The sequence below is a fragment of the Dysosmobacter segnis genome (assembly GCF_014297285.1).
Classification (GTDB): Bacteria; Bacillota; Clostridia; order Oscillospirales; family Oscillospiraceae; genus Oscillibacter; species Oscillibacter segnis.
Window position 1 is genome coordinate 55,606 of record NZ_JACOQI010000005.1, and the last position, 57,190, is coordinate 112,795.

General features: G+C 52.1%; 55 protein-coding genes, 2 tRNA genes and 1 riboswitch. Of the genes, 18 read left to right on the plus strand and 39 right to left on the minus strand.

Features of this window, described 5'->3' with window-relative positions; genetic code table 11:
• Positions 1-9 precede the first annotated feature (9 nt).
• From H8Z83_RS06840 to H8Z83_RS06880, 9 genes are all read left to right on the plus strand, one after another.
• On the plus strand, positions 10-990 hold the full coding sequence (locus H8Z83_RS06840) for a hypothetical protein (protein ID WP_187014354.1): 981 nt from the start codon (positions 10-12) through the stop codon (positions 988-990).
• A 5-nt stretch (positions 991-995) separates the two neighbouring features.
• Complete coding sequence (locus H8Z83_RS06845) at positions 996-1,361, plus strand: DUF4186 domain-containing protein (protein ID WP_147561719.1); 366 nt, start codon at positions 996-998, stop codon at positions 1,359-1,361.
• A gap of 21 nt (positions 1,362-1,382) precedes the next feature.
• Positions 1,383-1,742, plus strand: a complete 360-nt coding sequence (locus H8Z83_RS06850) for a YccF domain-containing protein (RefSeq protein WP_108979790.1) — start codon at positions 1,383-1,385, stop codon at positions 1,740-1,742.
• A gap of 102 nt (positions 1,743-1,844) precedes the next feature.
• Positions 1,845-3,071: a hypothetical protein gene (locus tag H8Z83_RS06855; RefSeq protein WP_207732013.1), complete on the plus strand. Its 1,227-nt coding sequence runs from the start codon at positions 1,845-1,847 to the stop codon at positions 3,069-3,071.
• Between the two features lie 35 nt (positions 3,072-3,106).
• Positions 3,107-4,102 (plus strand): O-acetyl-ADP-ribose deacetylase, encoded by a 996-nt coding sequence (locus tag H8Z83_RS06860; protein WP_187014355.1) that lies wholly within the window; start codon positions 3,107-3,109, stop codon positions 4,100-4,102.
• Positions 4,103-4,176: 74 nt separating this feature from the next.
• Entirely contained in the window at positions 4,177-4,395 is a 219-nt protein-coding gene (locus tag H8Z83_RS06865; RefSeq protein ID WP_118625497.1) for a hypothetical protein, read from the plus strand.
• Between the two features lie 142 nt (positions 4,396-4,537).
• Positions 4,538-5,194, plus strand: coding sequence for a vWA domain-containing protein (locus tag H8Z83_RS06870; RefSeq protein WP_187014356.1), 657 nt, complete (start codon positions 4,538-4,540; stop codon positions 5,192-5,194).
• Between the two features lie 179 nt (positions 5,195-5,373).
• Entirely contained in the window at positions 5,374-6,219 is an 846-nt protein-coding gene (locus H8Z83_RS06875) for a HipA domain-containing protein (RefSeq protein WP_187014357.1), read from the plus strand.
• A gap of 18 nt (positions 6,220-6,237) precedes the next feature.
• The gene (locus tag H8Z83_RS06880) at positions 6,238-7,131 is read left to right on the plus strand and encodes a recombinase family protein (protein WP_187014358.1); all 894 of its coding nucleotides are present in this window, start codon (positions 6,238-6,240) and stop codon (positions 7,129-7,131) included.
• 51 nt (positions 7,132-7,182) lie between these two features.
• On the opposite strand, the gene H8Z83_RS06885 is transcribed toward H8Z83_RS06880, so the two are convergent.
• On the minus strand, positions 7,183-7,437 hold the full coding sequence (locus H8Z83_RS06885) for a hypothetical protein (protein ID WP_187014359.1): 255 nt from the start codon (positions 7,435-7,437) through the stop codon (positions 7,183-7,185).
• Between the two features lie 149 nt (positions 7,438-7,586).
• The gene (locus H8Z83_RS06890) at positions 7,587-8,000 is read right to left on the minus strand and encodes a hypothetical protein (protein WP_187014360.1); all 414 of its coding nucleotides are present in this window, start codon (positions 7,998-8,000) and stop codon (positions 7,587-7,589) included.
• Between the two features lie 122 nt (positions 8,001-8,122).
• Here H8Z83_RS06890 and H8Z83_RS06895 point away from each other — a divergent pair, with 122 nt between their 5' ends.
• The gene (locus H8Z83_RS06895; protein WP_306797507.1) at positions 8,123-8,470 is read left to right on the plus strand and encodes a helix-turn-helix domain-containing protein; all 348 of its coding nucleotides are present in this window, start codon (positions 8,123-8,125) and stop codon (positions 8,468-8,470) included.
• Between the two features lie 383 nt (positions 8,471-8,853).
• Here the strand turns inward: H8Z83_RS06895 and H8Z83_RS06900 are convergent, their stop codons facing one another.
• The 25 genes from H8Z83_RS06900 to H8Z83_RS07020 form a co-directional block, all read right to left on the minus strand.
• The gene (locus H8Z83_RS06900) at positions 8,854-9,495 is read right to left on the minus strand and encodes a hypothetical protein (protein WP_187014362.1); all 642 of its coding nucleotides are present in this window, start codon (positions 9,493-9,495) and stop codon (positions 8,854-8,856) included.
• Positions 9,496-9,624: 129 nt separating this feature from the next.
• The gene (locus tag H8Z83_RS06905) at positions 9,625-11,019 is read right to left on the minus strand and encodes an NYN domain-containing protein (protein ID WP_148337167.1); all 1,395 of its coding nucleotides are present in this window, start codon (positions 11,017-11,019) and stop codon (positions 9,625-9,627) included.
• 109 nt (positions 11,020-11,128) lie between these two features.
• Positions 11,129-11,737, minus strand: coding sequence for a hypothetical protein (locus H8Z83_RS06910; RefSeq protein ID WP_187014363.1), 609 nt, complete (start codon positions 11,735-11,737; stop codon positions 11,129-11,131).
• 108 nt (positions 11,738-11,845) lie between these two features.
• Positions 11,846-12,094 carry a hypothetical protein gene (locus H8Z83_RS06915; RefSeq protein ID WP_147561742.1) on the minus strand — a complete coding sequence of 83 codons (249 nt, stop codon included), beginning with the start codon at positions 12,092-12,094 and terminating at the stop codon, positions 11,846-11,848.
• A complete protein-coding gene (locus tag H8Z83_RS06920; RefSeq protein ID WP_108979805.1) occupies positions 12,066-12,299 on the minus strand; it encodes a hypothetical protein in 234 nt (77 codons plus the stop codon). Before H8Z83_RS06920 ends, H8Z83_RS06915 begins: the two co-directional genes overlap by 29 nt.
• 63 nt (positions 12,300-12,362) lie before the next feature.
• Positions 12,363-12,728, minus strand: coding sequence for a hypothetical protein (locus tag H8Z83_RS06925; RefSeq protein WP_147561744.1), 366 nt, complete (start codon positions 12,726-12,728; stop codon positions 12,363-12,365).
• Between the two features lie 88 nt (positions 12,729-12,816).
• The gene (locus H8Z83_RS06930) at positions 12,817-17,502 is read right to left on the minus strand and encodes a SpaA isopeptide-forming pilin-related protein (protein WP_187014364.1); all 4,686 of its coding nucleotides are present in this window, start codon (positions 17,500-17,502) and stop codon (positions 12,817-12,819) included.
• Positions 17,503-17,629: 127 nt separating this feature from the next.
• Positions 17,630-18,406 carry a CAP domain-containing protein gene (locus H8Z83_RS06935; RefSeq protein WP_187014365.1) on the minus strand — a complete coding sequence of 259 codons (777 nt, stop codon included), beginning with the start codon at positions 18,404-18,406 and terminating at the stop codon, positions 17,630-17,632.
• Positions 18,407-18,457: 51 nt separating this feature from the next.
• Positions 18,458-18,652 (minus strand): hypothetical protein, encoded by a 195-nt coding sequence (locus H8Z83_RS06940; protein WP_119347376.1) that lies wholly within the window; start codon positions 18,650-18,652, stop codon positions 18,458-18,460.
• Between the two features lie 17 nt (positions 18,653-18,669).
• The gene (locus H8Z83_RS06945; protein WP_187014366.1) at positions 18,670-19,455 is read right to left on the minus strand and encodes a class D sortase; all 786 of its coding nucleotides are present in this window, start codon (positions 19,453-19,455) and stop codon (positions 18,670-18,672) included.
• Position 19,456: 1 nt separating this feature from the next.
• Positions 19,457-20,593 carry a hypothetical protein gene (locus H8Z83_RS06950; RefSeq protein ID WP_187014367.1) on the minus strand — a complete coding sequence of 379 codons (1,137 nt, stop codon included), beginning with the start codon at positions 20,591-20,593 and terminating at the stop codon, positions 19,457-19,459.
• A 28-nt stretch (positions 20,594-20,621) separates the two neighbouring features.
• Positions 20,622-21,068: a hypothetical protein gene (locus H8Z83_RS06955; RefSeq protein ID WP_147561756.1), complete on the minus strand. Its 447-nt coding sequence runs from the start codon at positions 21,066-21,068 to the stop codon at positions 20,622-20,624.
• A gap of 4 nt (positions 21,069-21,072) precedes the next feature.
• Entirely contained in the window at positions 21,073-22,059 is a 987-nt protein-coding gene (locus H8Z83_RS06960; RefSeq protein ID WP_147561758.1) for a hypothetical protein, read from the minus strand.
• 16 nt (positions 22,060-22,075) lie between these two features.
• On the minus strand, positions 22,076-24,004 hold the full coding sequence (locus tag H8Z83_RS06965) for a VirD4-like conjugal transfer protein, CD1115 family (protein WP_147561760.1): 1,929 nt from the start codon (positions 24,002-24,004) through the stop codon (positions 22,076-22,078).
• Positions 23,973-25,115, minus strand: coding sequence for a hypothetical protein (locus H8Z83_RS06970; RefSeq protein ID WP_147561762.1), 1,143 nt, complete (start codon positions 25,113-25,115; stop codon positions 23,973-23,975). The genes H8Z83_RS06965 and H8Z83_RS06970 overlap by 32 nt, the downstream gene beginning before the upstream one ends.
• Positions 25,116-25,309: 194 nt before the next feature.
• A complete protein-coding gene (locus H8Z83_RS06975; RefSeq protein ID WP_187014368.1) occupies positions 25,310-25,972 on the minus strand; it encodes a DUF6100 family protein in 663 nt (220 codons plus the stop codon).
• 9 nt (positions 25,973-25,981) lie between these two features.
• Complete coding sequence (locus H8Z83_RS06980) at positions 25,982-26,512, minus strand: DUF5697 family protein (protein WP_108979817.1); 531 nt, start codon at positions 26,510-26,512, stop codon at positions 25,982-25,984.
• A 101-nt stretch (positions 26,513-26,613) separates the two neighbouring features.
• Positions 26,614-29,556, minus strand: a complete 2,943-nt coding sequence (locus H8Z83_RS06985; protein ID WP_187014369.1) for a VirB4 family type IV secretion system protein — start codon at positions 29,554-29,556, stop codon at positions 26,614-26,616.
• A gap of 20 nt (positions 29,557-29,576) precedes the next feature.
• The gene (locus tag H8Z83_RS06990) at positions 29,577-30,956 is read right to left on the minus strand and encodes a C39 family peptidase (protein ID WP_187014370.1); all 1,380 of its coding nucleotides are present in this window, start codon (positions 30,954-30,956) and stop codon (positions 29,577-29,579) included.
• A complete protein-coding gene (locus H8Z83_RS06995) occupies positions 30,956-32,179 on the minus strand; it encodes a hypothetical protein (RefSeq protein ID WP_187014371.1) in 1,224 nt (407 codons plus the stop codon). Before H8Z83_RS06995 ends, H8Z83_RS06990 begins: the two co-directional genes overlap by 1 nt.
• 10 nt (positions 32,180-32,189) lie before the next feature.
• Positions 32,190-32,900 carry a hypothetical protein gene (locus H8Z83_RS07000; RefSeq protein WP_148337153.1) on the minus strand — a complete coding sequence of 237 codons (711 nt, stop codon included), beginning with the start codon at positions 32,898-32,900 and terminating at the stop codon, positions 32,190-32,192.
• A gap of 151 nt (positions 32,901-33,051) precedes the next feature.
• Positions 33,052-33,441: a fimbrial protein gene (locus tag H8Z83_RS07005; protein WP_187014372.1), complete on the minus strand. Its 390-nt coding sequence runs from the start codon at positions 33,439-33,441 to the stop codon at positions 33,052-33,054.
• A gap of 215 nt (positions 33,442-33,656) precedes the next feature.
• Positions 33,657-34,262 (minus strand): hypothetical protein, encoded by a 606-nt coding sequence (locus H8Z83_RS07010; protein ID WP_148337152.1) that lies wholly within the window; start codon positions 34,260-34,262, stop codon positions 33,657-33,659.
• On the minus strand, positions 34,259-35,338 hold the full coding sequence (locus H8Z83_RS07015; RefSeq protein WP_187014373.1) for a hypothetical protein: 1,080 nt from the start codon (positions 35,336-35,338) through the stop codon (positions 34,259-34,261). The genes H8Z83_RS07010 and H8Z83_RS07015 overlap by 4 nt, the downstream gene beginning before the upstream one ends.
• Positions 35,339-35,883: 545 nt before the next feature.
• Positions 35,884-36,216, minus strand: a complete 333-nt coding sequence (locus H8Z83_RS07020; RefSeq protein WP_187014374.1) for a SpoVA/SpoVAEb family sporulation membrane protein — start codon at positions 36,214-36,216, stop codon at positions 35,884-35,886.
• 126 nt (positions 36,217-36,342) lie between these two features.
• Here H8Z83_RS07020 and hemW point away from each other — a divergent pair, with 126 nt between their 5' ends.
• The 5 genes from hemW (at position 36,343) to H8Z83_RS07045 (ending at position 39,960) form a co-directional block, all read left to right on the plus strand.
• The gene (hemW, locus tag H8Z83_RS07025) at positions 36,343-37,554 is read left to right on the plus strand and encodes a radical SAM family heme chaperone HemW (protein WP_187014375.1); all 1,212 of its coding nucleotides are present in this window, start codon (positions 36,343-36,345) and stop codon (positions 37,552-37,554) included.
• Between the two features lie 46 nt (positions 37,555-37,600).
• The gene (locus H8Z83_RS07030) at positions 37,601-38,638 is read left to right on the plus strand and encodes a putative ABC transporter permease (RefSeq protein WP_187014376.1); all 1,038 of its coding nucleotides are present in this window, start codon (positions 37,601-37,603) and stop codon (positions 38,636-38,638) included.
• 318 nt (positions 38,639-38,956) lie between these two features.
• Entirely contained in the window at positions 38,957-39,145 is a 189-nt protein-coding gene (locus H8Z83_RS07035; protein ID WP_243184800.1) for a DUF1540 domain-containing protein, read from the plus strand.
• A 36-nt stretch (positions 39,146-39,181) separates the two neighbouring features.
• Positions 39,182-39,583: a TSUP family transporter gene (locus tag H8Z83_RS07040; protein ID WP_256435318.1), complete on the plus strand. Its 402-nt coding sequence runs from the start codon at positions 39,182-39,184 to the stop codon at positions 39,581-39,583.
• Positions 39,580-39,960 carry a TSUP family transporter gene (locus tag H8Z83_RS07045; RefSeq protein ID WP_187014379.1) on the plus strand — a complete coding sequence of 127 codons (381 nt, stop codon included), beginning with the start codon at positions 39,580-39,582 and terminating at the stop codon, positions 39,958-39,960. Before H8Z83_RS07040 ends, H8Z83_RS07045 begins: the two co-directional genes overlap by 4 nt.
• 39 nt (positions 39,961-39,999) lie before the next feature.
• Here the strand turns inward: H8Z83_RS07045 and H8Z83_RS07050 are convergent, their stop codons facing one another.
• From H8Z83_RS07050 to H8Z83_RS07080, 7 genes are all read right to left on the minus strand, one after another.
• A complete protein-coding gene (locus H8Z83_RS07050; RefSeq protein ID WP_187014380.1) occupies positions 40,000-41,292 on the minus strand; it encodes a S1C family serine protease in 1,293 nt (430 codons plus the stop codon).
• Positions 41,293-41,301: 9 nt separating this feature from the next.
• Positions 41,302-42,759 (minus strand): sensor histidine kinase, encoded by a 1,458-nt coding sequence (locus H8Z83_RS07055; RefSeq protein WP_187014381.1) that lies wholly within the window; start codon positions 42,757-42,759, stop codon positions 41,302-41,304.
• A 1-nt stretch (position 42,760) separates the two neighbouring features.
• Entirely contained in the window at positions 42,761-43,468 is a 708-nt protein-coding gene (locus H8Z83_RS07060) for a response regulator transcription factor (protein ID WP_187014382.1), read from the minus strand.
• A gap of 124 nt (positions 43,469-43,592) precedes the next feature.
• Complete coding sequence (locus H8Z83_RS07065) at positions 43,593-44,678, minus strand: polysaccharide deacetylase family protein (RefSeq protein ID WP_187014383.1); 1,086 nt, start codon at positions 44,676-44,678, stop codon at positions 43,593-43,595.
• A 76-nt stretch (positions 44,679-44,754) separates the two neighbouring features.
• A complete protein-coding gene (spoIID, locus tag H8Z83_RS07070; protein WP_187014384.1) occupies positions 44,755-45,768 on the minus strand; it encodes a stage II sporulation protein D in 1,014 nt (337 codons plus the stop codon).
• Positions 45,769-45,945: 177 nt separating this feature from the next.
• Positions 45,946-46,836 carry a DUF4300 family protein gene (locus tag H8Z83_RS07075; protein WP_243184802.1) on the minus strand — a complete coding sequence of 297 codons (891 nt, stop codon included), beginning with the start codon at positions 46,834-46,836 and terminating at the stop codon, positions 45,946-45,948.
• A 317-nt stretch (positions 46,837-47,153) separates the two neighbouring features.
• Positions 47,154-47,240 (minus strand) — tRNA-Leu (locus tag H8Z83_RS07080).
• 171 nt (positions 47,241-47,411) lie between these two features.
• Between H8Z83_RS07080 and asnS the strand changes: the two genes are divergently transcribed.
• Together asnS and H8Z83_RS07090 are read left to right on the plus strand one after the other, a co-directional pair.
• Positions 47,412-48,806, plus strand: coding sequence for an asparagine--tRNA ligase (gene asnS / locus H8Z83_RS07085; protein WP_187014385.1), 1,395 nt, complete (start codon positions 47,412-47,414; stop codon positions 48,804-48,806).
• Between the two features lie 257 nt (positions 48,807-49,063).
• Positions 49,064-49,158: riboswitch (glycine riboswitch) on the plus strand.
• Between the two features lie 181 nt (positions 49,159-49,339).
• Positions 49,340-50,764, plus strand: coding sequence for an alanine/glycine:cation symporter family protein (locus H8Z83_RS07090; protein ID WP_187014386.1), 1,425 nt, complete (start codon positions 49,340-49,342; stop codon positions 50,762-50,764).
• Positions 50,765-50,928: 164 nt separating this feature from the next.
• Here the strand turns inward: H8Z83_RS07090 and H8Z83_RS07095 are convergent, their stop codons facing one another.
• From H8Z83_RS07095 to H8Z83_RS07115, 5 genes are all read right to left on the minus strand, one after another.
• Positions 50,929-51,804, minus strand: a complete 876-nt coding sequence (locus H8Z83_RS07095; RefSeq protein WP_187014387.1) for a BRO-N domain-containing protein — start codon at positions 51,802-51,804, stop codon at positions 50,929-50,931.
• Between the two features lie 131 nt (positions 51,805-51,935).
• On the minus strand, positions 51,936-54,332 hold the full coding sequence (locus H8Z83_RS07100) for an AAA family ATPase (protein WP_187014388.1): 2,397 nt from the start codon (positions 54,330-54,332) through the stop codon (positions 51,936-51,938).
• Between the two features lie 274 nt (positions 54,333-54,606).
• On the minus strand, positions 54,607-55,215 hold the full coding sequence (locus H8Z83_RS07105) for a KilA-N domain-containing protein (protein ID WP_366463914.1): 609 nt from the start codon (positions 55,213-55,215) through the stop codon (positions 54,607-54,609).
• Between the two features lie 54 nt (positions 55,216-55,269).
• Positions 55,270-55,623, minus strand: a complete 354-nt coding sequence (locus tag H8Z83_RS07110) for a recombinase family protein (RefSeq protein ID WP_187014389.1) — start codon at positions 55,621-55,623, stop codon at positions 55,270-55,272.
• A 191-nt stretch (positions 55,624-55,814) separates the two neighbouring features.
• Positions 55,815-55,905: transfer RNA gene (locus H8Z83_RS07115), tRNA-Ser, on the minus strand.
• A 174-nt stretch (positions 55,906-56,079) separates the two neighbouring features.
• Here H8Z83_RS07115 and H8Z83_RS07120 point away from each other — a divergent pair.
• Positions 56,080-56,709: a gamma-glutamyl-gamma-aminobutyrate hydrolase family protein gene (locus tag H8Z83_RS07120; protein WP_187014390.1), complete on the plus strand. Its 630-nt coding sequence runs from the start codon at positions 56,080-56,082 to the stop codon at positions 56,707-56,709.
• Positions 56,710-57,190 lie beyond the last annotated feature (481 nt).

Genomic DNA, 57,190 nt, shown 5'->3' on the forward strand with positions numbered 1-57,190 from the left:
GAACGGTATATGTCCTATCCAAAACCACTATCGGAGAAATCTCTAAACCGGCTATATATGCAGGCGGGTTTATCAACGGAAACATGTGCTTTCCTCCATTCTCTATTCGCCGCCTGTGCAAATCTATATGGCACCATCGCCCTTCGCGATGTATGGTCGGTTTATCAGGAGCTAAAAAGCGATGTGCCGCGGATTCATCGACGCGATCTTATCGCCTTTTCCTCTATTGTCCGTCGAGAGGTGCAACCCTATTGGGTTTATGAGATTGAAGAACTGTACACGGAAGAACCGCACAATGATCTGGATCGGCACATCGTATCAAAAGAATTGATTGGTGCTGGCTATGGTAAGATGTTTTCCTTCTATGCACTGATGGACGAGCGCGATGATCGCCCCTATTGTGTCCCCGATGATTTTCTCTCATATGCGGAACCAACAGCATCTGTAGAGGAGAAATCACTCGCAGATTTTATTGGGAACCTGAAGTCCACGGCGATGGAGTGCGCCCCAAAACAACGTAAAACCTATCCGAATGAGAATCGCGGGAAGAAATTAAACGAGTTTTCTTTTCTCAATTTGAACGAGCGGTTCAATTTGGATTATTACAAGAAAGTCCCCGCCACTTATTCTGCCCTGTTGGCAGAGTACAGCGGTACAGAGGCGGAAAAGATTATGCGGTTTCATCGGCGAGCCGAGAATGTTGGTCATCTGCGCACAACGGATATGATCCAGAATGTGCTGATTGAATTGTGCGAGGTAGGTGTCCGCCTGACGGAAAAGCAGCAAGATACTCTTATGCAGCTCATCGTGCAGTATCACAATGGAAGCCGCTTGTGGTGTACCTGCGGTTGGAAACCGGATGAGCTGGCAGCTAAGTTTAGCGGTATCGGAGCATTCCCTGGTCAGGAGGCATCATCTCCAGAGGGAATGATGGATGAGAAAGATATCATTCGCAAGATGAAAGAGTTGGGACTGAAGGTCTTGGAGTGAGCAACATGTCAACCATTGAGCAAACACTTTTACGCCTACAACAGTCTGCTTTCCGCGCAAAGTTCCATTTGAGTGAAAAGGACAGGCAGTACATAATGGGCAAGGGCATGGAAACCATTCAGCATCATGCGGCCGACTTCATCCGAATGCGGCTTGCGCCGGCGATCATCCCAAATGACGGCAAACAGACACCGATGCGCGGGCATCCAGTGTTTATTGCCCAGCATGCCTGCGCCTGCTGCTGTCGCAGCTGCTTAAACAAGTGGTATCATGTTCCGATAGGGCGTGAGCTGACGGAGGATGAGCAGAAACGCATCGTGAGGTTGCTGATGGCATGGATCGAGCGACAGCTTGCAACGGATGCGAAATAGCGAGAAATTGAGGTGACAACTATGTCTACGATTGGAAATATTCTTTGGTTCCTATTTGGAGGATTGATCGGCGGGCTTGCCTGGGTACTGGCCGGCTGTCTTTGGTGCATCACCATCATCGGCATACCCGTTGGCCTGCAATGCTTCAAATTCGCAAGTCTCGCCTTTTTCCCGTTTGGGAAAGAAGTTGTGTATGGCGGTGGAGGCTTTTCCTTCCTCGTCAACCTAATTTGGATCATTTTCTTTGGCCTTGAGATGGCAATCGGATACTGCATTCTGGGCTGTCTCTGGTGCATCACGATCCTTGGCATTCCAATCGGAAAGCAATGCTTCAAAATGGCCAAGCTGTCTTTAATGCCCTTCGGGGCATCGGTCGTGTAAAGCAATATTGTATGCGACCGCTCCCACATGGCCTTTTTCCAATCCGCGAAAAAAGCAACGACTCTAATGAGAACACTCTCAATCGATTGAGGAGGATAAGACATGGGAGAGATCATCAATACGAATACCGCTATAGAGACTCAGCCTGGCGGTGATACGGGGGCATTATTGGATATTACCCAAAGCCTCTTGGCGGATGCAAGGACTGCTCTGAACAGCAGCGGTGTGTTAAGCGTTCCTATTGCGGAACTCTCTACGCTTGGTGCTGGAGTCTCTTCGCTCATCCCTGCGTTGAATACTGTTACGCAGACGACGAGCATCGCAGCGGATGGACTCTATACGATAGCCAACGCTGGTGTCGGTGATGTACTGAAAGCGGCAAAGAACGGAAACTTCTGGGCCTCACTCAAAACTGCGGATGGAGCGTCTAAAATGGTTCAGCTGCAGGAAGCAGGAGCAATTACCGCTACCACACAGACAGCGGCAGCATTCAATCCCGCCACTATGATGATGGCGGTCGCACTATTCTCAATCGAACAGGAACTTGAGGAAATTGAGGATATGCAGAGGCAGATCATCTCGTTCCTTGAAATCGAAAAGGAATCTGAGATAGAAGCGGATGTTGAAAGTCTCATGAGCATCATCAAAAAGTATAAGGACAACTGGGACAATGAACGTTTTGTCAGCGGCAATCATAATCAAGTCCTTACCTACCAGAATCGCGCACGCAAAAACATGCTTGGTTATCAGAAGAAGATCGTTGAGTCGATTGGGAAGAAGCCGCATATCGTCACACAGGCTGGCGTAAAGCAGGCGTTCGCCTCTTTGGAGAAGGAATTCAAATACTATCGCTTGTCCCTTTATACATTCTCACTGTCGTCTCTCATGGAGGTCATGCTCAGCGGCAATTTCAAAGAATCCTATATTTCTGGGATTCGGGATGAACTGCAGCAGATGTCGGACGCTTACCGCGATTTGTTTGAGGAGAGCTCACACTATTTAGAGAAGCTGAGTAACTCAGCAGTAGATGCTAATGTCATGAAAGGTATCGGCACGGCAGGAAATGCAGTCGGGAAATTCATTGGAAGTATCCCTCTTGTAAAAGAGGGGCCAGTTGATGAATTCCTTCAGGATGGCGGGATACACTTGAAGAAGAGTGCTCTCGATATGGAAAAGGATGCCGTACACCGGTTCGCTTCCATAGGCAATCCTGGCACACGGATGTTCATGGAAAAGATGGATGAGATGATCCAGATCTATAACCGTACCGAGCTAATCTGCTTCGATGATAAAAAGATATATCTATTGCCAAAGAAGCTCGCCGTTTGATCACTCAAAAGGCAGCTATCACAGGAGGTCCATTTATGCCGCTCCAGATCGTAAGAAATGACATCACAAAAATGAAGGTTGACGCGATCGCCAATGCCGCAAACAGTTCCCTCTTGGGTGGTGGCGGCGTAGATGGCTGCATTCATCGTGCCGCCGGCCCGGAACTCCTGGCCGAATGTGAAATGCTCAATGGATGCAAAACTGGTAGTGCTAAGATAACAAAGGGATATAAGCTGCCATGCAAATATGTGATCCATGCGGTAGGCCCTCGCTGGTGCGGTGGGCAGTATGGGGAGCATGACAAGCTTGTCTCGTGCTACCAGACGTCACTCGCGCTCGCAAAGGAGCATGGTTGCGAGTCGGTCGCATTCCCTCTGATCTCTTCGGGAATCTTCGGCTATCCAAAGGATGAGGCACTCAAAGTAGCTATCGACACGATCAGCAGTTTTCTGCTTGAAAATGATATGATGGTTTACATCGTCATCTTCGATCGCAAGGCGTATCAGATCAGCAGCAAGTTGTTTGCGGACATCAACGCCTACATAGACGACCGATATGTCGAAGAGCATCGAGACAGCTATGCTGAGCGGATCAGCCGGCTGCGTAGCCTTGCAGCGGAAGAGAGCTGCCCTATCCCTGCTGCACCTATGGTAGCAAAGGCAGCTTCCCTAGACGATGCTCTGAAGCAGATCGACGAGAGCTTTTCCGAGATGCTGCTTCGTAAGATTGATGAATGTGGTATGACGGATGCAGAGTGCTATAAAAAGGCCAACATTGATCGAAAGCTGTTCTCAAAGATTCGGTCGGATAAGCTCTATCGGCCATCAAAGCCTACTGTGATTGCCTTTGCGCTTGCACTCGAATTGCCGCTTGACGAATTGAAGGATATGCTCTCGAAAGCAGGATTTGCCCTGTCGCACTCCAGCAAATTCGACATCATCGTGGAGTATTTTGTCGAGCGAGGGAACTACAACGTGTTTGAGATCAATGAGGCGCTGTTTGCATTCGATCAAAGCCTGATTGGCGCATAATAGTTATCAGTTGCTGCGACTTTTCGTCGGTGGAACTCTGATTGATATGCTATCTTTTCCGGAGGTGTGCTGCGATGGAACAAAAAGAGCTTGAGTATCTGCGTCAGGTAGAAGATCATGCTTCACGGACAGGCTGGGTGTCTCCGTTGACTCGTGAGGACAAAGAGTATTTTGCCTATTTGCGTCAGGTCAGTAAGCGGTATAACATCGACATGTCCAAGGCAAATCGACTGGAATACAATTTCGTGATTCGTGTTGCAGAGAGCGAGTTTTACGCACATCACACATCCTGAGAAATCCAGAGGCGCAAGCATCCTTGCTTGCGCCTTTCATTGAATTGTCGCTTAACAAGCGACCAAATGAAGCGAATATCAAAGTAAGATATGGCTGTAAGGTGAAACACCAAACAGCCATAATTTATTGGAGGTATTTGCAATGAATAAGAATCTGACTGAGATCGTCTTTATCCTTGACCGCAGCGGTTCCATGAGTGGACTTGAGTCCGACACAATCGGCGGCTTCAACGCCATGATTGAAAAGCAGAAGAAAGCTCCCGGCGAAGCGCTGGTCTCCACCATCCTCTTTGACAATGTCAGCGAAGTGATCCATGACCGCGTTAATATCCGAGACATCAAGCCCATGACTGATAGGGAGTATTGTGTGCGCGGCTGCACCGCCTTGCTGGATGCGATTGGAGGCGCAATCCACCACATCGGCAACGTCCACAAGTATGCGCGAGAGGAAGATGTTCCGGCGCACACCCTGTTCGTCATCACGACGGATGGAATGGAAAATGCGAGTCGTCGCTATGATAGCGCTCGTGTTAAGCAGATGATCGAGCATGAGAAGAGCAAGTATGGTTGGGAATTCCTGTTCCTCGGCGCCAATATTGACGCCGTCGAGACGGCAAAGCATTTTGGTATTAGTGAAGACCGCGCGGTCAATTACCACTCCGACAGCGTGGGGACAAGGCTGAACTATGAAGTGGTCAGCTGCGCGATTACAAGCATGAGAAGCGGAGCTCCTATGAGTGCCGATTGGAAAGCGCCAATTGAAGCGGACTATAAGACCCGGAAGGGTGAAAAAGACTAACCGCATCGATTTCGACACGGTTAGTACTACCTCCTAAGCCGCACCATTTACATGGTGCGGCTTTTTCATTTGATTCACACTCGCCGGCTTATGAGCGTATCAAAATATATATCAGCTCTATTGACACTTTCGCTCGTTGTGGATATAATAATGGTGAAGATCAAAATCGGAGGTCTATCATGAGAGATTACAGCAAGTACGAAAAGACACCCGTGTTATTCTCTGGGGCAGAAAAGAAGTTCGAAATCATTATTGACGGGTATCGTTATATCGTCAAGTTTCAGAAAAATTCCGAAGTGGGCTTGATCTTCAATTATGTTTCTGAGTATTTGGGAAGCCATATTTTTCAACTACTTGGCATTCCCGTACAGGAAACCTTCCTTGGCACTTATGAGGGCAAAAATGTAGTCGTTATGAAAAATTTCTTAGAGCCCGAAGATGATCTTGTTGCCTTCAACGGTGTCGGCGAAAGCTCGCTGGAAAGGGACAAAGAGCTCTATCAGTACACTTATGAAGATATTACCGCAATGTTGCGCGAGAATATGAAGTCAACAAATGTCGAGGAGACAATCGACCGTTTCTGGGATATGTTCATCGTGGATGCTTTGATCGGCAATTTTGACCGGCATGGTGGGAACTGGGGCTTCATTAAGAAAGATAATCAATACCGGATCGCCCCGGTATATGACAATGGCTCAAGCCTCTACCCGAAGCTGAATACGGACGAGAAGCTGGAGGCCGTACTCTCCTCCGGGGAAGAAATTGACCAACGGATCTATAAGTTCCCAACCTCACACATCAAGGTGAAGAATCGCAAAAGTTCCTATTTTGAAGTGATCAGCAGCTTGCAATTCGAGGCTTGCAATGATGCCCTAAAGCGAATTGTTCCTCGCATTGATTTTAATCAAATCAATACTCTTATTGACGAAGTGGAAGGGATCTCAGAGGTGCGTAAGCGTTTCTATAAAGTCATGCTGCAGCAACGATATGAAAAGATCCTTATGTACGCATATCGCCAGTTGTGACATGGAAAGGAGTGGCTCATGAGGCCTGTTACGCATGATTACCAAAGCCTAAACGAATATACGCTTCCCCTGCAGGGAAAGCCCTATTACCGCAGCAGCGGCATAATCTATGCCGTGGACCGCAACGGCAATAAGTATGCTGTGGGGCGAGTTGATCTTGAGCGCTTTGATGATCAGAACTTCCAGTATGTTTTCACTCCTGAATGGAGTGTAATCGATACCCTGCCGTCCTCCATTTTCCAGGGTATTCCCGGGCTGGATATGTCCATGCGGCTTGAGCGATATTATCGTGTTAATATGACGCCGTACTTCATTTCTGAGCGTACCCCCAGCGAAAGTCGAGAAGATCTCTGGGAACTACTTGAAGCAGTTGGTCTGGATTACTATGATCGCTTTGAGTGGCTGCTCCGGACGGATATGCGCTGTGGTACCGATAACCTGATCGTTGAGCGGGCGGAAGTCGCTCGTACTATCACATTTGAATCGATCAACAGCCTGCCGCCCGATCTCCAGCCAGCCGACCTTGTTTCGATTCAGGGATTTCAAAGTATCGCGAAGACCAGCCGCCAGCTCAGAAAGATTCTCCTTCAGATTTTGAGGAGTGGCGCTCATATCTGGGATGAAACAGACTCGCACCAGCTCTCTGAAGAGGAGTGCAGTCTGCTACTAAACCTGCTCATGGTTCAGGAATCGATGGAAGCGAAGCAGAATAAGCAGCGTCACCAGGAAGGTGTCGCACAGGCAAAGAACAACGGAAAATACGCTGGTCGGAAGAAGATTGTGGTCGATCCAAATCTGTTCCGCCAAATCGCCGAGGATTTCCGCAACCATAAAGTAACGGAAGTAGAAGCCATGCATCGCACCGGTATCCGTTCGAGATCAACATTCTACAGGCGCCTGAAAGAGATATAGACTAAGAAACGAGAGGGTTCCCGCACATTGCTGCAGGAATCCTCTCTATAGTTAATACAATGTCCACCAGTAGTCAAAAAGGCGCCGATAGTAGTTCCCCTTTCTGGGCAGATCCTGACAGTTCCGGAACTTTCGGCTGGTTTCCTGTTTCATCCACCGCTGGCAATTACTGTTCTTGGGATACTTGATGTACTTCCCTGAATGGAGCAGCGTGTTACCCTCAAAGCCGTAATCGATATAACCGGCATGAGGCACATACCTTCTTGTGACAATGCGCATGAGCGCGTCATTCTTGCGGATGCGCATTTCTCTTCGATACGCAGAGCCAGTTCGTCTGGATGGTTGCCTGGTAGCTGACTCAGTCAGCAAATTCTCGATCTTCTTGTTTAACTCGATTTCGGTCATAGGCTTTACCGTTTGGCACAGTTCTTGTGATGGGACAAATACCATACCAGCTACCGCGCTGCTTCGCATGTTGCTCCTTTTGCGCTTTCTTGCTCTGCTTCTTGAGTGGTATCATCTGTTTCATTGGTGAGAACACCTCCATTGTCTCGAACGGTTTGGACTTTCTTTTTGAGATCCGCGCAGAATGTAAGGTAGTCAGGATACCCGAACAGGAGCATCTTGTTGGGCAATTCACGGATCGCTGCCAGGAAAGCATCGACATCACGCTTGCGGCACTTGCACATGATGACGCGATAGGGAGCATCCGGGCACACGAACTCAGGGCCGAACCCAACTCTGACCTGATGCTTGATAAAAAGCTGGTCTGCAAGGTAATCCGCTGTATCGATGATTGCGAAGTAGTTGTGGAAGAATGAGAACTTTTCAATCGTCCAGCAGCAGAATTCATTGTATTCTCGACTCACGATTGGACCTCCTTATGTGACAGTTTCTTTACAAAATCGCGTTTGCTCTTGCTTTTTGAAGGTGCTTCCAGTATTCTGGAATACTCCCGTTTGGGAAGACTCTTTAGATGGAGGCGATTGCCATGAACACGAAGCAGTTTCCGGTCATTGATCCGATTGCGACCGGAAAGAACATCATCCGCCTTCGCGTCGAGCGCGGGATGAGTGTCCGCGACCTGCAGGCTTACTTCGGTTTTGAAGAGCCACAGGCGATCTACAAATGGCAGCAAGGAAAGAGCCTGCCTTCCGTAGATAATCTGTATGCTCTCGGTGCGTTGTTTGAAGTACCTATGGAGGACATCCTAGTATCTCGGACATCACAACTGAATCTGATTATTTGTGAGCAGCAGGCCGAAGCCTGCTGCTCGCCTCTATTTATGGGAGAACTGCTCCGACTATCACGGATACGGCAGAGAGCCAAGATCGCTTAGACCATTTTTGCCAAGGCCATGCGCTTACTGGCTCCCTGAGGAGCGAGGGTAGCATGCCTCGACGTATGAACGGCTCAAAGGCCAGCAATATCAAGATAGGAAATCTATCTATATCCAACAGAATAGGGAGATGTGAGGTGGCAAGGTCGAGATTCGGCGGTAACGTATTCACGATATGGTGAAACAGCGTTGGGCGCTGATGGATAGGAAGACGGTTCGTAGCATCCGTTAACGAGACGGATCATGTCTTCTTTTGGAGCTCAGAATCAACCGAGCGGATTTTTTAATTTGCAGCACTATAGTTCGTCTGCAACTGAACCGGTCGCCACGTTCTCTTCTTCTGCCGCATCCGTGATAGTTGGAGCAAAGTCGCAAAGGCTTGGTCAGCTCAATGCGGACATATGCGCTTCAAAAGCCTCTGCGAAAGTCTCGTTCACATCGAACGGAGCTTCATACTCCACCGGGGTGTTAACTAACGCAACATCCAGAGTGGCAGAGGTCTCATCGGACTTCTTGCTCAGATCAGCGCACATCTTCCGGATCTTATTGCGATCGAAATTGATGGTGGTCACACGCTTGACATCGCAGCGGTAGGAGACCTGATTTCCCTCGTTATTGAACCGATAGCCGACTCCCCCGTTAGAGATCAAAACCTCGCCATTGCGCAGGCCGGCCATGTGACGGAGCAGAGTGGCAATCTCCTGGCGCTTCCCATTGAGGCTCACTTCACCATCCAGGCCAGCGCCAAGAGGAAGAGATACCTTCGCCTGATGGATTGCGGCGCTCAACTTTTCCCGCTCGTCCAGGAGGAACAGCAGGAACTCTGCCATCTCGGTGATATTCTCGCTATACTCGGTGGAGGGGGCCTCCATAGTGACCTCATCCTCCGCCTCTGCCATGACCTTGTGGCGGAGATAGGTGTTCTGCACCTTGGTGATATTGCCGTTGTTGCCGAGGATGCTCTGCGCATCGGTCATCATGGACTGCAGCTTATTCTGAAAGCGGAACGCTTCTTTGAGATTCATATCGCTCACTCCTTGTTCTTGTCGTTGATATCATGATAACCTTGTTTTTTGAAGTTGTCATTGAACTGCTGGTTTAATAGCAACAAAATAGAACGAGAGGGTCAAAGCCTCTCGTTCCAATATGCGGGACTATTTTCCAAGCACGATCGTTGCTTCCCCGTTGGGAGAGATATCAACATGCATGGTTTTAATGTACTTGTCATAAAATTGGTTCTTCTCTGCGGTCGTCATGTCAGCTCTGGTCGCCCTACAGGCCTCATCCAGAATATCTCGAACATTAAGGTGAAATGCCTGGTCGAGTTTCTGGCGAACCTCGCGAAGTACTGCCGCAACCTTGATATCATTACTGTTACCAGTACAAAAATCGTCGATATAGCAATAAGAAATGCCGGCATTGATCAACGCATTTTTGATGGTCGGACTGCATTTCTCGCTTTCTACCATCACGAAGAACCGAACCTCAGGCATTGCCGAAATCAGACCCCAATAGTCGGAGTCGCTGGATACAAGAATGAACGAGTCCACATTGTTCTGATAATACTCACGGCAGGTCCCGGTGGTCAAACGAATGTCAACAAGTGACTTGTTTTCTTTGATGCGTTCGATCAGGACATGCTCAATTGGAATTTGGGTGAAGCGCTCCAAAATCTTCCACGCCGATGTGGTATGAATATCATCATAGAGGATGATTTTACAAATCTTATTGAGTAGTGCTTCCTGATTAAGATTGTTCAAGGTTGCGTACAGTTTGTAGGGATCGGAGTTTTCACAATCCACCACAACGACGACGCGCTCACTCTTGTCCAGGAACTTGTATATACCAGCCTTTGTGAGGTTACCGGCATCAGACACTTTGCTCAAGTCTGTGAAATAATCCTCATTGGCTTCATATAGAAGCGAAACAAACTTCTTGTCATTGTAGAGGATGTTGCCAGAGTCCATGTAGGACCAATTGATATAGACTTGGTACGGGTACTTATTTTTGTTGGCGTAATAATCTGCCGCTGCTGCCTTGATGCCCTTCTTGTTGAGGCCATCCGGCATGAGGAAGAGCTTCCGGACATATTCCCACTTCAGCCATAATGGAAACAGCGACTTGCAGTTGTTAATGCGGTTGCTGATATGCTTATTGATATCTACAATATACTCGGCAGGCAAAGCTCTGGATCTAACAATCGTAATACCATCCTGCAAGAGTTCGTTCAGGCTATCCTGCGGAACATACTCTGGAAGCGAGTGGAGATTGCACATATCGAAACGCATACGGTTATTGATGGCTTTAAAATTGAGTTCCAAAGCCGTTCGAATCATGCAGAGGTTGCGCACGATGCGGGCATTCTTGTCTGCGTGTAATTTCTCATACCATTCCATCTTTGGTGGTTCATATTCGTTTTCAAAAATGCGCTTTTGGACTCCGATTAAATAAGCCACCTTCGAAACAACAGTATAAGTACTGTTCTCATAGTCAGTATATGCTTTTCTCGGGTTCCGAGTCGCTGTATCATCGTATGCCTGGTTATTCATAAAAGCCCCCTATTCCACGGGTCACGGTACAGCTAAATACTGCAAAAACTGATGTTTTCTTGCGCTTAGAATACCATATTCAAGGGCTTCTGTCCATTGGTGCCGACAATTAACTGACCGAGATATTGGTCTGCCCCTCGTTTTCCCATTCAAATAGTGCAGGAAGTGCGCGAGGTGCGTAGTCACGGGATCGCGTTCCCGCAATTCTGGGAGATGGGTCATTTTCTATGAATCGATCCGGGGCCTGCTCCAGAATATAATCGATCCAAGCGATTGCATTCTTGCACTTGCGCCGGCGCACACGGGCATCGTGCAGAAGTTTATAGAGTTGGTATCCATGTGAGGCATCCAGGTTATAGAACTCCGCTGCGTGCTCGATGTCTTCAATCTCCAGCTCCGCCTTCCGCTGGCCGGTCACCAGTGTTTCTCTCTGGCATTGGATGGTGTGAATGAAATCACTGAAATTCTTCAGCCGTGTCAGGTAGAATTCAGGCGTCAGTAGCTCCAGTTGCAGATCAGGATTTTTGGGATCGGGGTTTGAGATGAAGATAACCTTATACTTCAGGTTTTTCATCGCCTTTGGCAGCAAAGAGCAGTATTTCTCTGCCGTCTTCTTATTGTTGAATGTATGCGCGCGATCGATATAGGCAGTGGTGATCATCTGATTGTTGCCGATAATCTCCACATAGCTTTTTCCATTGCTGATAATCCAGGGCATATTTGATCCTCCTTCGTCCGAATAGAAATAGTGGGCACACATGATGGAAATGCCAGTTCTGGGTGTTTGGTTGAACATGTCCTCCTATGCAATATTGATATAGAGCCATCAGGTGGTTCTAAGGGCGCGTAGGAGTTGTGCACGAGCCACCTGCGCAGTCTGCTGTTTCACTCCAGCTTTCAAGTATTCAATGGCATCATTCCACTGGAAAAGTGTGTATTCTGCTGCATCAAAAGTCTCAAGAAATGCTGCTAAACGGGATCGACCGTCAGTGGACAGGAACCGCAGGTAAGAGAGGTATTGTACTTTCATGAAGGTTGCTGCTTCATCAAGTAGACATGGAGTGTGATTGGTCATATCGGAGTTCCTCTTGCAGATGCAACGAGGTCGCACCCTCTTTCTTTTCATTTGTGCCATATAGTTGGGAGGCATCGAAGTGATCGCAGCGAAACATCGTACCATCGGACATATAGATTTCCGCTCTGCCATCGGATTCCATCTCCACACGGATAATGTAGCTGGTGTTGACAATCGCGATACCAAGGTTGATAAATCTGCCCATGTTTGATATTCCTCCACTTGTTTTGGAATAGAAGGCCGCTGCCGGAGCAGCGGCCTTCGTTATTTACTTGGTTGGAACGAATCCGGTAAAACCGGTATGGCCTTTATTGGCGATTCGCTCGATGTCTTTGTCCGTTGCAAAGACGAAAGGCTCAATTTTGCCGTCAGACATCAGCATCACAAAAGCGCAGGGGCAGATTTCGCTGTCGCCATCATCATCCAGATAGACAGCGCTGACGCCCTGGCAAGGGATGATGGCACGAATGGAGTTGTAGTCATTGACTTCGTCGTGAAGGTCGATCTCACTGTGGAAGTGCTGACCATCTTTGGTGAGGATGATGCATCCGCCATCTTCCTTGGGAATGATGCGGGCGATCATGTCGCTGTTCAGCAGCTCACCTTTGGTACCAATAGGTAAAAACTTGCTCATGATAATACTCTCCTCATGTTCAAAAGATCAGCCCCGAAGCGTAAGCTCCGGGGCTGGCGGGGGTTATAGGAAACGACCTCTCTCGAGATCAATATCCGGTCTTCGGCAGCGGCGTGGTATTGAAGCGACGGACGGTAGTGACCCAGGTGGTCTTTGCCGTCTGCCACTCATTGAGATACTGGCCCCCAACATCGGCACGATTGATGATTTGGTAGCCATTGCTCACGGTACCAAGCACCTGCACACGCATGGTAGGCTTCACAACAGAAGAGAAGCCGCTGGGCACCGTGCCAAACTCGAAGCGGACATCGGTAACATACTCGCCCTGCACGAGCCGCAGCGTAGCGGCATTCAGGCTCAGGGAATAGTTGTTGGAGGTCAGCAGGTTACTGGCCAAAGTCCGGTAGTCATTGAGATTGGTCTTAAAGGTGACCTTATAGTACAGGCGCGCATTGTAGGTACCCGTGCTGATGCTGAGCGCACGCGTCGCATCCGTAGGAATGCGATCATGCCAGAAGAAGTGGTTGAGCACGACATTGGAGGTATTGGCAATACCGGAGAAGTCATAGCTCATGGTCTGACCGGACTGCACTTCATAGTTGCCGCTCTTCTTGATGGTCACGCCTAGGGTCGCGGGCTTATTGTAGGCGGAGAGTTTGATGATCTGACTGGGATACTCGATCTCAGCTTCCATCTTCTCGCCACTCAGCTGATAATACTTCGGTGCGGACACCTCCGTCACGAAGTAGCGGCCAAGAGGCAGGGGGCCAGAAGCGGCAACGCCACGCGCGTCTGTCACGATATAGCCAACAACCTTGCCAGAGCGGGCCTGCGTGATCTCAAACACAGCGCCTTCCAACGGGGTGCCAGCAAGCTGACCTGTGACGGTGTTGTCTTCCGAGCTATACTTCCGGATCTGGATCTGACCCGTCACAGCACTATTCTCCCACTCGATCTGTGCGCATTTACCACGTTCGACATAGACGGTCTTATACTGCTCATCGCGAATATAGCCATCCGCCGCCTCCAGTTCACGCAGGTAGTACTTTCCGGGTACCAGCTCATCATCAATGTAGATGTAGCCGTCCTGATCCGTTGTGTACTCGCCGATCGGGTTCTTCCCAGAATCATAGAGCACGAACTTGACACCATAAATGCCTGCACCAGTCGCTGCATCGATCTTGTGGATCATGATAGAGGCCATGCGCTGGTTGGTGATCTCTACCGTCGTAGTCTCGCCATCCTTGACGCATGCATTGACGGGCGTAGTATCGAGTGCGTATCCGTCTTTCGCCTTGCGCTCAACGATGGTATACCAGCCACTCTCTGCGTTGGGGATGCTGATGACGCCGTCGCGGTCGGTGGTATAGGTCCCGAGGATTTCACCATTGATTTTGCGAATCTCGAACTTGACACCACCGAGCCGCTCTCCGGTGTCCTCATCGGACTTGATAATCTGCAGGCCGCCCGCAGGGACGTTATATACGATCAGAGTCTGAAGATCGTCGGGGTTAACAACGATGGTCTGGCTTCTTGTGGCTTCGTCGATGGTGTAGCCAGGGATCGTTTTCACTTCCGTCACAACAAGTGTGCCGACAATATCTCTGATGAGGATCTCGCCATTTGCGTCAGTCATATAAAGGCCGTTGGAAGAGAGCTTACCGCCCTCATCTGCCACAAAGCTGCCATCGCTGTAGGTGATGCGGAACTGAACCCCTTCCAGAGGCTTCTTCGTGACGCTATCAAGCTTAATGATTCGAAGCCCACCGAGCGGTTGGTTGCGAAATTCCAGCGTAATCATCTCGTTGGATTTGACCTTGACCGTCTGAGGAGTATCATCCAGCAGATAGCCATCCTTGGCGCGCGTTTCTTTGATGATAAGCGTCGTGCCAGGGGCAATGTCGGTAATGGTGAAGGTACCAGTACTATCGGTAATGAACTTGCCATTGGCATTCCCAATGAAATTGCCGTCAGAATCGGTCACGAGGAACTCAACATCAGAGATTGGTTCATTCGTTGCAGCGTCCACCTTTTTCACCAAAACGCCACCCTTAGGCTGATTACGGAACTCCACCGTGATGACTTCGTTGGACTTAACCTTGACCGTCTGAGGGGTATCGTCCAGGATATAACCATCCTTGGCACGAGTTTCCTTGATGACGAGTGTGGTGTCGGGAGCAACATCCGTAATGGTAAAAGTACCTGCGCTGTCCGTCACATATTTGCCGTTGGCATTGCCGATGAAGTTTCCATCGGGGTCGGTCACGAGGAACTCAACATCGGAGATCGGTTCGTTCGTTGCAGCATCGACCTTTCGAACTAGCACGCCGCCCTTGGGCTGGTTGCGGAACTCCAGCGTCATGACAGAGTTTCGCTTGATCTTGATGCTCTGCGGGGTATCGTCGAGGATATAGCCATCCTTGGCGCGCACCTCTTTTACAATGACCGTCATGCCAGGAGTCAGGCCGTCAATACGGATAGTACCTGCGCTGTCGGTCACGTAGCGGCCATTCGCCGTACCGATTACACTTCCGTCCGAGTCGGTCACAAGGAACTCCACATCGGAAATGGGAGCGCCGGTCACGGCGTCCTTTTTGACGATGAGGAGGGAACCCATCTTATCATTGGCGAAGGTCACGGTGATCACGTCCTGATCCTTGCCAGAGAGATAAACGGTTTCCGTGGCGTCGGTGATGACGTACCCGTCCGGCGCGGAGATCTCCTCGCAGACATAAGTGCCTGCGGCGAGGCCTGTTAAAATGGCGGTCCCGTTTTGCGAGGTTTTGATCTCTCCGACCACAGTACCGCCAGTGCCGGAGGTGCCGCCGAGGTAGCGGACGCGGAACCATGCGCCCTCCAACGGCTGGCCGCTCTCGCTGTCCACCTTGCGGATGATGATGGCGGAAAGGGGCGTGTTCTCGAAGGTCAGGACTTTACTCTCACCACCGGAGATGAAGCATTCCTGTGTGGCAGGCTCCTTAATGGCATACCCGGACGCCGGCTCCAATTCCGTTACTTTGTACCAGCCATCTTTTACTTCGGGGAGAATGATCTTTCCGCTTGCGTCAGAAAAGTAGGTGCCGAGGTCGTTGAGCTCGCCGGTGTCGGTGTGGTTGCTGCCATACCAGATCTGGAACTTGGCACCCTTGACGGGATCACCGGTGACGCTATCCAACTTGCGGATTTCCAGACTGGGCTTGAGAGCGTTGAAGAAGGTGACGGTAGAGGTTTCGCCGGGCTTCAATGCCACTTCCTGCGGGATGGGGCAGAGAATGACATGGTTGGGAACATTGATCTCCGTTACTTTGAATGTGCCAACAGGAACAGAGTCGAGGAAAATCCGCCCATGGTTATCGGTCGTGGCGCTGGTAGAAAAGCTGCCGTCGATCTGCTCGATACGGAAAGTGACGCCCTCGATAGGCTCTCCGTTGGCAATGTTTTTCTTCAAAACTTCAAGTCCGGGCTTTTCGTAGTCCACAAAGGTGACCTCGGAGGTTTTACCGGGGCGCAGCGCCACGGTCTGCTCCGTATTGCTCACAATGTACGGCTCTGGCACAGATTCTTCCCGTACTACATAAACATCTGCAGGAATGGCCGAGAGCGTTGCGGAACCGTCCGTGCCGGTAGTAACGGACGTGGAGAAGTTGCCCGTGACAGACTTAATGGAGAACACCGTCCCGGCAATCGGCTTGCCGCTCATGGCGTCGCGCTTGATGATCTTCATATTGGGCAGTGCGTAATTTTCTGCCACAATGGTATACTGCTTGTCGCCATCAGTGGTATCGACATAGACGCTGAGGGGCGTGGAGTCCGCACAGAAGCCCTCCGGGGCCTCAACCTCAACAAAGGACCACAGGCCTTCTGTGACATTCTTGACTTCAATGATGCCGCCATTCATCGTCACATCACTACCAACGATCTGACCGTCGCGGTAGACGTTAAATTTAGCGCCGTCCAGGCCGCGGGTGGTGCCGGCGGCTACCTTTTTTAAAGTAATGTCAGCGTCACCCGCAGGCGGCTGATCCGGTTCATCGCCAGGAGTGTTGGTAACCAGCTTTCTCGGCGCGTAGTAGTTAAAGAAAGACTGTCGGCCCTTGACACTGGACTTTGCGTAGACCGCCCATTTGGCAGCATCATCTTCGACAACGGTAGCGACGATGCCCTGAGCAGCGTATTCTTCGATCTGCTTCTGGAATTCTGCGTCTTCCTTGGCCTTCTGGTTCAACATCCAATCGATATAGCCCATGTACATTTCATAGGTATCAGCGTTGGCGTAACCACCGCCATCGATGTCACCATCGCCCTCACCCTTGAAGGTCTGGTGATCCCACACATACGTCTGCGCAGCCATAAAAAGGCTGCCGGGGATGTCACCCTTATAGTCCGAAATGAACGTCATCATCCATTTGAAGTTTTCAAGCTGCTGGGCATCCAGTTCACCCATGCCGCTCTGCGCCAGCGCCGTTTTCAGCACGGTATCCGCGTCCGCTCCGGTGGCGGAGGTATAGGTGTAGCTGTTCAGAAAGCTGGCAGTGCCCCAGCGGTAGCCGTAGCCGCGGTCAAGGCAGTACAACAGCTTGCCTGCGGCCATGGGAGGCTTATAGCTGTAGGGAGTGCCGTCATGGAGAAGCCGCGTTGTCCAATAATTCGTGTTGCTGGTGGGTTTAATGCCTGTGCCCGTACTGGTTGCAGCGAATGCTGTGGTTGGAAACAGGCTGAGAATTGTCATAATCAGCAAGAATGCTGAGACAAGTCTGGTTTTGATTGATTTCATAAGAGATCTCCTTCATTTGTAACACAAGAAAAGCAGGTTGAGTTTCCTCAACCTGCTTCGTCGAATGATTCACTTTTCGAACTGACCATTTTGGAATGGATTGATCCACCGCAGAGGCAATCATTGATTAGCCTATTGCGGGAACGTCCACCCATGTGACCTCGCATCCGTCTACGAGGAAGACCTGCACACAGTACCAACACGCCAAGCCATTACTGTCCGTGCCACGCGCTAAACCAACGCCAATCTCGCCGTAGCGAGCATTCAGCATGTTATCCGCATGGCCCTTGGAATTCGACCAAAGATTGACGACGGCATCAGATAAAGTCTTGTGCTGTTGTTCGAGGTACAGTTCTGTGATGCAGTGGATGTTTTCGCCGGTGCGTCGGCTATCTGTAACGGTATTGCTTCTGCGTCCATCGGGGCGAGTGTGAGAATAAGCACCACTAGCCGCCATCTCATCTGCGCGGACTTGAGCCGCATCCATCAGAAGGTTATTAACCTTCAATACAGCAACTCCCTTATTAAGCCGCAGGGTGTTGGTACGGGTAACGACATCCTTCTTTATGGCATCAACATCAGTCTGGTGGAGTTGGCCACTTGTCTTCTCTCCCTCTTGCTTTGTAGGCGCAATCCCAGTATAGGGCTTGTCCGATTCGACCTGGACGCATTTGGCAGTATCATCCCAAAAGACGTTAAAACCGACAGCCTGGCCAATATCACGCAATTTCACATAATTGTGGCCGTTGATCACATACGCCTCCATGGGGGTAAGTGTGCCATCCACAAAAATCTGATTGTTGCTGAGATCGGCAAGAATGCCGGAAGCGTATGCAACGCTGCCGCCAAACATGACTGCGCCGACAACCATGCCGGAAAGGAATGAAATGAAACGCTTTTTCATGTGAGTCACCTCGTAGAAGATAGTTTTCCAGCCACTCTCTACGCATGTTCTTCAGCCGACTTTCTGATTCGAGCAGGCTGCGATGCCTGCCATGAGGATATCCGCTTTGGAGAGTTTGTGTTCACTCAAAAGCTGACGCATCTCCTCATAAGCGGAGCGCGGCAGAAGCATATGGACGGTTACGGTAGCTTCTGCGGGAATGGATCGGGTGCGATTCTCACGATTGCGAGGCTTTTTACTATTCATGGTTTTCCTCCAATGGTTTATCGAATCTCTACGGCCTGCACACACAGGCGCAGAGAGGGCTGGTTAGCAATACAGGTGATCAGGGTGATGCGATTATCTCCCATCTCATTGAGGTAAGAGAAATCGGTGTAGGAGATCGCACCAACGAATGTCACTTTGTAGGTCTTCGTGCCGATTGCGGTCTTGTACTTAACAATGTCCCCAACCTTCACATTCTTCAGCTTTCCGAAGTAGGGATGGTTCCCTCTGTTGTGGCCGAACAAGCCAACATTCCCGGTGTAGAGGCCGGAAGAACTGTAATGACCGGCGCCCTTAGACATGGAACTGTCGGTGGCGCCTTCATACACTTTGCAATTCAGCCCGACACGGTCAATGGAGACTTGGCCGATACTGCCATCGCTCTGCTTGAGATCGTTCAAGGTGACAGAGGGTTCATACGGCATCACGATCGTACCACCGTCGGAGATGATACTGGAACTACCGAAGTCGGACTCCGGGTACTGCGTATTCGAGCTGCTCCCGCCAAAGCCGTACTGTGTGTTGCCATTCAGGTAGGGATTATTGAGGGAGCTTTCCAGAAATTCCTGACTGAGTCCGTATTGGATCTCAGGGATGTCGTAATCGATCTGATTGCGTGAGCCGTAACGATACTCAGCGTCGTAGAGATCCTCGTAGTTCGTGCTGCCGTAATAGACAGGGTCAGGAGAGGTTTTGAAGGAATAGTCTGCGGCACTAACGAAAGTCACCATGCCGAGTGCCATACTCAGCGCACAGCACAAGGTCAAAAGTCGTTTGAGCTTCATATTAAGGTTCCTCCTCATAATTGGATTCACCTTCCTGAGAGCCAATATCGACTTTGAACCAGTACGAACCGTTGACCTCACCAACGGTGTGCTCGACAGTATTGTCATAGCAACGGATGGCGATGGTCTGGCCGAAGAGCTTCTTTGCGACTGCCTGATCCACTTCGATTGCAATCACACCTTCAGGAATATCCTTCAAGCGGTCAATACGCAGCTCGGGATTCTTGGCCTTCAGATGAAGCCGGCCGCATTTTTCATATTCGTTGCCTTTGCCTGTTGCTTTGTAGACTGTAGTATTCTTACGAAGCGTGAGGCCGAGGAACAACAGTGCGGCCAAAAGAGCGGTTCCGCCGATAATGGAGATCACCAAGACCGCACCTTTGAAGGTGGGTTCCGCTTTCGTCGGTTCAATCTTGGTGCCCAGGTAGGTTACGGTATAGAGAATGCTGGAAATACCAGAGGATACGACAGTGCCTTTGTATTCGGCGGTCGTAATATAGCCAGTTGCGACGGTAGAACTGGCAGAGCCCGAATAGGTGGCTACCGCAGAGTAAGTTGCCGGGACGAGCTCATCGCCGACCAAAGCAGTACTCTCAACGCTCCAAGTTACATTGGAGAGGCTCAAAGTTCTGCCATTCTTCTCTACAGTCTTATCGATGTAGGAAGAATCATTTCGGTCGAGGCCGGTGTAGTTCTTGGTTGCGGTGACAGTGTAAGAGCTGCTCTTGTAGCCGGCTGCCTCCGTCTTGATCGTGCTATGGTCCAGAGACAGAGTACCGGAAGAAATGCCATCGTCGAACTCGATCGTGGGCTTCAGCTCTGCGAGGATATCTTCGAGGTTCTTACTGGCAGTTGTGACAGTGACGACCTCAGTGTGCAGATTCTCTTCCTGAAAGTGCTGCTCTTCTTTGATGATGTCACCCATGGAGTACAGGAATCCATCATGCTCGAAGTCCTCTTCATAGAGATCAGCAGGGTCCTGGTCGGGCAGGAGCGTATAGGTCTTGATCGAGAGCTGCTGCCCGTTGAGATTCTGATAGGTCACATCGTCCGGAATGTACGATGCTGCACTTGCTCCCACCGTCATGGACATGGCAACGACGAGAACAAGCACCAAGGAAGTGATTTTTTCCTTCATGGATCTTGATCCTTTCTGTTCGTGGGTGTCATGCGACCGGGTTAGTCGGATGATCACCGGTAGTAAGGCGGCCTTTGCCGCGCTTGTATTCGCTGATGCATTCTTTCAGCATGGCGAGGAGGTCTTCGTAGGTCAGATTCATCGAAAGCCAGAGGCATTGCCGGAACATGTAGATCATGCTGTCATCTGCCAGGAAGACGGAGTGCCAACCTGTGACCGAGTCCAGATTCAGTTCGTTCGCAACGCCATACATCTGGTCGGCATTGATGTCTGCGAACAGGATCTTATCAGCGACAATGATGGACATGATGGGATAGCTTCGAATCATGGAGACAAGGACGACGCAGTCAATCTCGTCGTCCTTGTGGATGGCGACATAGGTGTCACCATGCTGCTCCACAATGTTGAGGCAGGACCGGATGACCTCCCTGCAGTGAGCGTCAAGAGCATCTCGGCTGCTGGGAGAGTATTTCATAAGGTTACCTCAATCTGGTATGGCGTTTGATGATTCTGGTGATGAAGCCCAGCGCAATGCCGTTTTCCTCATCGACTCCGGTGACACGGAAGCTGACCGTATCCAGTCTGCTGGGCATGTCGATGGAACGATAGAGCTTAGTCTTGGCATTGACGCCCACCTGAAGGCGGACGAAGAACACGCGGTCTTTCACGCCGGTAACGACACCGAAATAGTTGGAGTTGGGAGTGATCTTCTCCAGGGCTGCCCGATCGGGATTCTCAGATGCCTCTTTGATGGAGAGGGTGACCGAATAGACATCCCGCTCCTCGTTGTAAGAAACATCCATGACCCTGGCAACGACCAGATCGCCGGTGGAGTGCAGATCCGCAATGTCAGAGAACCATTCCCAGGAGACATTGCGGGCATAGATCTCAGTATCCACACCGCAAGCCTCCACCGTCATGGTGTTGTTGCCGACACCCAGAACACGGCACGCCATCAGGATACCGGGCTTTACACGGCCGGTGGCATAGTACCGCTTCTGACGCTGCAGCATGGCCGCCTTACGGGAACCAACTGCCGCACGATTGCGGATATCCACGGCCGCTGGGATGAAGTCTATGGTCGCACCCAGCATACGCCCGATCTGGATTCTGACAGATCGAGGAATGGGATCCTCTTCAGGCCATTCCGTCAACACCATCTCACGAATGGGGATCAGGATGCGGAGGCCTTCAAAATCAACCGGGCAAACAGGAAGACCATTCTCGGTCTGAATAATGCCGCTGCTGACGATGCCGGTCAGGATCTGCTGCCTGCGCGCTGCGCCGGCAAGATAGCCCCACTTGGCGTCTTCGCTATCCTCACGGGTAACGCCACGCTCCAGATCATTGAGTTCAAGCAGGTCATCACTGCCTTGACGCCGGGGCGCCTGAGGCGGCACAGGTTCAGAAACAACCGGTTCCTGAACGACCTCTTCAACAGCTTCAGTTACTTTCTTCTTAGGCATTTCTTCTGCTCCTTTCCTAGAAGATGTCATCCGCATTCACAACCTCGCGCTCAGTGTTACGGGCTGGCTTCGCAGGTGGTTTCTTCTGCCGATTGCCGCTGCCCTTTTCCACAGGGGTGGCCATGGATGAGGATGGTGAAGGGCCGGTTGCAGATACAGAAGAAGCCTGGCTGGTCTTCCAGTCAGGCTCATGCAGGATCGCTTTGCGGCTCTTCAGCTTTTTATAGTCCGGATGCAGGGAGTAGTCATAGCGCTTGGCTCGCATGACTTTCTGACCTCGAATGAAGATCAGAACTTGATCCGGGGGTAAACGCAGGACCTCATCAGGGGTAAGCAGTTGACGCCGGCCAAGTGAGTTGGTCTTGCGGAATCTTGGTGTGTAGTTGGTGATGTGCATGGTATTGAGTTCCCGCATTGTACCCTCCACTTCAACAGAAGCGGTACCAATGCGATCACTGAAGTACTCCGCCGTAAGCATATCGGTACAACCCAAAAACACCGTGGAGTCACAGGCACCGAGGATCTCCTGCCATTGGTCATCAGGGTATCGGTTGCGCATCTGACCTACATTTTGGAAGAATACGGCTACCGAGCATCCGCGTGACCGGATGGTAGAGCACTTTTTGGTGAAGTCAGGGATCAGGCAGCAGTTCGGAAATTCATCTAGCACGAACTTGACCTTAGTGCTCAGCATACCGCCTTCGCAGTATCCATCTGCATAGCGAATCAGGCGGATAAATAGAAAGCTGAAGAATAGAGAGCTGAGAAAATCAAAGGTACTGTCCTGGTCGGACACAATGCAGAAGTAGGCACACTTTTGCTTTCCCGGAAGTTCCAGATCGATCTCGTTATAGGAAGTGATGTTCCGCACCTGCTGCGCCTGCAGTACGGCCAGCTTGCTGCCTAGGCCAATGATGACACTGGTTCGAACCGTATCGCTGGACTGCTTGAAGATGGCGTAAGGTGCGGCTGCAGGGGATGGCGGAAGAAGCTCGCCGGTGTATTGGTTCACATGCTCATGGCTGATACTGGCCATGATGTCGGACAGGCCCTTCTCCGTCTGTGTATAGAGCAGATCGTAGACTGTAGCCAGGTTGCGTTGCTCCGGGGGCATTTCCAACGCCACATACAGTACCAACGCTTTTAGCAGGTTGAGCTCAGCGTTGTACCAGAAAGCATCTTTCGAGTCTCCGCTGGTGTTTTGCAGTACGATGTCGGCGAAGGTCTGAGCCATCAGTTCGCTGGAACCAACTTCGTTGAGGCAGTTCCACGAATCACTATGATCCATTTCAATCAGGTTGAAGACCTTAACTGTGTATCCATTGTCTCGAAGGTATTCGCTCATGGATTCATACAGTTCAGATTTTGGATCGGTAAGGATCAGGCTCTCACCACGCTTCACCGCCTGGAGGACCAGATTTCGGGATATGGATCTGGATTTGCCTGTGCCCGACGAGCCACATACGGCGAGGTTGGAATTGAGGCGTGTGTTTTTGGGGAGTGTGAGGATTTGACCATCAGGCAACATGCCAAGGATGTCCTGCTCGGTCTTCTTCGCACTTGTCACATCAAAGCAGGCGCTTGCCTCCTTCGGTGACATGAAGCTCGCTGTGCCGTAGCTACCAGAGCTTGAGACAGTGAGATTCCGATCGGAATCGGTGACTCCGTTTTGGCCCCATCCGATCCGGAGTCCAAAAATGCAGATGAGTACAATTCCCACCACTACCACACCGATGGCAATCAGGCCTTCTGGAAAGTGGAATATGGATCGAAAGACATCTGCAAGCTCCAGGGATGGGAGACCTGGGGAGACGCTATAGTCACTGCCGGCCGCCTTCCATGCGTTGATGTTGATCATGAACTGGGCGATAATGCCGGCAATATACAACACGCATGGGATCAGGACAGCAAGGCTAAGGGTTATTTTCAGTTTTCTTCTTTCCATGGTTATTCATGCTTTCTACTGGACGCACTTCGATGGCCGGCCCGACAATTCCCTGAACCGTTTGAGTCTGGTAGTCGAAGCAGAGCATAATGGGGCTTCCACGGAATCCTTCTGGGATCGGACGGATATCCGATAGTTTCAGGAGATCACATTGATAATTCAGAATGACCGGTTTGTCGTGCTGGACATCGATGGCGTCATACTCACGGTTGGGAGTTCGTGGGGGGTGGTAAGGTGCAAGGATGGCCTGGTTCAGTTCCAGCGCCATGTCCGGATTGAGGATGATTTTCATTAGAGAATCACCATCGGGGTTGTTGGTTAGGAAGAGACACTGGGCGAAGAATGTGGAAACTACAAAGTACTTGTTGCCAAATGGTTTTGCACTGTGGCATAGGCGCTGCGCCACGCTCATAGTAGAGCCGATCACGACCTGATGGATCGTGGTGACGCCAAAGCCTCTAGCCAGAAGTAAGCTCTTCACAGCTGCGGCGTAGTTCTCCTCACTGTTCTTCATCCAGTACATCCGTGTGCTACCGGTGAAGTAGAGGAAATAACAATGCTTCCCCTTGACCACAATACCAATCGTGCGGGAACTCTTGGAAACGGATTCCGGTGAGTACTCCTCGATGGCGACTCGCAGTTCGTGGGACGCATAGTAGTAACACTGGGTTGGATCTGGGGTGATTGTGTTTGAGGTGCGCTTTGCCGGGGACATCAGGGATGGCTTTTGTGAGATCAAAATCTCTGCATCGGCCGCATGGGCCATGACCGTGCCCACGGCGATAGCGTGAAGTCTCAGGATTTTATCGACTTTTGATGGGTACACGCGCTCGGAACAATTGATTCGAGAATAGATCATGGCCACTGCCTCAGGATCACTCTGCGCCACATAATCAAATCCCTTCTGCGTTAAGCTCAGAGACCGGATTACATGCCGCTTATGTTTCCTGCGGTAGCACTTCACATAGCCCTCTCGAATCGCCCGATACATCACTCTGCGATTCCACTCAGCACCACCACCGATGCGAACCGCCAACTGCGTCGGAAACTCAATACAGTACCCAACAAACCACAGCAGTTCAAGCAACCGATCGTTCTTGCAAGTAATCATAGGCACTCCAATCTTGAAAACAGTAAGGCTGCCGACAGGCTGCCCGAGGCTGCGGCATGCATTGCCGAAGTTGCGCAGAAACTGACCAAGCAAAAAACACCCAGCCAGAACACCTCACTCAAATCACTACCTATTTCTGCAGCCCCTGGGTGAGGACAGCCCGAAGGCTCAAAATCACTACCTATTTCTGCCTCTCATTCAAAGCAGGAATTGGTAGTTGATTTTACGTGGTTTTTAGCCCATGTAGAGAGGGTCTCGGGTCGCATCAGATAGAACTCTGTGCAGTCTCGATCAGACACCTTTGTGGCCTGAAGCACCGTACACAACAGCCCGCTGTCGTTGGTCAGTAGCATAGACTCGATCACATCTAGATATCTCTTGGTTTCGATGTTATCGTAGTCTCGAATGCGCCGCTTACCGAGTGCCTCATCGTAGTTATGGACAATGCAGATAGCACAGCTTCCGAACCGTTCCATCGGATTTTCCTTGAGGAAGTCGAGGAGTGCATAGCGCAGAGGGCGTGTCAGAAACGCCTGATTATCCCTCTGGTTTCGCTTCGGTAGGATTGCAGGCACTGTGATTTTGAGCCAGTCATGGGTCTCATCGATCCGAATTCCAAGCAGATCAGCCACCTCACCGTAGAAGTGTGCGGTATCATCACGGACCGTTCGAGCCGTGAGATTTCGCAGGGAGACCGTGGAAACTTCAGCGTTACGAACCAGGCTGAATAGTTTCTGCTGGGGGTTGAACTGATCCATGCGCTCCAGATTATTGGCTATCTGGAAGAGTTCATGGCTGATGCCGTCATAATCTGAAGCGACCTGGCGCATAACAAGGATATATTTGGGGTTTTCCATCGTGTAACCTCACATCTTATAGATTTGCTCAACACCATTCGGGCCGACTAAGATGCCATAATCGTTGACCAGTCTGGGCTCTACCTCATCCAGAGTGCTCAGATCATCAACAACGATCAGGCGGACTGTCGCTTCCGCAACCACGGTACGAGCTGCATTGATTGCAGGGATATTCTGCTTACTGCCAGGGATCAGGTCATAATCCTTGGCCGCAGAAGAGAACGATAAAATAGCCGGAGGGTCGCTTGCGCAGAAGTCCAGCACATTGTCTCGCATTTTGATGAATGCCCAGAATACCATGACAGATTCAAGGGTCTTTCCGTGGTCCAGCGAGTACCTACTTGTGGCAAGGAATTGGCCGTCCGGCGAAAAGTAGGCCAGACCCTCTCGCCGGAGTCGTGCGAGGATCTGGCCATAGGAACGATTGCTCAAATGATTGAAGAGCAACCGCATTTGTCGCTGTTCAACGACCCCGAAGATGGTCAGCAGCCGAATGATAAAGGCCACTTCTCGATCTCGGGCAGCATATGCAAACTTCATTTTGCTCTCCTTTGTGTAGACTTAGGAAACCGCATAGTGTAAAAGATCTTTGCTGTTACGCATAATGTAGAGCTAATGTAAACGACATTCGTGGTGTGTTTTCATAAGTCAGCATTATGCGCATTTTTAGCCATCTTTTCCTGGAGGATTTGATTGAGCTCCATGCGGTCTGTAGTGATCAACTGCTTCTCCAGAGGGGAAGCTTTGAAGGAAACAGTGATGTGGTTGGAGTTTGTTGAGATTAGGCCCTGGCCGCGCTCAAAACGGGTAATCGACATGATCTCAGCATCCGACAGGTGGAGGATGCTCTGTACTCTTCGGGCTTCATCGTCCTCCAGATTCAAAATGATCTTCGTCTTGGCAACATTCAGGATGCCTTTGCCAAATCGGCTCCTGTCAAGGTCGCCGATATCCTGCGTAGCTGCAACAGCTGCGCCGCCATAGCCACGGATGATTTTGAAGATTTCTTGGACCCATTCTCCGGCCAGCGCCTTTGCATTATTCGGGTTACTGGTATCGTCGTCTCCGATCAGCTCCCACGCCTCATCAATGAAGATGGCTTTCTCCTTGGTGCGATCCTCCTTTGCCTTATCCCATACATAGTCCAGAGCAACGAACATGCCCACAGGGAGCAGCTCGCCTGTAAGCTCAGAGATGTCCAGTACGGTATAGAGGTTATCAAGTTGGACATTGGTGTGTTGGTTGAAGGTCTTCGCAGAGCCGTTGACAAGACGATTGAGAATGTTGCCCATGCGCTTCGTTTCCGGAGACTCCATAAGGATCTCATAGACATCTCCCAGCAGGGGCATCTCGCGATACCGATCCGGGTGGTCTGGGTCGATCAGCGACTCGTTGTTGTGAGTGATTCCTTTTTTTGCATAGGTTCGAATCAGAGCCTCATCCAGAAGCTGACGCTCTTCATGGTTGATATCGGGGATCAACAGAGAGAAGAAGATGTGCAGCTGTTGGATCTTTTTTGCCAGAATGGAGTTCTCATTGACAACGCCATCTATCAGCTGATTGGCGCTCAAGTCTTGCTTACGGATCTCACAGACATTGATGCACTGCTTGGAGGCAGGGCTTATGGAGATAAACTCACCTCCGATATTGTTGCATGCGCGCAGGAACTCATGTCCCTTCAGAGGAGCGATAATGAATACCTGCGTGCTTTTACGCCTCATGCGCAAAGCGATCAGCTGGAGCGTGAAGGTCTTACCTGCGCCGCTTGTTCCAAGAAGTACCATATTGGCGTTTTTGTAAACCCGGCTATTGAAGATATCCACGATGACCAGGCTGTTGTTATGCTGATTAACACCGAGCAAGATGCCATTCTCGTCACTCATCTCAAACGAGGTGAAGGGATAGCAACTGGCCGCAGAGGATGTCAGCATATTGCGCTTGCTGGCCTCGAACAACTTCTTATCCAGCTTACAGAACGGAAGGATCGAGAGAAGCGCCTGTTCCTGCCTGAAGCGGCAGATACGAATGTCCATATCCTGTGAGATCATAAGGCGACGCACTTCAGAGATGCGCCACTCCAGGTTTTCCAGAGTATCTGCAGTAACCGTGACCAGGGTGTTGCAGTAGTAGAAGTCCTCGTAGTTCGCAAGACCTTCCTTCAGGAAGTATCCGGATCGAATGGCGCTTTCGAAATCATCGAAGTCCGTATTCGTGTCCGATGTATCCTTGAGTCGGCTGCGGTTAATTCGGATCTGCTGACCCAGCTTAGCCTGGATACGCTCTTTTGGCTCGCGGGAAAAGAAAAAGTCCACATCGATGCCTTCGCCCGCATTGACGAGAATGCTCGTCCAACCGGCGACCACTCGGGGGTTATACCCGTCAGAGGGTACGATCAGATATGCATGATAGACACCATCCATGACGACATAGGACCCACGGGTCAGGTCAATGGACTCAGGTGCCAGCACACTTTTGAGTGGTACAGGAACCGAAATGTCGGTGTCCTTCCGCGCTGCCTGCAGTTCACGGACCCGCTTCTCAACCGGCTTCACTTCGCAGGTGGCACGATTGAAAATGGTGTAGAGGACTTCCATAAGGAAGATGTTCTCATCCTCATGAGCGACAACGGCATTGTCACAGTGCAGAAAGTACTGACGCGCTGTTTGAACAGCGGTCTCCAGTGCAGATACAATCTCTGCGTATTCCGGCTTACGATTGGTGACTGCCTCATACTCAAAGATGACGAGGAAGCGTCGCGTGATGGCCTCACGGGAACCGATCGTCTGGATTAGATGGTAGTAGTCCAGTTGGAGATCCCGGCACTTGGGATTATCCTCTGCCTCCATTTCACGCTCAATGGTATTGAGGTGCTTGCCGATATCGGCCTTTTTTGTCAGCACTTTGATTTGGACCTTTACAGGAGAAATCTTCATCCAACTTGCGAAGCTGGCGACGATGTTCTTCTGCTCGGAAATGTTACGGAGCAAGAAGTTGATCGGCTCCACCTCGATCACACGGAGATAGCGACCATCTGTAGTCTCGATAATGCCGTTTCGGATATCTCTGACCGGGATGAAGTCCTCTGCGTGGAGAGGCTGCTTTTTCTTTGCAACTGATGATTTGTGCTTGCTTGCTTTATGGGGTTTCTTCACAGGTTTGCGCTTTTTCCGCTTCTTGGGTTTCTCCTTGATCTTGATCCCTAACTGCTCGGGCGGCTTAGGTGCCGACATTCCCGACACAGCCTTCATTGGTTTTTCAGGTGCCTCTGGAACCGGAGTGTCTGATCGGTATAGTGTCCTGCGATGGATGAGCCAACGCACCCAGTTAACAGCGAACTCAGAAAGCGAATCACCTTCAAATCCAATCACACCAATGATTCCAAGTGGCAGAGACACCAGGCACAAAATGATGATCCGTGTAGTAAGGGAAAAGGGCAACTTGATAATGGGGACACCTGTTAATAAGACGAGCACGCAAGCTTCAATCGCATTGCGTGCTCGAATCATGCCGCCAAATAAGCGCCCACTTGTGAGAAAGTTTGGTGGGATATAGTAGACATCCCGATCTTCATTCGGTTTGCTCATATTTGGCCTCTATTCTGTTGTCAGTTACCGATGATCCAAAACGGCCCACCGGATCCAGCGCGCTTACTAGCTTCGTTGAGGATAATGGACATATCCCAACTCTTCTCGGAGCGCTTATAACTGGAAGGATCTGCGACGAGTATCTTTCCGTCAGCTGTGCAGCCGCGCAGCACAATGAAGTGGCCGCTGGAAGTGAAGTGTCCCTTTGTCATGATGGCGACCACGAGCTTTCCATCAGCTAGGGCATCAACGATGCGCTGGGGCTCTGTTGCCGTACAGCCCTCTACACTCAATCCCCAAGCCTCAGCAGCACCGGGAATTAAAGAGTGGTACGAGCCGTTTCCACTACACCAATAGCCGTTCTCATAGGCCCATTGTGCCATGTGAGGAGGATTGACAGTTTCGGATGTCAGGCTGGATACAACGATGGACATAGCGGTAGGCCCACAGGCGTAACCGCCAATGGTGTCTGTGCCGTACAGTTCGTACTTCCAACGTTCGTCCAACTGGTTGTAGTAGACCACCTGCGTCTCACCATCTGAGAAAATGACTCCGTCATAGGAAAGTCCCAAGGCAGAGAATTCGGTTTCACTCAGGCCCTGGTAAACACCATCGCCCAACAGAACGGTGAGGTTTTGCGCATACTGGCTTGCCAATAGCTTTTGGTCGTCTGACAGGTGGAAGACCTGATCGGCAAAATAAGCCTCGCCATTGTATGAGATGGTGTAGACTCGGATGGTCTCATAAGTCGGCTCGGGAGGTTCCTCGGTTGTGGTGTCAGGTGCAACCGTTTCCGTGCTTTCTGCTTCAGGCTCAGAGGGGACTTCTCTCACCTCGTCTGTATAGGTGAACGAATAGAGTTTGTCCTTGTTTGCTGCAAGCAGGCTCTCCATATCATCCTTGGAAATGGAGGTCGCGTCAGTGTCTTTATAGGCACAGTACTGGGAAACGATTGCATTGGCGTTAAACACCACATCGGAACCGAACGGATTATTGACTTCCTTACTGTCGCAGCCGGAAGCAGCGAAATCACTGTCGATCCGTGCCAGCACATCATTGAGTCCCTCAGAGAGGATCATGCTGATGCCGCTGTTGATATCCGCCAAGTTCTGCACCAGCACCGTATCATCGGAAATCCCGTTAGGAGTATCAGTGCCATCGCCAAACAGGGATCCGAATATCACCGAGGGCAGCATGGCAATAATCAAAACCGGAAGCAAGATGACGGCTACGATGGGAATGATCCACTTCTTTGAGGATTTTGCGGCCTCAACGGCCGCCCCATGAGCGCCGCCAGTTGCGGCACCCTTTGCGATGCTGGCAATGGCTTTACCGGTTTTCGCAGCGCCAGCTACTGTAGATTCAGCAGATGACTGTTGCTGTCTGTTCTCTTCACTCATTAGACTTTATCCTTTCTCTTGGGTACGGGCGGCATTTGAGGAACAATGCGCTCCTCATACCGAATCTTATCGTCGCCATCCTTATAGGGAGTCTTCTCGACAGTCGGCTGTGCATATTGCCTGTACCAGGAAGAGCCATCTAACGTCTCTACGGTATCGTAGGGGCCGGTAGGAGCCATATACTGCTCAGTGCTATACATAGCGAACTCCCGTTCAGACTGACCATCAGGAGCAACTTCGTGTCCTGTGATGCGGCCTCCGCCAATTTCCACATTGCGGAATGTGGGAGGCGAACTGGGAACACCAGCCCCCTCGCGGACAGTGCCGGGAGATGGGGCCGTGGGGGTGGCAGAAGCTGTGTGCGTAGCAGTTGTGATCACGCCGGTCGATGTGCCTCCTTCAGAAACAGGTTTTGCTCCCACAGGAGAGGAAACCACCGGGTTGGGGGCACTGGGCGCCGCCCACGGTTGAGTTTCGGGTGGGATAACACCGGCTGCTGATCCTCCATCGAGGGTGACAACATCTTCGCCGTTCATTGGGGCAGGCGCCGTGGGAATTGTGACCGGATCATCCGTTTGTATCTCACTCGCCGCAGCACTTGAGTAGCCAAGATAACTGGTCAATGCTTCCGATGCCTGTTCTCCGGTGATTGAACCGACAGAGGATATATCTCCCTTTGCAACAGCTCCGATCACACTAGTTGCGAACTTGCCCCCGCTTGCTAAGCTGGAGCCGAACATAGCACCACCAATGATGCTGCTAAGACCAGATCCGGTGCCTGTTGCACTTGATGCTGCAGCATTACCCACAGCTCGTTTGGTGACCCCGACAAGGCCGTTTCCGCCACCGGTAAATGCTGCGCCGGCTGCCTGACCACCATTGTGTGTACCGTGCGAGGAGTGACGATTAGAAACCGTGCTTCCAAATGCACCTGCAGCAGTGGCGATACCACGGCCGGCTACCATGAGTTCTGCCAGCATACTTCCTCCTGTCCTGCCAACATTGACTCCCAGGGAAGCCATGAAGCTATCGATCTTCTGACTCACTTTGAGAAACCCAATGGCACACAGGAACCAGATGAAGACATTACCGGCAACTTCTTCTTGACTGGACGCTGCAATGGCACTTTCCACTTCACTCTCATCGATGGCAAAAGCAGTTGTGGACAGAGCACAGGTGAGCAGCACGAGCACAAGGATTGTGAATATGCGTTTTCGTTTCATGTCTACCTCCTCATATGGACAGCGGATTGGCAAGGAAGTTGCCAACCATGCTTGTGAACAGGCGCAGGCACCATGCATTCATGATCAAAAGGAAAAGCTGACCACCAAGCATTCGGCACCACGCGCTGAATACATTAGATGTGCTTTCTGACGCACCTGTCGCAAACGCAATGGGCGCCGTATAGATCAGAACTCCGACGAGGATATATCGTTCCGCTGCCTCAAACAGGAGCTTGATATAGTTCCAGGCAATGATGATCACAAGGATCAAAACAATAAGGCTCACGGATCCGGAGGCGAGACATCCGACTATCACCGTGAGCACGCTACCGAAGTTGGAAAACTCAATGGGAGGTAGTGCTGTATCGACAACCCAGTCATATGGTGTGCCGGCGATTCCCAGGATGAGCACCATGATCTGATCGGCAAACAGTGCCAGAAAAATGAAGAGGATAGACTTGATGGCGAGCTTGGTAGGGTCCTCCGCACTAAGGCCCACACCAAGCCCGAAGTTTTTGAAGAGCTGCCACACGAGGTTCAAAAGGATAAAGCCAACAGCAATCGCTGCAAAGACTTCGTAGAGCGTCTCAGCGGCTGGAAAGTAACGCAAGAAAGTGCTCATGTCACAACCCAGCGCTCCAAGAACGGAGCCTGTGACCAGGTCCAGCAGGTTCATGATCTGCGTGGCAATCCACTCAACAATGCTGTCTAAGATACCCATGTAACACCTCCTGCGTCAGATCAGAAGCAGCCCAACTCGTCGTCGAAGCTGCTCTCAGGCAGGAAGTAAGCCGCTGTCAAGCACATGGCGATGCCAGCGATGATACCGGATACCAAGCAGATGATGCTTTTTTTCATATCTTGTTTCTCCTTTAAGGCGTCCAAGTGCCACCGGCGAAGAAAGGCGTCACATAGGCCATGATAAAGCCAAGGCTATTCAGGATAGCCCAAGTAATGATGATCCGCTTCAACCAAGCACGGGACTCGTCAACCGTCCGTCCGGATCTGGAGAAGTTCATCAGAAGAAGCGCAACGGCAGCCGTAACAACTGCGGCAATGGTGCTGATGCTGAGGATTTGCGTATACACATCCTGCATGATCGCACTCGCCTTCGTCCAAATGGTATCCGCGGCGAAAGCACGAGTGGAAAACATGCTCAGCATCGTAGGCATCACAAATGCTATATACAGTCCACGACCAACGCTTACATTTCTGAATCGCTCCTGCAGCTTCTTGACGACGGCAGGTTTGTTCTGATTCATACTGGGAAGTCCTCCTTTCAACTAGAGCCGAAAAGAAAAGCCAGGGGCTTGGGCAGTGCGACCCAAACTCCTGGCTTATGCATGAAAAATGCCCCCGGCAGAGCAGAGGGCCGTCCATCGATGAAACTTTTCGACGCTATCATCTTAACATTTATGGAATACAGATGCAATTAAGCAGGACTTCAAATACAGTTCGGAAATAGTTCAATTTTAGTTCAGGGCAGAAATTGCTTGATGATTTCCATACAATCACGAGCCGTATAACCCCATAAAATGCGGTCGATGGCTTTGATCGCCATATTGAGGTAACTGTGATAAGTCACCATCGACATTTGGAAACCTATTCGCTCGAGCTCTGCAAGGATTGCTTCACGGTTGGCCAGCTTCCTCTCCGAGAAGTAGGTGAGATAGAGGATCTGGTACATCAACTCCCCATGATCCGGATCCAGCCTTACCGTGTTCAGCGCGTTTTTGATGATCTGGAGCATATTCTTGCTCCGTATGACCGTGCGTGCGTATCCTTCAAGCTTTGAGCCGGATAAATCAACCCCAGCAAGCTCTGCATTGACCTCCAGTGTGGAAAGCCGGGTGCCATGTTCCATCTCCATCCTGACATTCATGTCAGACTCCGAGATCTGGATCGCATAGGCCACCTTGCGGTATTGCTTGAGCAAGTACCTGGTGTTGTGATACTTTTCCACAGGCTTGCGTTTCATCGGCTTGTCCTCCAGATGATCTACGCCAACCTGAAGGCCAGTCTCAATCTCCGTCTTCAACGCTTCCTTCTCAAGCGCAAAGACGGGTGTGCTGTCAGAGGTCATGATTTCATCTCCTTTCCGAGTGTGGATTCTTTGGGCGGGTCACGACTACTCTTCTCCTGTTCAGACATCTCCCAGTCTAAAGAACTGTAGAAGACTAATGGAATCTGCCGAGCAAAAAAAGAGGAGCGAACCACCAGAAACACCTGTATTTTCAAGGACTTTCTGGCTTTACCTATTGTTTTCTCTGGCGGGACGCGAGACTCGACGCTGATATCGAGTTTGCTGTCGTCTGCTTCCACCACATCAATCGCCTTAGCAATACCAATGATCTCGCCAATCCTGCTTAGTTCGAGTTCCTCACAGCCTTCACCGTAGATCATCTCACGATAGCGGCACATTGAAATGACAGAGCCGCGTGAGCTGGAAAAACTCACACGGCTGATAATTCCATATTCGCCGGCCTTCAACATGAAGCGTCCGACTCGGGACTTTGACCAGCCCCAACGACGAGCAAGGTAAGTATATGAGAGCAGCGGCATACCTCGCATATTGGAGTAATAGACAACCGGCATATACTCAGATCCTCGCACTTTAGGGTCATTCAGGATTGTGTGGAGCCACATATCCATGATGGCGTCCAATTCACTGAATACAATTCCGACTTCCTTTCGTGCAGTCTTCAGAAGCAGTCTGCCGACAGGCAGCGGGAAGAAAAAGAATCCCGATCCTTTATAGCTGTAATAGTTATACTGTAGGTGTGTGCAGTGCTCTTTCCAATCGGCAATCGTGAAGCGGAGTATTTCCTTTTCCTCATCCAAGATCTCAAAGGTAAGGAATCCATGATTCTCGAAGTACTCCATCAGCTCAAGCGCCTGAGTCTTGGAGTGGACTCGAAGGATTCTGGGCAATGCCCCGAGTTTGCAGATCCACTGACCCGGTGCCTCCATATATCGGTCGTCATTGATCACGCGTTCATTGGATCGAAAATTAGCGTAGCTGAAGAGCGCCATGAGACTGAATAGATGGACAGTTCCTTCGTTCCGGAAATCCTTGTGATCATTGAAGTGTCGGAACCACGGCTTATAAACTCTTACCTTCGGAAAGCACACCAACTGTTGTTTTTGTGTGCAGTTCATCTCATACACCTCCTTCCTGACAGAGTTGTAAATAGAGTCGATTCCAAGTCCCCTGGTCAGGGGGACACAGGCATTCCAGCCTCGGCCCATGCTTGTGGGTGCGTCGTCCCTCGGTTTGAGACCTAGCCGGACGAGTGTACCATTATTTTCCCGTGCTGTCGTCGCAATGGAGCTTGACCAGGCCCCTTTCACTTGCTCATAGTGGCTCGAACACGGTGATGTCTTGGAATCGTATTCGGTTTTCAAGGTACAGTGCTGTGGTAACAGGTTGAGAGTCTGCGGTCGGCAAGTCATAAAACACCTCGAATGCACCTCTCGTAATGAATGTAGAAATGGCACCCCTTTTGACCACCCTTCAAAAAAGAAAAATTTCCCCATCGACTAAAATAGGCTGATGAGGTATTATGAAAATGCATTGAAAACAAAAAAAGCACGCACCCACCATTTAAGGTGAATGCGTGCAAATGATAAGTCGGGAGGAAGCTTTGATTTTGGACTAAATCAGCATACTCACTCCATAGAACCGACTGTATGTCTATTATAGGTCAATCCTCGGACTTGAAATCCAGTGCCGGTGAGGTCACTGCGTTGGAAAAGCCGGTAATGGGCACCAGCGTTCCCGCGCCGCCGAAGCGGGCCAGCTTGTTGTAGAGATTCAGTCCCGTCAGCAATGAGGACAGGGCCACCAGCGAACAGGAGGTAGCTGTGCCCGCGTCCTCCTCGGACAGGCCCAGAGATATCCAGCCGTCCAGAACGGCCTGTCCCAGAGCGCAGATGGCCCCACCCACGAGAAAGGCCAGACACACGTCCTTCCCCAAGGGGGACTTTTTCATTTTCCGCTGCACATACTGTTGGTATTCCCGGGGCGTCATATCCATAGGGCGACCTCTTTTCACAAGTTTTCCATAGTTTCCCCATTCCGGCGAAAAGTATGTGAAATTTCTTGCAATGCAGTCTGAAAAGCGGTAAACTGTTGACCATGATTCCAAAAGGAGGGCATTTTTATGAAAACCGTCCGGCCGCTGGGGCTGTACATCCACATCCCCTTCTGCAAGGCCAAATGCGTCTACTGCGACTTCTACTCCCTGCCCCATAGCGAGGACCGCATGGACGCCTATACCGACGCCCTCTGCGCCCATTTGACAGAAGCCGCGCCGCTGGCCGCGTCTCACACAGTGGATACCGTATACTTCGGCGGCGGCACTCCCAGCTACTTAGGAGAAAAGCGCCTGTGCAAAATTTTAAAGGTCATTGAAAAGCGTTATCAAGTGGCCCGCGACGCGGAGATCACTCTGGAGGCCAACCCGGACTCCGCCGGGGATTGGAAAGCTCTCCGCGCCCTGCGGCGCTGCGGCTTCAACCGGATCTCCTTGGGGATGCAGTCCGCCTGCGACGAGGAACTGCGAACCATTGGCCGGGTCCACACCATGGAGCAGGTCCAACAGGCGGTGGAGGCTGCCCGGAAAGCCAAGATTCAAAATCTGTCGCTGGACCTCATTTATGGTCTGCCCCACCAGACGCAGGAGCGATGGATGGAAAATCTCGCCGCTGCCGTAGCTCTGAACCCGGAGCATCTGAGCTGCTATGGCCTGAAGGTAGAGGAAGGGACGCCTCTCTTTGCCATGAAGGACACCGCCGGTCTGCCGGGAGACGAGGAGCAGGCGGATATGTACCTGCAAACCGTGGAATTTTTGAAGCAGTACGGCTATGAGCAGTACGAAATTTCCAACTTCGCCAAGCCGGGCCGGGAATCCCGGCATAACCTGAAATATTGGAAGCTTCAGGAATACGCCGGCTTCGGCCCCGGCGCCCACAGCGATTTCGGCGGCATCCGGTATGCCTATGAAAAGGACTTGGACGCCTACATCGCCGCCGCACACGGCGGACAGTTCCGCTTTTCTGAAAACACCGTCATCCCTCCCAGAGACCGGGACGTGGAGTGGGTGATGCTGGGTACACGGCTGGTCTCCGGTCTGGATCCCAAGGACTATGAGACCCGGTTCCGCCGCCGGTTTGATCCGATTTTCCTGCCGTTTCTGCAAAAGTGCGAGGTCGCCGGCTATGCTGTGTTGGAAAACGGTGTGTGGCATCTGACCCCCAAGGGCTTTTTAGTATCCAACCAGATCATCGGCGGGCTGCTGGATGCTCAGGCTGAGGAAAAGCAGCGCCGGGCAGACGCGGCGGCCCGGGGCGATTTCCGGGTCAATCTGGACTGACCCGCAGCCAAGCGGCACTGCTGATCCTATGAAAGGATGGTTTTCTATGTACGTTTACACGCCGGGGCAGTGGGCCCTGCTGTTCTTCTTCTATTGCTTCTGCGGCTGGGTCTGGGAATCCTGTTATGTCTCCGCCAAGCAGCGTCATTGGGTGAACCGGGGCTTTCTCCATGGGCCGCTGCTGCCCATCTACGGCTCCGGAGCCATCATCATTCTCTTCGCCACTCTGCCGGTGGCGGACAACTTCTGGCTGGTCTATTTTCTGGGTATGCTGGCCGCTACGGCGCTGGAATATGTGGTAGGCGCCGTAATGGAGCAGCTTTTCAAGGTCCGCTACTGGGATTACACCAAGCAGCCCTTTAACCTCCACGGCTACATCTGCCTGACCAGTTCGATCGCCTGGGGCTTTTTCTCCGATCTGCTGATCTATGTCATCCATCCCCCCATCGACAAGCTGCTCCATAAGCTCCCGGCCCTGCTGGTGAATCCTCTGGCCGCAGTGATCGCCGTGCTGTTCATCATGGATACGGTAAAGTCCACCAAGGCCGCCATCGACCTGCGGGAGGTCCTTACCAAGCTTACCGAGGAAAACGCAGAGCTGCGGCGGCTGGCCAAAAAGGCCGAGGCCGCCCAGGCCCGCACTGCCGAGGAACTGCAGGCTTTCCGGGAAAAGACCTCTCTGGACAGATACCTGCTGCAGTCCTATCTGGCTGACGAGCTGGAAGCCCACCGCACCGCCAAGCAGGTCCGGAAGCAGCGCCGCCGGGCGGCTCTGGAAAACGCCTTCCGCCGCCGAGTAGAATCCAAGCTGGAAATCCTGGCCAATATCGCCCAGGCTTTGGAAAAGACCCGCGCCGCGCTGGACGATGGCATCGACGAACCCGGCGAGCAGGAGCTTGCCAAGCATCGGGAGGAGCTGGACGCCCTCATCGCTGCCGTCCGCCAGAGAGAAGCACAGGTCCGCACCCGCTCCATCCAGCGCTATGAAACCGCTTTGCGGGTCCTCCGGGCCAACCCCTCCGCCAGGGCTAAGGCGGAACTGGGTGAAGCCTTTGACTCCCTGCGGAAGCTTTTGGAAAAATAATGATCGTATGATCGACAGGCGTTCCCAAAGGGAACGCCTCAGCGTGTCGAAAAAGTCTTTTCGCCCCGCTGAGCAAGTTTTCAGAACTTCACAAAAGTTCTGAAAACTTAGGATTTCAATGGCGCAGGACACCCTTCTTGGGTTTCCCGCGCACACCCTTCCTTACCGTTGCGGAGAATATACCACTTTATCGACAGTCTCAGGCGTTCCCTCCAGGAACGCCTGTTTTTTATGTTCGCCGCCGTATAAAGTTCAGGTCCGGGGACATACTACCTGACGGCGTAAGCCAAAATTTTTCTCATGCAGGAGGAACGAATCATGAAGGACTGCACCAACGGCGGCTGCCAGTGCACCCCCAATCAGAGCATCAGCTGCACCGTCAACAACTGCGCGCACCACTGCCAGGACTCCAATTACTGCGGCCTGACCTCCATTCGGGTCGGCACTCACGAGGCTAACCCCACCGAGATCAAGTGCACCGACTGCCAGAGCTTTGAGCTGAAATAACGGCTCCCTCCCCTCCGCCGCCGGGCCGAAAATCCTTTGACCCACCGGCGGAGGTCCGTACATACGCGAAAGGAAGGTGGCGTGATGGCTTCAAAATGGCCCGCCCGGATCGCCGGCGGTGCAGCTGGTCTTGCCAACGGTCTGTTCGGTGGGGGCGGCGGTATGGTATTTCTCCCCATTCTCTCCCGTTGGGGCAATCTGAAGTCCCGGCAGCTCTATGCCACCTGTGTGGCGGTCATTTTCCCGGTGTGCGCCGTGTCCGCCGCCATGTACCTCTGGCGGGGCGGGATGAATTGGGCCTCCGCCCTGCCCTATCTGGCGGGTGGGCTGCTGGGGGGCTGGCTGGGCGGAAAGCTCTACGGCAGAGTGTCCGCCAAAATTCTGAAGTGGATCTTCGCCGCCTTTCTCTTTTACGCGGGGGTGAGGTATCTGCTGTGACGGACTGGCTGCTCCCCTTTCTCTGCGGGCTGGGGGCTGCGGTGATCTCCGCGTGGGGCGTGGGCGGCGGAACGCTGCTGCTATTGGTGATGACACTGTTTTTAGGCGTGGACCAGCGAATGGCCCAGGGCATCAACCTGCTGTTCTTCCTGCCCACAGCCATTTCCGCCCTGCTGTGCCACTGGCAGAAGGGATATCTGGATACACCCACATGGAAGGCTGCCGTTCCCGTGGCTGTCCCGGCGGCACTTGCAGGGGCATGGATCGCCACAGCGGTGGATGTGGACCTGCTGCGCCGCCCCTTCGGTATCTACCTGCTGCTCTCCGGTCTTTCGCTGATTTTCCCCCAAAAGGATCATAAAACCCCCGGCGGCTGAACTCAGCCGCCGGGGGTCATTCGTTTCATTTAGAGGGGATCACTTTTCCACGGCCTCAGTCAGTTCCAGCGTTACCGTCAGGATCTCGCCGCGGCGCCAGAGGGTCAACGTCATCTCGTCTCCCACATGATGCTGCCACCGGGCCCGCAGCAGATCCGCGCTGCTGAGGGTCTCCTTGCCGTCCGCCGCCAAAAGATAATCCCCGGCCCGGACGCCAGCCCGGTCCGCCGCGCCGCCCGCCGTGACCTCCTTCACCTGAATGCCCCACAGGTGCTCCGCCAGCTGGTCCGGCACTTGCAGAACGGAAACGCCCAGCAGCGGCTCCGGCTGAGGCTCGCCGTAGATCAGCAGATCATTGACCACCCGCTCCGCCTGCACGGAGGGAATGGCAAAGCCAAGACCCTCCACCGTGGAATATCGGGCATACAGCTTCATAAAGTTGATACCCACTACCTGCCCGTAACTGTCGATGAGCGGGCCGCCGGAGTTGCCGTTGTTCAGCGCCGCATTGGTCTGGATCAGTGGCATGGAGGTCCGGCTGGTAAGCTGGATCTCCCGGTTGACAGAGGAAACGATACCATCCGTGAAGGTGCCGCCCATCTCAATGTCCAGGGGCGTACCGATGGCGTACACAGGGTCGCCTACGGACAAAGCGTCGGAATTTCCGAATTCCGCAAAGGGAAGAGCCTCCTCCGCATTGATCTTCAGCACAGCCAGATCGTACCCGGCGTCGCTGGCGATATACTTCGCCGCATAGGGCCGTCCTCCGGACAGCAGCACCGTGCAGCTCTTGCCCCCGGCTACCACATGGTGGTTGGTGAGGATGTAGCCGTCCTCCCGGAAGATCACACCGGTTCCCACAGACATCCGGCCGCCGTCCAGATCCACCGCCACCGTGACCACGGCGCCGCTTACCTTCCGGTAAACCTCCTGAGCCGAAAGCGCATGGCTGCGGTCCTTCGCCAGTTCCAGACGAGCGTCTGCATCCGGTTCCTCAGTGGGAATGGTAATGGGGGCATCCTCATCCTCCTGATCCTGGTCATAGTAGTAATAATCGTCCTCGCCCCAGTCATCAGGCATTTGCAATTCCCATATCAGCCACCGCACCCCCGCCGCCAGCAAAGCGATTACCGCCGCTATGGCCAGAAGGATCATCAGCCCCTTCCACACCCGTCGCTTTTTCCTCCGAGATCTGGGCGTTGGCTCTGTGGGTACAGGCTCCACGGCCCCCGGCAAAGGCCGGGAATAGGTCTCCACGATCTCCGCGGGGAAATCTCTGCTGTATTCCTCGATGACTTCTCCCCGCGTCTGCAGGGTCCTGCGCTCGCTCATAGTACCTCTTTACTCCACCCGCAGAGAAAACGTGAAGGTGGTCACGCCATTCTCGCTGGTGACATTGATTTCTTCCTTGTGCTGCTGCAAAATGGTCTTGACGATATACAGGCCCAAGCCATAGCCGTCCTTATCCTCGCTGCGGGACTTGTCGCTTTTGTGGAACCGCTCAAACAGCAGCGGCAGCTCCTCCGCCGGGATGGTCTCGCCCACATTTCGGACGGTGATCCGGGCCTTGCCATCCATCATGGCCACGCCCAGGTAGAGGGTGGAGCCTTCCCGTGCAAATTTGGCAGCGTTTTCCAGCAGGTTGTAAATGACCTGGGTGATCATATCGTTGTCGCCCAGCACCAAAATTGGCTCATCGGGAATATCCGCTTCCACATCCAGATGCCGGTCATTGATCTTCTTCTCCATGGAGATCAGTACCCGGCGCATAGACTCGCACACATCGAAATGATTACCGTTGCGCAGGGGATCGATAGCCTGCAGCTGGCTGACATCCAGCATCCGCCGCACAAGGCGGCTGAGACGGCGGCTCTCGTTGGCGATGATCCGCAGATACTGCTTTTCATTCTCAGGCGGGATGGTACCGTCCAAAATGCCGTCCGTATACCCGGCGATGGTGGTCATAGGGGTTTTCAGCTCGTGGGAGATGTTGGCGATGAACTCCCGGCGCTGACGCTCCGTCTGCTGCAAGGACTCTGCCATATTATTAAAGGAAGCCGCCAGCTCGCCGATCTCGTCCTCCCGGCCGTAGTCATTCATGCGAACATCAAAATCACCGTCGGCATACTGCCGGGTGGCAGCAGCCATCTCCCGGATGGGCTTGATCTGCCGCATGGTGGTAATGGAGGACGCCATAAAGGAGATCATCAGCACCACGAAGCCCGTCATCATCAGCAGTCCCGCAAAGGCCCGCCACAGATTATCAACGGAATCCGAGGCGCAGACGGTGAACACCGCCCCCAGGACCTCCCCGGTGGTCGGGTTCACCACGGACACGCCGCCCACAAACTGCTTGCTGGCATAGATCTGGTCCAGACGGCTCCGCCCGGCCCAGGTGCCGTCTGCGGAGACCTTGTCCATCACCGATGACGGAATGGTGACGGGCCGGCCCTCCATAGTGGCATCCGTGGACAGGAGGACATGGCCATCCATATCGCACACCAGAATATCCATTTCGGAGATCACGGCGGCAGTGGCCGCCAGCTGACGGAACTGCTCGTCCTTCTGCAATTCCTCCATAGAGAGATAGCGGCCGGTCTCCAGATACCGCACGGACAGCTTGCTCACCGCCATCGCCCGGACCATCAGCTCATCGGTTTTCTGCCCCCGGGCATAGGAATAGCTCAGGGAAAAAAAGGACACGCCCAACAGCACCAGCGTCAGGAACACCATGCCCACGGTGACGGCCATCTGCCGCCAATAGAGCCCGTGAAACCGCTCGCGGAACCAATCCTTCATATTACTTCGCCTTGTCTGCCGTCTGGCCGCCAACGGTCTCGAACTTATAGCCCACGCCCCAGACGGTTTTCAGCGCCCACTGGTCGCTGACGCCCTCTACCTTTTCTCGCAGGCGCTTGATATGCACGTCCACGGTGCGGCTGTCGCCAAAATAGTCGAAGCCCCACACCTCGTCCAAAAGCTGGTTGCGGGTGTAGACCCGGTTGGGGGTGGAGGCCAGATGGTACAGCAGTTCCAGCTCCTTGGGGGGCGTGTCGATCTTTTTGCCGTCCACGATCAGCTCATAGGAATCCAGATCAATGGTCAGCTTGTCGAAATGGAGTTTCTTGCTGGTGTCGTTGGGGATCTCCGTCCGCCGCAGAACGGCATTGATCCGGGCGATCAGCTCCTTCATCTCAAAGGGCTTGACGATGTAGTCATCCGCGCCCATTTCAAGGCCCTGAATCCGATCAAAGACCTCGCTCTTGGCCGTCAGCATGATGATGGGCACCTTGCTGGTCTCCCGGATCTTGGCGCAGACCGCCCAGCCATCCATCACAGGCAGCATGATGTCCAACAGGATCAGGTCCGGTTCCTTCTTCTGGAACTCCTCCAGTGCTTTGCCGCCGTCCCCAGCGATGCGGACATCAAAGCCTTCCTTTACCAGATACATGTGGATCAGGTCGGAGATATTCTTATCGTCTTCTACAACCAGAATGTTGCGTCCCATAGGGTCTCCTCCGTTCTGCAGGGCCTTCCGGTCCCGTTTCTTATGTTCTTCTCTACTTTATATTACCCTAAACTTCGTCAGGGTGTTGAACGTTTTGTAAATCTTGCGCCATTTCAGCCGCCGGTCAGCCGATTTCCGTCATCGCCCGGCAGTAGTGGCCCGCTCCCTGAGCGGAGATTACAAATTCCCGCAGGCCCGCGGCAGAGGCAGTGGTCCCCAGCCAGACAGACACATCCCCCCGCCGGGCCGACACCCGCTTCATCAGCGCGGAGGCGTTGGAGCTGCTTTCCAGCTTGTAATCCGACCGGTCCATTGAGGGTGTCAGGCACCGCCAGCCGACCTCCTCCAAGGCCTGCAGCTCCGTCTCCTCCGCATCCGGCACGTAGGCCAGCCGGGTCTTTCCCAGAGTGGCCCGGTACAGGGCTTCATTGCCCCGCCGCAGCTGCTCCGCCGTGTCCTCGCCGCTCTCCGCCAGAATGCCCACCGCATGACCGGAGGCAGTCATCCGCCGCAGCAGCTCGCCGTTGGACTCCAAGAAGTCCGGCGTGCAGTAGAAGGTGGCCCAGCCGTTGGCACGGTCCAAGGCGTCCAGCAGTCCGGAGGTCCGCTGATCCGCTTCCAGACACAGATGGATCCTAGCCCCCCGCGTCGGTGCGGAGGGTGTAACCGGTACATTGGGCGTGGTACTGGACGTGGCACCCTTGTTATACGCGTTGTAGCGCTCTTCCATATTGTAGGTCGCCGCATTGGCAAAATCCTTGGCGCTCATGCCGAAATCCGGAGACCGCAGCCACACCAGATAGCCGTTGGTCACATCTGTCACGGAATATTGCAGGCCGAAAAAGTTTGCGACGGTAGACGCCGGGACAAACACCAGTCCGCCGGACTGAATGACGCCGGGGGTGAACAGACTGCCGCTGCTGTCCTGCGCCGTACCTTTGGCCCAGTCAAACAGCATGGCCCGGCGGTCCTTTTCCAGCACCGTCATCTTTTTTGCGGTATTGTTGATGACAGAGATCCCCAGATTGGTGAATACAGAGGCCGGTACATACAGATAGCCGTTGGCCCAGAAGGGCATGGTGGCATCTGTCACCGGCAGAACGCTTTCCTCTGCCGCCACGAAATACACACTGCCCGCCGCTTTGGCCGGAAAAGCCAATTGAAACAGCAGCAAGCAGCACAGCAGACCCATGGCCCATCGCTTTTTCATCAGCAGTTCCCCCTTTGCGGCAGTTTTTTAATAAAATATTTTACCACATTTGCTTCTGTCTTGTAAAGTCCGTGACTCAGCCGTTGAAGACCTCCACCGTCACGCCGGTATAGTAGTGGGTCAGGATGGTCTGATAGTCCGCGCCGCTCTCCGCCATGGCATCCGCGCCGTATTGACTGAGGCCCACGCCGTGGCCGTAGCCGGTGACGTAAAACACAAAATTGCCGTCCTGCAATTCCCATTCAAAGCAGGCGGAGCGCAGCCCCAGTGCGGCGCGCACCGTACCGCCCCGGACCGTCACGCTCCCCACCTCCACCGTCTCCACGCTGCCGGCGCTGTCCCGGATAGGATCTTTCAGCCAGCTTTTCTTGTCCCCGGAGAGATCGGCAGAGGGGATCTTCGCCAGCAGCTTTTCCTTCAGCGCCGCCGGGGTAAAGTCTACGCGGCTGTAATAATTGGGGATGGTCTCCTTGGCTTCGGGGGAATCCACTGGCTTCAGGTAGGGCAGATCGTTCTGCCACACCTGCCCCGCAGCCCGGGTCAGCCCCGCAGAACTGGAATGGAACACCGCCAGAATTGGAACGCCGCCGTAAAGGATGGCCTCCCCATCGGTAGATGTCACTGCATCACGGACCTTTTTCTCATAAGCGTCCGCCTGTGCCCCCCAGTTGGCCCGGGCCTGCTCCATGGCGATATACGCCTGACAGCAGGTAGAGTCCGTGCAGATGTCCGCCGTGTCCCCATGGCTGCTGCCGGCTGTCAGCTTGTAAAGGGTATAGGTACGGGCTGCCACCGCCTGAGCCTTCAGCGCCTCCTCTGCAAAGGACGCCGGCATCTCTGCCGCCGTGACGCCCACCAGATAGTCCGCCAGCGTCATTTCCCGCACAGTCTCTCCGTCCAGCACCCGCAGGGTCCGGTCCGCGTCATAAACAGCCTTTACCGCAGGCTGGACCGGAGCCGTCTGCTCCGTCCGGGGTAATTCCGTATGCTCCGGCAACTCCGCCGGTTCCCGGGCTACGGCCAAGGGCAGCAGAAACAGCCCCAGCAGCGCCGCCACCGAGGTCAAAGCCGTATTTTTCCAAAGCTGCATAGCGATTCCTCCTTTGCTTGTCCAATCTATGCGGCCATCAACAGAAACATGTGCCCCGGTGCAACGTTCTGCACACAAAAACCGGCAGACGCTCCGCACGTCTGCCGGTTTTTCAAGGAAACCAATTATTTTTACTGTATGATTGCTGATACGGTATCCGCAGTCCCGTGCCGCCGCTCACTCCGCCATCAGGCTGTCATTTTCCATGATGAAGGGCCGGGTGGTATCCTGTCCCCAGGAGGTATCGTACTTTGCCATCAGATAATTGCGCAGTTCCGCCCGGTTTCGCAGCTTTACCAGCCGGTACGGCTCCTGAAAGGCAACCTTCTCGATCAGGCAGAAACTCCCGTCCTCCACAGGCAGCAGCACCCCCACATGCCCCACAAACAGCGTATTCTCCGTGTCCGAGAACCTGTCATGCAGGACAACGGAGATCAGCCGGGCGGTGCTGTCCGAGAATGCGACGCCCCGGGCGGCCCAGCCCGCCTGAAGCGTCTTGGCCTGCTCGTCCACGTCCGTACTGTCTGCGGCGGGCACCGGCGCAAACAGCGCGCAGAATTTAGCAGTGCTGTCTCCGCAGAGAACGGCGGGATCTTCGGTCAGCGTTTCCAAATCCAGAAAAAGCGTATCCTCTCCCTGAGTCTTCGGCTGATCCGCTCCGACGGTGACGAACTCACCGAACAGGCTGAATGCCGTAATGCGGCAGTTATAGCCGGGGAAGCTGCCGTTTTTCTCCACCCACAGATCCTGCATCTCATAGGGATCGTACTTGGTGTCGGTGGGGACAGCGCGCTCAAAGCCGTTCGTCAGCCATTCACTCTTAACACTGGCGTTGAACTGGTCCACCCGGTCAAAAAGGCCACGGATCCGGGTCTCGTCTATGCCCGCGTTCTCAAGCAGCCGGGAGAGCAGAGCACGGGAATCCTCGTCCGTCAGATTGGCGTATTCGACAGGTTCCGGCGTTGGCTGCGGGACGTCCGGCTCTGTTTTGCCGCCGCAGCCGGTAAGGGTGGCAAGGATGAAGCTGACAGCCGCAAGGATCGCCAGCAGATGGTTTTTCCGATTCATAAATTACGTTACCTTTCCTGTGTTCGTCCATTCTGCGGTGCAGAACAGAGCGCATCATACGTCCTTATACTATGCACATATTGGCGAAAAATATCTATACAGAATTCCGAGGACCACCCTGACCGCTGCGGTTTCCTCCTGTTTTCCCATAAGATCTGCCGCATACGGACAGCGCATACCGCAAACGAAATGTGCATGAAGTTTTCGTGCACCATTTCCGGTTGCCCCGCAGGGGCGAGGAAGTGGCACATTTCTTATTTTGCTACACTTTTGCATAGCAAAAAAGGAACACCACCCTGACGGATGGTGTTTCTATTTGGTGCCGGTGGTGGGACTCGAACCCACACGGTATCGCTACCAACGGATTTTGAGTCCGTCACGTCTACCAATTCCATCACACCGGCATTAACGTTGTTCATTATATCGGATGAATGGCCAAAATTCAAGAGGAATTTATGTTTTCGCCGTAAAATCCCTGATTCTGCTGGAAGAATGGCGGTTCCCTCTTGTAAAGAACGAAAAATAGGAGTATTATGCTTATAATTGTACCAACAACACAAAGGACGGATCAAACTATGAGTTACACAAAAATCGCGAAAATTTTTGCAGACAGCGAAGCGCTCTCCGGTCAGACCGTTTCCGTGGGCGGCTGGGTCCGCACCATCCGGGATCTGAAGGGCTTCGGCTTCATCGAGCTGAATGACGGCTCCTGCTTCCGCAATCTTCAGGTGGTGATGGAGGCAGAGGCCCTCTCTAACTATAAGGACATCGCCGCCCAGAACGTAGGCGCGGCCCTGATCGTCACCGGCGTTGTGACCCTGACACCGGATGCCAAGCAGCCACTGGAGCTGAAGGCCACCGAGATCGCCGTGGAGGGCATCTCCACTCCGGACTATCCCCTGCAGAAAAAGCGCCACAGCGTAGAGTTCCTGCGGACCATCCAGCATCTGCGTCCCCGGACGAACCTGTTCTCCGCCACCTTCCGGGTGCGGAGCGCGGCGGCCTACGCCATCCACAAGTTCTTTCAGGATCGCGGCTTTGTCTACGCACAGACCCCCATCATCACCGCCAGCGACTGCGAGGGCGCCGGCGAGATGTTCCAGGTGACCACGCTGGACCTGAACAACGTCCCCAAGACGGAGGACGGGCAGGTGGACTACAGCCAGGACTTCTTCGGCAAGAAGACCAGCCTGACGGTGTCCGGTCAGCTGAACGCCGAGAACTTCGCCATGGCCTTCGGCAATGTCTATACCTTTGGTCCTACCTTCCGTGCGGAGAATTCCAACACCCAGCGTCACGCCGCTGAGTTCTGGATGGTGGAGCCTGAGATGGCCTTCACCGATCTGAACGGCTATATGGATACCGCCGAGGACATGATCAAGTATATCATCCGCTATGTGATGGAGCAGTGCCCTCAGGAGATGGACTTCTTCAACCAGTTCGTGGATAAGGGCCTGCGGGAGCGGCTGGAGCACGTGGCTTCCTCCGACTTCGGCCGGGTGAGCTACACGGAAGCGGTGGACCTGCTGAAAAAGAGCGGCGAGAAGTTCGACTATCCCGTGGAGTGGGGTATCGACCTGCAGACCGAGCATGAGCGCTACCTGACAGAGCACATCTTCAAGCGTCCCGTATTCGTCACCGACTATCCCAAGGACATTAAGGCTTTCTATATGCGCCTGAACGATGACGGCAAAACCGTGGCCGCGGCGGACTGCCTGGTGCCTGGCATTGGCGAGATCATCGGCGGCAGCCAGCGCGAGGAGCGTCTGGATGTGCTGGAAGCCCGCATCAAGGAGCTGGGCATGAATCCGGAGGATTACAAGTATTACTGCGACCTGCGGCGCTACGGCTCCTGCCGTCACGCAGGCTATGGCCTGGGCTTCGAGCGGATGGTGATGTATCTCACCGGTGTGAACAACATCCGTGACGTGGAGCTGCATCCCCGCACTGTGGGCAGCGCAGATTTCTGATCAGCTGCATACCGAAAAGCGGTCCTTCCGAAAAGAGGGACCGCTTTTTTCTCCCGTATGCACAAATTTCTCTGGAAAACCTCAAATATTTCAGACATTCCACCATGTGCGGACAGTTGACATTCCGCGGCGCATATGATAGGATACGGCTATCTTCAACAACGGAATACCGGCAATGGAAGCCCATAGGAAAACGACGTAAGTCTACCGAAGGAGTAAAACTCTCAGGTGTCCGCCGTGCGGACAGGACTATGGGTGGATGCGGCTCTGGAGAATCCCGGCTCACCGGGTACCGAAGGTGAAAGGCGGCATGACCGCTGAATCTCTCAGGTAAAAGGACAGAGTGATCTGACGCAGCGGCAGGCGAGGCGGAGAGATCCGTCAGGCAGGCCGCAGGCTTCACCGTTTGCGGCGGGGCTGCGTCGATCTCCTGTACTGCGTTCTTCGGAGCGGCTGCATTGCCAGCCGCTCCGTTTTTATCACCGCGGCAAAGATCCCGCCGTCGGTGAAACCGTGTGCAGGAGGAAAAAACTATGGAATCGATCGTCGCAAAACTGGACGCTGCGCTTTATCCCGCTGTATGCAGCGTCAACACGTACCTGTCCAACTACATTCTGGTCTTTCTGCTGGTGGCTGTCGGCCTGTGGTACAGCATCAAGACCCGCTTCATTCAGGTCCGCTGCTTCGGCGAGGGTATGCGCAGAGTCTTCGGCAATCTGACCCTCAACGGCAAAAAGCATGACAGCGGCATGAGCTCCTTTCAGGCATTGGCCACCGCCATTGCCGCTCAGGTGGGCACCGGCAACATCGTAGGCGCATCCGGTGCTATTCTGACCGGCGGCCCCGGCGCCATCTTCTGGATGTGGGTCATTGCCTTCTTCGGCATGGCCACCATCTATGCTGAATCCACGCTGGCCATCAAGACCCGGGTGAAGGCCGCTGACGGCACCATCCACGGCGGCCCCGTCTACTACATCACCACCGCTTTCAAGGGCGGCTTCGGCAAGTTCCTGGCCACCTTCTTCGCCGTGGCCATCATCCTGGCTCTGGGCTTCATGGGCTGCATGGTGCAGTCCAACTCCATCGGCGAGTGCTTCCAGACCGCTTTTGGCATCCCCTCCTGGATCGTGGGTGTGGCGCTGGTCATCATCTGCGGCATCATTTTCCTGGGCGGCGTTCAGCGGCTGGCCGCCGTTACGGAAAAAATCGTCCCCATTATGGCGGCAATCTTCCTGCTGGGCGGCCTCATCGTCCTCATCTTCCGCATCCAGTATCTCCCCGCCACCATCGGCATGATCTTCAAGTATGCCTTTGAGCCCCAGGCCATCGTGGGCGGCACCTTCGGCTATGCCATCAAGCAGGCCGTTTCCCAGGGCGCCAAGCGGGGCCTGTTCTCCAACGAGGCCGGTATGGGCTCTACCCCCCATGCCCACGCTCAGGCCAACGTGAAGGACCCCCACGACCAGGGCGTGGTGGCCATGATCGGCGTGTTCATCGACACCTTCGTGGTCCTGACCCTCAATGCGCTGGTCATCATCTGCACCCTCTACACTGCTGACGGCCCTCTGGCGGGCGGCTATGTGGGCGATGTGACTTCCACCCTCAGCAAGACCAACCTGGCCCAGACCGCCTTCGGCTCCGTGATGGGTGCCGGCCTGGGCGCCAAGTTCGTGGCCATCTGCCTGTTCTTCTTCGCTTTCTCCACGGTTCTGAGCTGGAACCTGTTCGGCAAGATCAACGCCATCTGGCTTTTCGGCAAGAAGAACCCCAAGGCCTGCACCGTGATCTACACCCTCATCGCCCTGGTGTTCATCCTGATGGGCACCATGATGAGCAACGATCTGGTGTGGGAGCTGACGGATATGTTCAACAACCTCATGGTCATTCCCAACGTCATCGCCCTGTTCGCCCTGACCAAAATGGTAGTCGGCAGCGCGGAAAGCAAGATCGCACAGTAAATGAGAGCGATCTGTATTGTGCTTATTTACTTTCAAAAAACGTTATAAAAAAAGAACCAGGACATTCATAAGAATGTCCTGGTTCTTTTGTCAGGTGGCTTCAATTCGGATATTTTTGTTTTTGCCATTTGAAAATATCTATGTACTACAAAGAACGCCAAAGTTTACTTATCGTCCGCTTTTTTCGGCAAATCCGAAGTCGCATCCTCCAGCAAATCAGTTATTACTTGATTGAGTTGTACTGCATTCTTAGGGGAGATGATCGGCATATTTGACTGTGACTCAATATCTTTTCTTGTCCGTCCGGCAACCTGACCGCCAGCTTTGGCAACTGCCAGATTTTCTTGGAAAGTCGTTGGCTTGCGATCTTTTGAGAACTGTGTGGTTGTTGCTTCCGCCAGCATATTCAACACCAACTCCAGCGTTGTCATGTTGTCCCGAAGGTTTTCCTTTTTCAAGCCTTTCAGGTTTTTGTACTGGCGGGTAGACATCCCCGACCATGCGCGGGAAATCTCGTCCGTGAGGATAGCGTACTCCACGCCTTTTTGTACACCACGGGCATCCCACTCATCTGTTAGCTCTTTGCGGACTTGAATGGCCTGCAGCCGTTGGTTGATCCACTCGCGGGTGTAACCTTTCTTGAGGTAGGTTTCTAAAGCCCGGTCAATGGTTAACTCAGGGTCGATGGTTTCTTCGATACGCTCCCGGCCAACCTGTGCCAACCATAGCTTGAACGGCTCTGCCTTCGGCGAAGGAATGGACTGGATGATGCGGAGGAGCTGCTCGGTGTCAGCCACATCGGTCAGACGGCGTTTGCCGTCTGCAGCGGTCATTTTCAAAGCGTTACAACTTGTAACGGTTTCATTTCCCTCGTCCTTTAAACGCTTTTTAAGTACGCGCCAGTAGGTTTGAGGATTTGGACTGTCAGTCAGTACAGCCACCACATCGACAATGGAGAAGTACCATTCTTCCTTTTCCGCATCCCACGCAGTGCGAATGCGCTTGTCCTCGAACAGTTGGATTTTATCACTCTGGGCCATTTGTTTTCACCTCAACTTCACCTTCTTCTGTGTTCTCGTGGGGTTTATCCTCGACATACTGTAATAAGAAGCTGCCAATTCCGCTGAATTCAACGACTTTTGGCATCTAATTGAAACTTTTTGTTATTTGCTCATCCTATACTTGCCATCCAATTATCTAATTCTTTCCGTGCATTGGGAAGGTGAGCCAACACATGAGCTGGATTAACACAATACATAAAACACAAGACATCTCTGGCTGTACGTTGTTTTTCCTCAACGGTAAGATGACTAAAGAAACTCATCTCCGGTGCTCCTTGTACGGCTTCCTGCAAATGGCTCTCCGTGTTTAAAACCAATCTATACATAGAGTTTTGGAAATAAGCTCTTTTGTTCTGGTCTGGAATTAGGGCAAGTACCTGTGGATTCAAACTTACTTTATCGGGTCCTTCTTTAAATGTGAATGTCGAAAATGCTTCCAATACTCGCCTTGTCATATTGCCAATAGTTAGCTCCGCCGTAGGTTCAGGATTGCGGCCATATTCATAGACACATTTCATTAACCTCGTATATTCGTTATGTGACTTGGCTTTAAACGGAACTATTCTCTTATTCACAAGCTGGAATGAGCAATACTCCGCATGTTTTCCAACCTCAGCACAATTTGCGGAAACCTCATCCATGACTTTCTGTAAGTCAAATATCACGCTCACATCATGCGACATCATAAGAACTTTTGTAGTCGCACAAGCGGAAAGCATCTGGTTTAACTTATACCTCAAGAAAGACAAAATCCCAACACGATTTTCAACATCAAAACTTGAAACAGGATCATCAATGACCACGAACATCTCATCATGATACAGTTTTTGCAATTCGGTTTCTTTTGCAATCTCTGAAAAGAAGTAACATAGCGCCAAAGCATTTCGCTCGCCGCATGATATCTTATCTGGAAAGACATCTTTCCCGTTTACCGTTAGATGATACATCTGGTCATTTTCGAGGTGTAATTTTAGCCGGCTATTGCTATAAAAGATATAAGAAAGCGATTTGTTGATCTGCTCAACTGCAATCTGAAGATTTTTCCGCTGTGCGTCCAAGAACTGCTGCTCCTTGACGTGGTCTTTCCTTGCCTGAATTAATTGGTACAATTCCTCTTCTGCGGTTTGCTTTGCAGTTCTTTGCGATAGCAACGATTGATACTCCGTATAAATTACATAATGAGCAATCTCATCATTTAATTTCAGCAGTTCTTTTTCCGTAGTCTGCCTGTTAGTAACAATCTGGTTAAAGGATTCTCTCTTGCTTTCTAATTTGCCTAAAAGATTATTCAACTGCTTATACGCAGTTATCAATTTTTCAGAGCCGACACATTCTATCGGAGAAAGAGGATCAGCAGTTTTGTTCCGGATAGTTTTATTGTGGCTGGCAATCATGGCGTTGACGGAGGCTATCTGCAAAATAATCTGTCCGAGGAGTTCAGAATCCAATACACTGTAGCGCTGGTAATGCTCTGCCTCAATTTCGGGTAAGATCAGGCTTTCCAACTCTTTGCGATACTCCTCCACTTCACGGTTTAGAATATTTTCAATCTGCCGTAAAGACTCTGTTCGGTGCTCTTCTGAAATCAGCTGTAAGCAGGTTGGGCAAATCTCATTTGCCTTTACTGATAAAAAGCCTTTTGCATTTGAAAGCACTTCGATTCCAAAAGACTGAAGCAGCTCCTGTTCACGCTCGGTCAGTATCGGCTTTTGCGGTGCTTCCGCTAATAGCCTTTTTGTATCCTCTACTACTTTCTCTGGAATGTCAATGGCTCGAATTTCTGGAGCAACAGGCGATGCAGAGGTTTCAATACCATCAAAAACGCTAAATAATTCTGTGAATTTTTCTCTTGTTAATGTTTCGTCCTTTTGTGGGGTCAATTGTCCTAACCGGTCAACTTCTGCATCTGTAACTCGAGTTTTTATTTGATTTCTTTTTATTCGAATTCCGCTTGTTTCAGCCCATCCACCAGGTGATTGTAATTTTTTCGTTATTGCAGCCTTCCAGTATTCCGGGGAAATAACATCACTTACCAAATTAAACTTCTCAACATTCTCGGCTTTAGAATCAATATTAGCTTGAAGTTTAGCGATTTGCGCCTTCAGCTCTTCCAGTCGTTTTTCGAGCTCAACTTGTTCCCCCAAGAGGACAATTGTCCCCAAGCCGCTTTCCTGTACTTTAATATTGCGGGAAATATACTTCTCATCAAAAACAAAGATTTTTTCTGATTTCATTCCCGAGGACATTTTAATAATCGCCGCTCCTGCTGTAGGGTTCAATTCTACTGTCTTTGGTACTACAGATTCTGCGTATTCCCTAAATCCTTGAGCTATTGTGCTTTTACCACTTCCATTTGATCCATATATAAGTGCCACCCGATTTTTCTGCGGTGCATTCGGATTTTTCAACACATTTGGATGGACAGGAAACAACTCAAGTGATACAGCAGTATCAAAAAACGGAGATTTTATTTCTACTCCTGTCATGCTATCAATTGTTGTTGGCATAATATAGTCCTCCCATCTATCTGCCACCAATCATATATAGACCACTTATTTTATAAGTGTGCCGCCTATATCAACCATAATGTATCAAGTTTTATCGTTATCCTTGGCTTTAGCGAATCAGTCAGGCTGATGAATTTATCTCGTTCGAGACTCCGCTAAACCTTGGTTTCTGTTCTATGAACATCCAGTTTATTTTTCCATCCATTTTGCAATAAATTCTTTCAACATTCTCCTGCAAATTCGATATGAAGCTGCAACCCAACCCGATATTCGCTCATCGCAATTTTGTTTTATCCAGCGATAACCTTAGTAATTGCATCTTGAATTCCGGGGCAATCCACGAGGCAAACTCGCAGGCGATCATCGGATGGGCAAACGTTCCTCCGTTTTTTCCCTGCTTGGAAACGATGCCGATTGCCTTTGTCTGGTCAATCCATAACTTTGGTGTCAACGTAAATGAGGCATTCTTCTTTCTCTTCGAAAGTTCTGCATAACCGACCTCACTATAATTCGGATTGTTCTCCTGTTCCCAGAGATTTAAGAATGCTAAAGTATTTCCATTTCTCAGCCAACTCTGTATCACATATCCTGGAGCATCCTCGCTGTGAGCTCGGGCAATCTCGGTCAGAGAGATATAGCTCTCATCTTGCTTTTTGCCCTGTAATTCCGAGCTTTTCCTCCGCTCTGCCCGTTTCAACACCTCTTGCTTACTTCTTCCATAACCGGCAAGATTTGAAAGCATATATTCGGCAATATCGTTTTCCCGCGCAATTCGCAATATGACTCGATCCCGTTCCTCGCAGGTAAGGTTGTCTTCAGCTACAAGGTATTCCAGCATAACTCCAATTCCGTACATATCTACCAGATTCAGTTTCTTTGCCACACAATCACCTCGCAAGGTCATTGTAGCATAACTTTCAGAGTTGTAAAAGACAAATTAAATCTGAACCACAGCAGGAGACACATAACGCGTATCTTTCCTCGGTGCCCCATCCTTGTCGTAGTCAATATTACAGCGAGCAGCCTTCTCAAATTGCACATCCAAGAATTTCTCCAACCCGACAACAGCCACATATTTGCCATTAGAAAGAAGATGATCTACCGTAGCGCGGGTCCATTTCAACTTTCCGGTTGGAGAAGATATCTGTTTTGAATGAAGCATATCCACCACTTTTCCCAAGCTTGCTCCTGCCATATAGAAATCAAAAATCATTGATACGATATTTGCTTCATCCTTGTTGACTTCAAGTGTCCCGCCGCTGATCAACTCAAAACCATATGGTATTCTCATGCTTTATTCCTCCTAAAAGCAAAAATTCCCATGTGTTACCCCATTCAAGAGATAAAACATAGGAATATAGATTATTTCATTTTCTCCCGTGCCATTATTTTGCACAGTTTGCAGGTCAAATTTGTGTGTTTGCCCTGTTAAAAGGGCAGAAGCTGTGTATAACATAGGTTATACACAGCTTTTGTCTAATTTGGCGGAGATGGAGGGATTTGAACCCCCGCACGCCTTGCGGCGCCTACCGGATTTCGAATCCGGACCCTTCAGCCACTTGGGTACATCTCCAAGCAACCCCATTTACCCGCCGCACACAGGCGGTCAAATCCAAACTCTGTGGGGACTGCGTTAGATATTATGACATATTTTCACAGCTATTGCAAGAGAAATACTTGCACGGCGAAGGAACACAGCATAGAATGAGCATATCTTACCCGTGCGGATGAAGAAGGAGGAAGTGCTATGGCCCTGCGGGTCTATATTCTTGGTGATGCCGCAGCTTACCAAAACTATACACTGGCGGTGGAACGTGCCGGAGGGACTCCCTGCTTCGGGAGCCGGTCAGCGGACTGCGACTGCTTGCTGCTGCCCGGCGGCGGGGACATGGAATCCTGGCGTTACGGCCAGAAAAACACAGCCTGCCGGGATCTGGAGCCGGAACGGGACGCGCTGGAACTGGAGCTGCTGGCGGATTTTACGGCCCTTGGCAAGCCGGTCCTGGGTATATGCCGGGGAATGCAGACCATCAATGTGTTTTTCGGCGGCGATCTGGTGCAGGACTGGCCAGGACACAGCGCCATAGAAGGCGTTGACCGGCTCCACAGCGTCCAAAATGCACCGTCCTTTCTGTGGGAGCTATACGGAGAGCGCTGTATGGTCAACAGTTGCCACCACCAGATCATTGGCCGCCTGGGAACCGGTTTGGAGGTTTTGCAACGGGCGGAGGACGGCGTAGTAGAGGCCTTCCGACACAAAACCTTGCCGGTTTGGGGGATCCAATGGCACCCGGAGCGGCTGGCAGAGGACCACTACACGGGCACGGTGGACGGACTGGCGGTATACCGGGCGTTTCTATCTCAGGCAGCCTTGTAAGAGCTCTGCCTGTTAACCGCAGGCCGTATCCGGATCGGACAGGAACTGTGCACCACGATCCACCAATACGCGGAAAATCCGGTCGCAAAGATTTTCTGTAAAGGGTAAGATGAAGGGTAAACACCATTTCAGCGCAGCAACAAATCCCTCAAAGCCTTGCGGCTCTAAGGGATTTGTTTGGTGGACGATACAGGACTCGAACCTGTGACCCCCTGCACGTCAACCGACATTTGAAACTTTTTATAATATTTTTCGTTCGTTTATGGTCATTTCTATTCCGTTTCGTTTGCTTTCCAGCACTTTTTGAATCTGTCGTTTCCACATATTCCACGCAGGTCTGTGGCTGTTTGTGTGGTCAAAGCCCTTGCAGCAGAGTGGATTCAGCGTTCACCATCTTCTGAGCAGGGTTCAAAATGTGGGCAAATCTTAATTGCGATAGGAAACTTAGTCAGATTTTGCGATGCTGTTATCAAAGAATACC

Bases quoted from the DNA above. Each gene is read 5' to 3' on its own strand.
- H8Z83_RS06840 (WP_187014354.1), top strand. From the start codon at position 10: ATGTCCTATCCAAAACCACTATCGGAGAAATCTCTAAACCGGCTATAT.
- H8Z83_RS06845 (WP_147561719.1), top strand. From the start codon at position 996: ATGTCAACCATTGAGCAAACACTTTTACGCCTACAACAGTCTGCTTTC.
- H8Z83_RS06850 (WP_108979790.1), top strand. From the start codon at position 1,383: ATGTCTACGATTGGAAATATTCTTTGGTTCCTATTTGGAGGATTGATC.
- H8Z83_RS06855 (WP_207732013.1), top strand. From the start codon at position 1,845: ATGGGAGAGATCATCAATACGAATACCGCTATAGAGACTCAGCCTGGC.
- H8Z83_RS06860 (WP_187014355.1), top strand. From the start codon at position 3,107: ATGCCGCTCCAGATCGTAAGAAATGACATCACAAAAATGAAGGTTGAC.
- H8Z83_RS06865 (WP_118625497.1), top strand. From the start codon at position 4,177: ATGGAACAAAAAGAGCTTGAGTATCTGCGTCAGGTAGAAGATCATGCT.
- H8Z83_RS06870 (WP_187014356.1), top strand. From the start codon at position 4,538: ATGAATAAGAATCTGACTGAGATCGTCTTTATCCTTGACCGCAGCGGT.
- H8Z83_RS06875 (WP_187014357.1), top strand. From the start codon at position 5,374: ATGAGAGATTACAGCAAGTACGAAAAGACACCCGTGTTATTCTCTGGG.
- H8Z83_RS06880 (WP_187014358.1), top strand. From the start codon at position 6,238: ATGAGGCCTGTTACGCATGATTACCAAAGCCTAAACGAATATACGCTT.
- H8Z83_RS06885 (WP_187014359.1), bottom strand. From the start codon at position 7,437: ATGCGCATCCGCAAGAATGACGCGCTCATGCGCATTGTCACAAGAAGG.
- H8Z83_RS06895 (WP_306797507.1), top strand. From the start codon at position 8,123: ATGAACACGAAGCAGTTTCCGGTCATTGATCCGATTGCGACCGGAAAG.
- H8Z83_RS06900 (WP_187014362.1), bottom strand. From the start codon at position 9,495: ATGAATCTCAAAGAAGCGTTCCGCTTTCAGAATAAGCTGCAGTCCATG.
- H8Z83_RS06905 (WP_148337167.1), bottom strand. From the start codon at position 11,019: ATGAATAACCAGGCATACGATGATACAGCGACTCGGAACCCGAGAAAA.
- H8Z83_RS06910 (WP_187014363.1), bottom strand. From the start codon at position 11,737: ATGCCCTGGATTATCAGCAATGGAAAAAGCTATGTGGAGATTATCGGC.
- H8Z83_RS06915 (WP_147561742.1), bottom strand. From the start codon at position 12,094: ATGACCAATCACACTCCATGTCTACTTGATGAAGCAGCAACCTTCATG.
- H8Z83_RS06920 (WP_108979805.1), bottom strand. From the start codon at position 12,299: ATGGGCAGATTTATCAACCTTGGTATCGCGATTGTCAACACCAGCTAC.
- H8Z83_RS06925 (WP_147561744.1), bottom strand. From the start codon at position 12,728: ATGAGCAAGTTTTTACCTATTGGTACCAAAGGTGAGCTGCTGAACAGC.
- H8Z83_RS06930 (WP_187014364.1), bottom strand. From the start codon at position 17,502: ATGAAATCAATCAAAACCAGACTTGTCTCAGCATTCTTGCTGATTATG.
- H8Z83_RS06935 (WP_187014365.1), bottom strand. From the start codon at position 18,406: ATGAAAAAGCGTTTCATTTCATTCCTTTCCGGCATGGTTGTCGGCGCA.
- H8Z83_RS06940 (WP_119347376.1), bottom strand. From the start codon at position 18,652: ATGAATAGTAAAAAGCCTCGCAATCGTGAGAATCGCACCCGATCCATT.
- H8Z83_RS06945 (WP_187014366.1), bottom strand. From the start codon at position 19,455: ATGAAGCTCAAACGACTTTTGACCTTGTGCTGTGCGCTGAGTATGGCA.
- H8Z83_RS06950 (WP_187014367.1), bottom strand. From the start codon at position 20,593: ATGAAGGAAAAAATCACTTCCTTGGTGCTTGTTCTCGTCGTTGCCATG.
- H8Z83_RS06955 (WP_147561756.1), bottom strand. From the start codon at position 21,068: ATGAAATACTCTCCCAGCAGCCGAGATGCTCTTGACGCTCACTGCAGG.
- H8Z83_RS06960 (WP_147561758.1), bottom strand. From the start codon at position 22,059: ATGCCTAAGAAGAAAGTAACTGAAGCTGTTGAAGAGGTCGTTCAGGAA.
- H8Z83_RS06965 (WP_147561760.1), bottom strand. From the start codon at position 24,004: ATGGAAAGAAGAAAACTGAAAATAACCCTTAGCCTTGCTGTCCTGATC.
- H8Z83_RS06970 (WP_147561762.1), bottom strand. From the start codon at position 25,115: ATGATTACTTGCAAGAACGATCGGTTGCTTGAACTGCTGTGGTTTGTT.
- H8Z83_RS06975 (WP_187014368.1), bottom strand. From the start codon at position 25,972: ATGGAAAACCCCAAATATATCCTTGTTATGCGCCAGGTCGCTTCAGAT.
- H8Z83_RS06980 (WP_108979817.1), bottom strand. From the start codon at position 26,512: ATGAAGTTTGCATATGCTGCCCGAGATCGAGAAGTGGCCTTTATCATT.
- H8Z83_RS06985 (WP_187014369.1), bottom strand. From the start codon at position 29,556: ATGAGCAAACCGAATGAAGATCGGGATGTCTACTATATCCCACCAAAC.
- H8Z83_RS06990 (WP_187014370.1), bottom strand. From the start codon at position 30,956: ATGAGTGAAGAGAACAGACAGCAACAGTCATCTGCTGAATCTACAGTA.
- H8Z83_RS06995 (WP_187014371.1), bottom strand. From the start codon at position 32,179: ATGAAACGAAAACGCATATTCACAATCCTTGTGCTCGTGCTGCTCACC.
- H8Z83_RS07000 (WP_148337153.1), bottom strand. From the start codon at position 32,900: ATGGGTATCTTAGACAGCATTGTTGAGTGGATTGCCACGCAGATCATG.
- H8Z83_RS07005 (WP_187014372.1), bottom strand. From the start codon at position 33,441: ATGAATCAGAACAAACCTGCCGTCGTCAAGAAGCTGCAGGAGCGATTC.
- H8Z83_RS07010 (WP_148337152.1), bottom strand. From the start codon at position 34,262: ATGACCTCTGACAGCACACCCGTCTTTGCGCTTGAGAAGGAAGCGTTG.
- H8Z83_RS07015 (WP_187014373.1), bottom strand. From the start codon at position 35,338: ATGAACTGCACACAAAAACAACAGTTGGTGTGCTTTCCGAAGGTAAGA.
- H8Z83_RS07020 (WP_187014374.1), bottom strand. From the start codon at position 36,216: ATGGATATGACGCCCCGGGAATACCAACAGTATGTGCAGCGGAAAATG.
- hemW (WP_187014375.1), top strand. From the start codon at position 36,343: ATGAAAACCGTCCGGCCGCTGGGGCTGTACATCCACATCCCCTTCTGC.
- H8Z83_RS07030 (WP_187014376.1), top strand. From the start codon at position 37,601: ATGTACGTTTACACGCCGGGGCAGTGGGCCCTGCTGTTCTTCTTCTAT.
- H8Z83_RS07035 (WP_243184800.1), top strand. From the start codon at position 38,957: ATGAAGGACTGCACCAACGGCGGCTGCCAGTGCACCCCCAATCAGAGC.
- H8Z83_RS07050 (WP_187014380.1), bottom strand. From the start codon at position 41,292: ATGAGCGAGCGCAGGACCCTGCAGACGCGGGGAGAAGTCATCGAGGAA.
- H8Z83_RS07055 (WP_187014381.1), bottom strand. From the start codon at position 42,759: ATGAAGGATTGGTTCCGCGAGCGGTTTCACGGGCTCTATTGGCGGCAG.
- H8Z83_RS07060 (WP_187014382.1), bottom strand. From the start codon at position 43,468: ATGGGACGCAACATTCTGGTTGTAGAAGACGATAAGAATATCTCCGAC.
- H8Z83_RS07065 (WP_187014383.1), bottom strand. From the start codon at position 44,678: ATGAAAAAGCGATGGGCCATGGGTCTGCTGTGCTGCTTGCTGCTGTTT.
- spoIID (WP_187014384.1), bottom strand. From the start codon at position 45,768: ATGCAGCTTTGGAAAAATACGGCTTTGACCTCGGTGGCGGCGCTGCTG.
- H8Z83_RS07075 (WP_243184802.1), bottom strand. From the start codon at position 46,836: ATGAATCGGAAAAACCATCTGCTGGCGATCCTTGCGGCTGTCAGCTTC.
- asnS (WP_187014385.1), top strand. From the start codon at position 47,412: ATGAGTTACACAAAAATCGCGAAAATTTTTGCAGACAGCGAAGCGCTC.
- H8Z83_RS07090 (WP_187014386.1), top strand. From the start codon at position 49,340: ATGGAATCGATCGTCGCAAAACTGGACGCTGCGCTTTATCCCGCTGTA.
- H8Z83_RS07095 (WP_187014387.1), bottom strand. From the start codon at position 51,804: ATGGCCCAGAGTGATAAAATCCAACTGTTCGAGGACAAGCGCATTCGC.
- H8Z83_RS07100 (WP_187014388.1), bottom strand. From the start codon at position 54,332: ATGCCAACAACAATTGATAGCATGACAGGAGTAGAAATAAAATCTCCG.
- H8Z83_RS07110 (WP_187014389.1), bottom strand. From the start codon at position 55,623: ATGAGAATACCATATGGTTTTGAGTTGATCAGCGGCGGGACACTTGAA.
- H8Z83_RS07120 (WP_187014390.1), top strand. From the start codon at position 56,080: ATGGCCCTGCGGGTCTATATTCTTGGTGATGCCGCAGCTTACCAAAAC.